The organism is Collinsella sp. HCP3S3_E5, assembly GCF_052067635.1.
In the GTDB taxonomy this organism is placed as follows: domain Bacteria; phylum Actinomycetota; class Coriobacteriia; order Coriobacteriales; family Coriobacteriaceae; genus Collinsella.
Genome location: NZ_JBQHQF010000015.1, coordinates 1 through 57,124 on the forward strand (window position 1 = coordinate 1; position 57,124 = coordinate 57,124).

Below are 57,124 nucleotides of genomic sequence, written 5' to 3' on the forward strand. Positions count from 1 at the left end.
CGATACAATACGGAGAGGCGCAGCGATGCGCTCGGCGGCCGCACGCCGGCCGAGTTCCGCGCCGCGCTGGGAAGGGCCGCGTAACGGTCCAAGAAATCGTCCGCAGTCCCGCCGAAAAGTGGGGCACGCTTTCCCGAGCGGTCTCCATGGGAAACTATGCCCCATTTCGAAGGCTCATTCTGAGATGCACTTTCCGCCGAGTCAGCGACCGTGGCTCTACCCTGCCAGATACACCTCTAGTGCGGGCAACGTGGCCTCCGCATCACGCCGACCGACCTGGTAGATACGTTCGAGCTCCTCTGGCTCACGACACAGCGATGGCACCTTCACCGATTCGCTCGGACGCACCACAAAAACCTCGTCGCCGGCCTCGCGACGCGTCAGGTCATCGAGCGTGGCGTTATAAACCTCGTGCCGGTGCTCAAGCGCCGCGACAAACTCTGGATAGCGGCGAAACACGCGGCGCAGCATAGGCATCAAGCTATTGGGTTGTTTCACAAAGCCCGCCGGCTGCGTCAGCACCACGATGTTACGGTCATACCCCTGCGCAAACAGCCATGCGCTGGGAATAGAATCGGCCACACCGCCATCCAGATATCGATGTCCATCAATCCAGACGGGCTTGGTCGCCACGGGAATCGCCGACGATGCCCGAATCCACTCGATATCGCGCTCGTCGCCATACGGCAGATCGTGATAGACGGCCTTGCCCGTCTCGATATCGGTACACACGCACGTAAATCGCATGGGGCAGGCGCGATACGCCTCCAAGTCGATGGGATCGCGCTCGATAGGCACCTCGTGATAGGCAAAATCGGCATTGAACATATCGCCGGTTCGCAGCCAGCTGGTCACGCTCGCATAGCGCTTGTCGGCACAATAGGCTTTGTTGTAGCGAATGGCGCGGCCGATCTGGCGCGATTTAAAGTTGTAGCCAAACGCCGCGCCCGCCGAGACACCCACCATATGATCGCAGGTCAAACCGTGCTCCATCCAAACGTCGAGCACGCCCGCCGTATACATACCGCGGTAGCCGCCTCCCTCGAGCGCAAGCCCCACTGTGTGTGATGTCTCCGGCTGTGCCATGCAACCATCTCCGTTCCCATGCTTTTGAACTCAACAAGTATATCTGTCAACGTATGCCGTCAAAAACGTGTTTATAAGCATTTATCGAACGTTTCCCAATGCATTCCCCATGCCGTACCGCAATGCCCCTAGATGGCCTTAGGCATGAACGCCCTTAAGAACGTTGCGGGATAAACATCGCCCGCACCATGCCAACGTCATCGCACGCAACGTGAGATAATTCTCAGCAGAATTCACCGATAGCAGAGGGAGTTTGTGATGAAGGTTCTTTTGGTCAATGGCAGTCCCAAGGCAAACGGCAATACCGCCCGCGCACTCGCCGAGGTCGCCGAGCAGCTCAATGCCGAAGGCATTGATACCGAGGTGTTTCAGCTGGGCGCCAAGCCCATTCGCGATTGTATCGGTTGCGGCCAGTGTGGCAAGCTTGGCGGTCGCTGCACCTTTGACGACGACGTGGTGAACGAGCTCATCGCTGCCGCTGAGCAGGCAGACGGCTTTGTCTTTGGCTCACCCGTCTACTATGCGCACCCCAGCGGACGCATCCTTTCGGCCCTCGACCGCGCCTTCTATGCGGGCGGGCACGCCTTTGCGCACAAACCCGGCGCCGCGGTCGCTGTCGCCCGTCGCGGTGGCACGTCGACCACCTTCGATGTGCTCAACAAGTACTTCACCATTAACCAGATGCCCGTGGTCGCCTCCACGTACTGGAACAACGTCTTTGGTCGCGTGCCCGGCGACGCCGATGGGGATGCCGAGGGCCTTGCCACCATGCGCAACATCGGCAAGAACATGGCCTGGCTCCTGCAATGTATCGAAGCAGGACAGGCCGCCGGCATCAGCGCGCCCGAAGCCGATCGCGAGCACACCAACTTCATTCGATAAGTCCAGCGGTGGTCACCTCGATGTTCTATTAATGTCAGCGAAAAGCCAGCTGATGAGGCAAGGTGCCTTGAAAGAGGAGGGCGCTGGGCTGTTGCCCGCGCCCGACGATTGAAAGGCAGATTGCCCATCAGATGGCTTTGCAGCGTCGAGGTGACCGCCGTTCGTTAGAACGGCGGAACAGATACATGAACGTGCAAATCTTCGGCACCAAAAAGTCCTTCGATACCAAGAAGGCCCAGCGCTATTTTAAGGAGCGCCGCATTAAGGTGCAGTTTATTGACCTTAAGGAAAAGGAGATGAGCAAAGGCGAGCTCACGAGCGTGATGCAGGCGGTCGGCGGCATCGACAAGCTGCTCAACCCCAAAGCCAAGGACGAGGAGACACTCGCACTTATCCAGCACCTCACTCCCAGCCAGCGCTTTGATAAGCTGCTCGAGAATCAGCAGGTACTGGCCGAGCCCATCGTGCGCAACGGCAAAAAGGCCACCGTCGGTTATTGCCCCGATGTATGGGGAGCCTGGGAGTAGCCTGTGTTATTTGCCGGCGCGTGGGTATAAAAGCAGGCGTTTGGCATATGATTTTACTGTAAGACATGTCTAACAAAGGAGGGCACATGCCCAACAAACCCGTGAAGATCATCATGCTTACCGGATACCTTGGTGCCGGCAAGACCACGCTGCTCAACCATATCCTCGCCAACGACGGCGGTATCCGCGCCGCCGTGATCGTCAACGATATCGGCGAGATCAACGTCGACGCCAGCCTTATCGCCGACGGTGGCCTTTCCGAGACCGACGACCTCATCCCGCTCACCAACGGCTGCATCTGCTGCACGCTTTCGGACGACCTGGCCAACCAGCTGCAGGGCATTGCCGATTCGGGCAAGTTCGACTACATCATCATCGAGGCCTCCGGTATTTGCGAGCCTATCCCCATCGCCTACACCATCTCGAGCTTCTGCGACGAGGCCAAAGTGGGCGGCGAGCCCAAGCTCGCGCTCGACAACATCGTTGCCGTGGTCGACTGCGCCCGCATGTACGACGAGTTCAACGGCGGTCGCGACCTGCTGGCCGAGGATATCGACGAGGACGACATCGAGAGCCTGCTCATCCAGCAGATCGAGTTTTGCTCCACGCTGATCCTCAACAAGACCGATACCGTGAGCCCTGAGCAGATCGCCGAGCTCAAGGCCATCGTGCGCAGCCTGCAGAAGGACGCCGTGATTGTCGAGGCTCAAAACGGCGAGGTCCCCATGGAGGAGCTGCTCGATACCGATCGCTTCGACTTTATGCGCGCCTACAACTCCGCCGCCTGGATCGAGGCCATGGAGCATCCCGAGGAGCACGACGACCCCGAGGTGCTCGAGTACGACATCGAGACCTTTGTGTACTCGCGCCGTAAGCCGTTTGACCTGCAGAAGTTCACCGATTTTGTTGAGCAGGAGTGGCCCGACGAGGTCATTCGCGTCAAGGGTCCGCTGTGGCAGACCGGCGATCCGGACATGTGCTACATGTTCGAGCAGGCCGGCCGCCAGATGCGCCTGATGGAGAACGGCTTGTTCGTTGACTCGGCGCCCGAGGGCGAGAAGCAGAAGATCATCGACGAGAACCCCGAGATCATGCAGATTTGGGACGACGAGACGGGCGACCGCATGACGAGCCTGTGCATCATCGGCCGTCACATGGACAAGGATGCGCTCATCGCCGCCCTTGATGCCTGCCTGACCGACTGGCACCGCGCTTAGGTTATCCAAGTGGGCGTTTTTCTGCCTTCGTAACCGCCAAACCACCACGAAGGTACCCTTCGTGGTGGTTTTTCGTTCTATGCCAAGGAGATTCATGTTCAATATCGTGCTGTATGCGCCCGAGATTCCGGCCAATACGGGTAATATCGGCCGTACCTGCGTGGTCACCGGCGCCCGCCTGCATCTGGTGGAGCCACTGGGCTTTTCGCTCGACGACAAAACGGTGCGTCGCGCCGGCCTGGGCTACTGGCAAAACTTGGACGTGACGACCTATGCCAGCTGGGAGGATTTCCTTGCGCGCAATGACCTTTCCCCCGCCGACGACCGCTTGCATCTGCTGACCAAAAAGGCACGCCGAACCTATGCGCAAAGCACTTACCGTGACGGCGACTATTTGGTCTTTGGCAGCGAAAGCTCGGGGATTCCCGAAGGGCTGCTCGCCGCAGCGCCCGAGCGCTGCGAGCGCATCCCCATGCTGCGCGATTGTGACTCACTCGACAACGCCGAGGCCTGGGAAGCCCACGAGGAATCGCTCGGACATACCGAGGACGGCCATGAGGCCATCCTTCGGCAGGATATCTGCGGCAACTTCGTCAATCCGGACGACTACCGCATCAGCGCACTCAACCTCTCCAACAGCGCCGCCATCGTCCTCTACGAAGCCCTGCGCCAGACAGGCTTTGCCGGCATGTAGCAAACCTGCCATTTGGAGACGGGGTAGAAATGGTAGATTTTCAAACCCTCTAACCCTTGACAAATTGGTTTTGGCATCAACGCGACAAAGGGCTGATCCTTTGCCTCATTGTCTATAGATAGCGGCCAGTAATGCTCTTGGAGCAAGCAGCGATATCCGCCGGAGTGCCGGCGCAGACGACTTGCCCGCCCGCATCGCCACCGCCTGGCCCCATGTCGATCACATAATCGGCATTGCGGATAAGGTCGAGATCGTGCTCGATCACGATAACCGTGGCGCCCTTGGCGACGAGGCCGTCAAACACGTTCAGCAGCACCTGAACGTCGAGCGGATGCAGGCCGATCGTGGGCTCGTCGAATACGAATACGGCATCGTCCTGCACGCGGCCCATCTCGCTCGCAAGCTTTAAACGCTGCGCCTCGCCGCCCGAAAGCGCCGGCGTGGGCTCACCGAGTGTAAGATAGCCCAAGCCCAGGTCGTGCAAGGTCAGCAAGCGCGCCTGAACCTTCTTGAGCCCCACCGTGGCGTCGAGAGCCTCGTCCACGCTCATGTCCATGAGCTGCGGCAACGTAAGCTTGCTCCCGTCCTTGCCCTCGCGATGGATATGCGAAGCCGTGTCTGCATAACGCGAGCCTCGACATGCTGGGCAGATGATCTCGACGTCGGGCAAAAATTGCACGTCGAGCGATATCGAGCCCGTGCCATCGCATGTAGGGCAGCGCAAGGCGCCGGTGTTGTAGCTAAAGGCACCCGCCTTGTAGCCGGCTGCCTTGGCCTCGGGCGTACGGGCGAAAGCGCGACGCAGCTCATCATGGATGTCGGCATAGGTCGCTACCGTCGAGCGCACGTTGGCGCCGATAGGCGTAGCGTCAATCAGGTTTGCGCGCGCGATACCCTCAGCGTCGACCCAGCGCACATGGCTTGGCACGCGCTCGCCAGCTGCCTGGGCCTTAAGCGCCGGGATGAGTGTCTCGAGCACCAACGTCGTCTTACCCGAACCCGAAACGCCCGTCACCGCGACAAGGCGACCGCGCGGTATATCGACTTCGAGCGGTTTGACGGTATGGATGGCATCGGTTGCCATGCGGATGTGGCCCTGGTCGAACATTTCGTCGTCAGTCACCTGCGGACGCATACGCTTGGGGTCTGCGCTCAAAAACGGGGCGATGCGGCTGCCCTTCGATTGTTCGACCTCGTCCACCGTGCCAGCGGCAATCACATTACCGCCGCCTGCTCCGGCAACGGGGCCCATCTCGACCAGATAGTCGGCTTCCGCCAGCACACGTGTATCGTGGTCGACAACAACCACGGTGTTGCCGTCATCCACCAGATCGCGCATCACGCCCACCAAGCCGTCGACATTGGCGGGATGCAAACCGATTGAAGGCTCGTCCAACACATAGAGCCCGCCCGTCGATCGGTTGCGCACCACGCGGGCGAGCTGCACGCGCTGACGCTCGCCCGTGGAGAGCGTGGCACCGGCGCGATCGAGCGAAAGGTAGTCGAGACCCAGATCGACCAGGCGACGGGCCGCGCTCAAAAACGAATCGCAGATATCCGCCGCCATGGGCCGCATCTCGGCCGGCAAGGATGCGGGCACCCCGCGCACCCACTCAATCGCCTCGCCCAGCGTCATGGCCGCGGCCTGCGCCAGATTGATACCGCGCACCTGGGGCTGACGGGCGGTCTCGGAGAGGCGCGTGCCGCCACAGTCACGACATGGCCCCTCGCGCAAAAAGCGCGCCACGCGTTTTAAGCCCTTGTCGTCCTTAACCTTGGCGAGCGCATTCTCGACGGTATAGACGGCGTTGTAATAGGTAAAGTCGAGCGGCGTGGCGCCCTCGCCGTTTTTGGGAACGTAGAGAATGTGCTTCTTAACCGCCGGGCCGTGGAACACAATGTCACGCTCTTGAGGCGTGAGCTGGTTAAACGGCACGTCGGTACGCACACCCATCTCGCCTGCCACCTGCTTCATCAGATCCCACATGAGCGTGCCCCAAGGAAGCACCGCGCCTTCGTTGATGGTCTTGGACTCGTCGGGCACCAGGCTCGCCTCGTCCACCTCGCGCATGACACCGGTGCCGCCGCAGGTGGGACACGCGCCGCCGCTGTTAAAGGCAAGGTCCTCGGCACCCGGCGCGTAGAACTCACGGCCGCACTCGGGGCACGTGAGCGACAGGCCCGCGGCCACGTTAAGGCTCGGCTCCACGCGCGTCCCGCAGTGCGGACACACGTGATGGGCGCAACGGCTAAAGAGCAGACGCAGGCTATTGTTGAGCTCGGTCATGGTACCAAAGGTCGAGCGCACACCCGGCACGCTGGGGCGCTGATGCAATGCGAGCGCCGCCGGTACGTGCAGCACCTCGTCCACTTGGGCATGTTCGGCCTGCGTCAGACGGCGGCGGGTATAGGTGCTAAGCGCCTCTAGGTAGCGACGCGAGCCCTCGGCATAAAGAACGCCCAGTGCCAGCGAACTCTTGCCCGAACCCGATACGCCAGCAATACCCACGAGCTTTCCCAGCGGAATATCGATATCGATGTCCTTGAGGTTGTGCACACGCGCGCCACGTACCTCTATAGCCTGCGGGCTCATCTTCTGTTCCGTCACCTTTATCACCCTACTCATGCCATAAAACGCGGTCGCGAATGTATTCGCCCAGCATGGGCACGGTAAACCGGACGAGGCCGTATCCGGCAGCCTCGATGACGCGCTCGCGAATCAGGCTTGCGCGATATTTACTCGCCCAGCTTTGGGTGCGGTCGCAGCGCTCAATGATGTCAGCCATGCGCGTCGGCTTGCCCCCATCAGCCGCCATGGCCTCGATAAAGAGGCGCTGCGGACTGCGCAACCCGTAATACAAGGGAGCGTCCACTGCTTCATAGAACTCGGAAATGGCATCGGCGTAGCCAGCCTCGACATCGCACACTTCAATGACCCGCGAGTCACGCCGGACAGCAGACCTCCACATGTAATATCCCACCAGCTGAACCATATAGGGATGCCCCATGCTCTTGCGCGCCGCAAGGTCCGCCGTCTCCGCATCAACGCAAAGACCAGTGCCTTTGACCGTCTGGATATATGAATCGCGCACTTTGGGCAAAGAAATCGCCCCCAGCGTACGCTGCTGGGCGCGGCGCAAAAACGTTACGCTCGGCTCTTCGAGCAAGTCATCGACCATGCTGGGCAAGCCGGCAAAAACCAGCGCAAGACCGCGCTGGTCGCTATCGGGCAAGCCCGTAGCATCCTGGTCTCCGAGCACCTGCTGATAGAGAACGGCCAGCGCCGCCAGCTCCTCGATAGATGCCGATTGGGCCTCGTCAATCGCAAACAGTAAGCCCTTTCCCGGCCCGAGTTTCTTGAGGCGTTCGTTGACTAACCCGCGCAACGTCTCGCCTTTTGCCCGCGCCGCCTCGACCGACATTCGGCCAAACGACGGACCAAACTCCATTGACGTCACAACGGGTTTATTCGAGCGAAGCGTGTCGGCCAAGCGGTCGCATAGGCCAAGCGAGGCGGAATCGGAGACAACCGCCCATCCGCGCTCGCTAGCTAAACGCTGCAGCTCCCGCAAGAGAACTGTTTTGCCACAGCCGCGGTTTCCCGTAATGAGCATGAGCCTGCCCGGCGCTCCGGCGCCGTTATCGAGCCCTTCCTCGAAATCTTCGATGACCGACTCGCGGCCGATGAGTATCGGAGGCCGCTTGCCAGCCGTGGGCTTAAAGGGATTTGGATTCATGTCGGCCTCCTCGGATTGGCAAACCCTGGTAACAGTTATACCAACTTATACCGAGTTATACCAACAGGATGCGACAAAGAGACTGACCCTCTATCACCTATGGCGGAAAAACTCGACGTCCGCCGCTCGCCAGGGGCGGAAGGTGGCGGGATCGACCTTTACGTGGGCTGCCTCGGGGACGTCGTACCACTTGACCGTGTAGCCAGCGCCGTGAGAGCAAAAGACCGAGTCGGGCGTGTTGGGTAGATCGGCCTCGGGCTCATAGGCGACAGTCTCGATGACGCGCTCGGCATCATGGCATGCCGCATAACCGGCAAACTCCAGGTACAGATGCCCGCGACCGCTCGTGTAAGCGGCCACCTCCAGCGCATAATCCTGGACCTCGGATGCCGGCACGCGACCCACAAGCTTTGCCCGTTCGCCCGCCATCGTCGGCGGCTCGTAGTCGGCTCCCATACGCGTGGCGTCTGACAACGCCCTGCCCACACACTCCCCCGGCACCTCGAGCTCAAAGCGATACCACGGCTCCAACAGCACCGCCGCGCCGGCCTCACGCGCCTGCATGAGCCCCTGGCGAATCGCGCGGTACGTGGCCTGGCGAAAGTCGCCGCCCTCGGTGTGTTTGGCATGCGCACGGCCACCTGTGAGCGTAATGCGCACATCGGTGATGGGCGAGCCGGTCAGCACGCCCAGGTGATCGCGCTCCATGGCGTTTGTAAGCGCCAGGCGTTGCCAGTTAAGATCGAGCTCGTCGGTCGAAGTCACGGTGCCAAACTGCACGCCCGAACCCGCTGGCAACGGCTCCAGGCTCAGATGCACCTCGGCATAGTGGCGCAGCGGCTCAAAGTGGCCCACGCCCTCGACCGGCTGCGAAATGGTCTCCTTATAGAGAATGCCGCCGGGCTCAAACGAAATCGAAAGGCCAAAGCGATCGGCCAACACCCGCTGCACGACCTCGAGTTGCACGGCGCCCATCAGCTGCAGGTGAATCTGCTCCAGATGAGTATTCCAGCTTACGCCGAGCATGGGATCTTCGTCCGCCAACTCAGTCAGCGCTTTAAACACCGCATGGACATCGTGTTCGCCCGGAAGCACCGTATAGGTGAGGACCGGAGCGATGACGGGCGCATCACACACGGGCTCCGCACCCAAGGCGTCCCCTGGGCGAACGTGCGCAAGACCCGTCACAGCACAAATACCGCCAGCAGCAACTTCTTGGGCAAGCTCATACTTTTCGCCGTTATAGATGCGCACCTGATCGACCTTCTGCTCCCATGCCTCGGCACCGGAACGTCCGCTGATCATCTGTTTTGCACACAGCGTGCCGCCGGTCACTTTAACCCATGCCAAGCGCTCGCCGCGATCCCCGCGGCTGACACGATAGACGCGCGCGGCAAACTCCGGAATCCATATCTGTTCGCGCATCAGCACGCATATGCCATCCAGCAGCTCGCTCACGCCCTGGTCCTTGAGCGCCGAGCCGGCAAAGCAGGGAAAGAGCTTGCGCTCGGCAACCATGCGCGACAGCGTTGCGACGGAAAGCTCGCCTGCCTCAAGAAACTCCTCGAGCGCCGCCTCGTCCAACGCAGCAGCGTCCTCCTGAACGGCGCCGCCCTCCAGCAGTTCGTTGGCATCCAGGCAGCCTTCGGAAAGACGCCGCCCAAGTTGTGCCAGCAAAACATCGCGGCCGGGATTCTCCAAATCGATTTTGTTGATATAGATGAACGTCGGAATGTCATAGCGTGCAAGCAGGCGCCACAGGGTTTCGGTGTGCCCCTGCACGCCGTCGTTGGCGCCCACAACTAAAATCGCGTAGTCGAGTGCGCGCAGCGTGCGCTCCGCCTCGGCAGAAAAATCGACATGCCCCGGTGCATCCACGAGCATGACGCGGGTATCACCGTGGTCGAGCACGGCCTGCGACGAGAAAATCGTAATGCCGCGATCGCGCTCGATCGCGTTAGTGTCCAGATGCGAATCGCCATCGTCCACGCGGCCGCGCTTACGAATGCGACCCGCATCGAACAGCATGGCCTCGGCCAGCGTGGTCTTGCCAGCATCGACATGCGCCAAGATTCCAACGACCGCTTGCTTCGACATGGCTCTCCTCTTATTGCAAGCCCGTCGCACGCGGAAACGGGCGCTCTCGTTCCACACTGGATGATACAATTTACGGGCCGGCGGGCGAAGCGGGCCCTATCCCCCGACCGAGCTCATCGCCTCGCGTTGCCGTGCGGCGATTTTCGTAGGTTCGCGCCTTGCGAAAGCCGGCACCTCCCCTTTTTGCCTGCCCGAGCTCATCCGGGGCGGCAACAACGCGAACCCCCCAACAGCGAGGAGTCACCATGAAGACATTGCTCAACGAGTTCAAGGAATTCATCAATCGCGGCAACGTGATGGACATGGCCGTCGGCGTGATTATCGGCGGCGCATTCACCGCCATCGTGACCTCACTTACCGATAACATCATCAACCCGCTTATCTCCGTGATTGCCGGCGGTAGCGCTACCGAGATCTCGGGGCTGGTGGTGCCGGGCACTAATATCGACTTTGGCGCCTTTATCGGCTCGTGCATCAATTTTTTGATTGTGGCGGCAATCGTCTTTGCCATCGTCAAGGCATTCAACAAGGCGCAGGAAATCGGCGACAGGCTCGCCGGTGCCACCGCCGAGGAAGCCGCACCGGCGCCCGTCTGTCCGTATTGCCTGGAAGAGGTGCACGAAGGCGCGACCAAGTGTTGCCACTGCGGAAGCGAGCTGCCCCGAGCGTAGGTGCCTTAGAGCCGACAGCGAGCGACATCTACCACCTTGCAAAACAGCGCAGCGATCAAAAATGGCCCCATCCGGGGCCATTTTCGCTTACTTGGAGCGTAGATACGCGCCCCCGCTCTTATGCCTCGCGCAGCCAGTCAAACGCAACACGCGGCGTGCCGTCCGACACATACACGACGCCGGCACGCTCAAACCCCGCTTTAATACTCGCGCCCTGCATGGGCAGGTTGTCCCGATGCGTATCGATACGCAGATGGTCGGCACGCTCTTTGGCAAAGGCGAACATCGCAGCCGCGATACCGTGCACGGTGCCGTCGGACGCCACACGGTGCAGCACGGCGTACGGAGTGTCGCTACGCCATTGCCCGTCCTCAATTACGTCATAGCACTCGTCCGGGCCCGGTAAAAAGGCAAACGTCGCCACCACGCGGCCGTCGACTTCGAACACATAGCTACCACCGGCGGCGATATCGGCAGCCAGCTGCTCGGCAGAAGGCGTGCCCTCGGGCCACTGCGTGGCGTTGCCATGCGCGCGCATAAAGGCACGGGCCGCGTCATAGATAGCCATGACGGCGGGAATGTCGGTATCGAGGGTTTTTCTGATCATCACGCGACGACCTCACGTTTATTGGTATCACTTTGATTGAGCAATGATACCAGCGTTTGAAGAGGGGCGAGAAGCAGATGGGAAGCAAAAAGCGAGCCGCCTGGTCAAAGGCCAAAAGCGAGTTTTTGGGCGCTGCCACCGGTGGCGCTATGAGCGACCTGTTTGCGCGCGAGGACGAGCGCCGCGACGCCCTGAACGCCGAGCGCGATGAAGCCTGGCGCTACAAGTCGTGCGAGCGCAAAAACCGTTACGGCACACGCGCCGAGGCCGAGGCCGTTATGGCCGACTGCGAAAGCCGCGGGCGGCGTGGTTTGGCCTGCTACAAATGCGAATACTGCGGCGGCTGGCACCTGACGTCGCACCCTTGGAAATAGACCCCGCATCGGCACGACGCTGACCGAGCGCCAACCATCGCACGCAAGCTACGGGCGCGGCGACACCAAAACATCGTAACGAACGGCCTTGCCCGCAAGTTGATAGCTCGGCTTAACGCCAGCAAGCAGCGGCCCCTTCACCGGCCGCTTGATAACGACCTTGCGCGGGCGCACCGCAAGCGCAGCTTCGACCAGCGTCTCCTCATCGGCACACGGCTGTTCCAGATGATGCAAGAGTTGGAACTTCTTTTTAACCGCCGCGCTCTTTGTGCGCTCGGGAAACATGGGGTCCAGATACACCATGTCGGGAGCGGTGAGCTCGCCCTGCCCGATCAACTCAGTTATATGGTGAAGGCCGGCAATGCTGTCCTCGCCCGCATGTAAGCGCATGCGGGCCACGGCAGTCGCAAGCGCCGGATCATCTGCCGCGCGATCCAAGGCATCCTTGAGGAGCGCCGCGATCACGCAATCCTGCTCATACAGATCGACGGTAAAGCCCGCAGCCGCCAGCAGCAGCGAATCCTCGCCAAAGCCTGCCGTGGCATCAATCGCCCATGGGCACTCGACGCCTTTTGCGCGCGCAGCCTTTACCAACAGCTCTTGCTGCAGACGGCCCTGTTTGAGCCGTGGCAGCATGCGGACAAAATCGGCACGCAACTCCATCGTGCCGTCGGTGAGCGTGAGGCCCGCGGACTTCCCGGTCAGCTCAAGCCCCGCGGCCCGAGCAACAGAAAAGGGATCGACGACGCCCATGGGTACTCCTTAACAAGCAAAATGAATACGTGAGCGCCGTTTATGCCAGCACCCAACCGTCCGCTATTGTCCCACATGCGACATGGCCCACAGCATCCCAATGCAAAGCACCGCCATCAATCCCGTGCACACGGCAGCGATCACAGAATCACCCATGCGCCTTCCCAACGACCGCGGCTCATGCACTCGCCCTGCTCCGTACATCATGGCTCCTCCTTAAGAACAGCTCCTTGTTACGGTCTCATCATCGCAGCGCCGCACATGAGCTGCCATCGATTTGGCTTACGTCCAGCTTTCCTTTTTGAAAGGTCGGATTGGGCTGCGCGGGCTCAAAGCGCTTTCAGGCGCACGCATCGCTGCGTTGAACTACAATGTGCTTCACCATATGTGCAACACATGGGCTACGCCAGATCGGCGTACTCGTATCGAAAGGACCAGCCATGAGCTCCGCTCGCAAGACTCTCAAAATCCTTGCCCTCATCTACTTTGTTTTGGGCATCGCCAGCCTCGTCATCACCGGCATCGGTATCGCCAGGGGCAGCCTCGATTCCACGTACGGGTCGAACGCCATGCTCGCCGCGGTCGTGCTTGTCGTCAAGGGCATTGTCGATCTTTCCGCAGGTGTTGCGGGCATCAAGGGCGCCAACAAGCCCTCGCAGGTGGATAGCGCGTTTAAGCTCGGCATCGTTGCCGCCATCGCCACGATTGCGCAGGCCGTGCTCACGCTTCCCGCACTCGGCGGCAGCGCCGTCAATATCGGTGCCTTTGTCATCGTGGTCTACGACCTGTTCTTTGTTCAGCAGGCGCGCGCCGTTAAGGCCGAGAACAAGGACCGCCTGTAGGCACTCGCTTCTCATAACCCCTGCAGCCAAGCAACTAACATGGGCCGATCGCGCAGTAACGCGGTCGGCCCTTTACATTTGCCCAGATAAAACCTGCCAAAATAAACCTGTCCCTTTTTGGCAGGTTGGTTAGCTGTGGCGGTACTCGGCAATGATGAAGTCGATGTCAGTTTTAAGGGTGTCCAGGTTTGCCAGGCGCTCTTTGTCGGTAGGGCGTGTGCGGTAGTAGTACGGCGTCATCTGGAACACCGCCTCGATGTCGGCCTGGGTCTGGAGCGTAATATTCGCGGACACCCGCTGTGTGCCGACCAGTTTAAGCTCCATCGTCTTCGGAAGCTTTTCGTCGTTGAGGTACGGCGTGTCGTAGAGCACCTCCTTGAGCCCAAAGAGATGACGGGCACCCGGTACCACGGTGTAGAGCGAACCCTCCGGCGCCAACACGCGGGCAAACTCGCGCTCGTTAAAGGGAGCAAAGAGCTCGGTCACCATATAGAAGGCGCCATCGGCCACTGGGATGTCTTTCATGTTGGCCACAAAATAGGTCGCATCGCCGCGCTTGGCGGCCAGGCGTACCATTTCTTTGCCCAGGTCAAAGCCATAAGCGTCCACGCCCGGCACCGCGCCCATGGCGCTGGTGTAGTAACCCTCGCCGCAGCAAATATCGAGCAGTGTCATGGGGCCGCCTGTAGACGCAGCACGCCCAGAAACCCGTTTGCGCACCAGCCCGACCATTGCATCGCGCAGCGGCGCATAGTAGCCACGGTTCAAAAAGTCACGACGGCTGCGTGCCTGCGACTTGGGATCGCCCATGGAGTCGCCGCTCTTGGACGAACGTAGCAGATATAGATAACCCTCGCGCGCACGGTCAAACCGGTGTCCGCCCGCGCATGCAGCACCGCGCTCGTCGTCCACCAACGGCTCATGGCAAACGGGACACAACAACATGGCAACTCCTTAGCGCGAACAACACAACGTACACCATTGTCGCACGCCTTCCCCACCTAGTCATTGGGGACGTTCTTGAATGACTAGTCGTTTAAGAACGCCCCCAATGACTAGGTGATTAGGAGTATCATCGTCTGCGCAAATAAGCACGAAATAGCACGTTAGAGATTGAGAGCGTATGGCTGATACCGCATCTAAGCACATCGACATGACCACCGGCTCACTGTGGCGCAATATCCCCCTGTTCGCCTTGCCCGTGGCCGCCACGAGCATCTTGGAGCAGCTGTCAAACCTCATCGCCACGGTCATTATCGGTAACTTCTCGGGCAACCAGGGAACCCTCGCCATGGCGGCAGTCGGCTCCAATGTTCCGCTTACCAGCCTTATGCTCAACCTGTTTATTGGCATGTCGCTTGGCTCCAACGTGGTCATCGCCAACGCTATCGGCCGCAACGATCAGAATATGGTCAAACGCGCCGTCCATACCTCGATTTTAATGGCGCTCGTGGGCTTTGCCGTCATCGCTCTGGGCGAGATCTTTGCCGAGCCCATGCTCGCCGCGCTCAACGTTCCCGCCGAGACCATGCCGCTCGCTTCGCTCTATCTACGCGTCTTTTTGCTCAGCATGCCCTCAATCTTGCTCTACAACTTTGAGGCCGCGATCTTCCGCTCCGTCGGCATCACCCGCATGCCGCTGCAAGCGCTTGCCGTGTCCACCGTCCTCAACATTGGCCTGGACCTCATCTTTGTCCCCGTACTCCACTGGGGCGTCGCGGGTGTCGCCATCGCCACCGCCATCGCCTACACCGTCAGCGCCGCTACACTCTTTATCCGCCTGCTCAAGACCGACTCCGTCGTCCGCGTCACCCCGCGCGACCTTGCTATCGACCCCGTCGCCCTCAAGCGCATCGTCAAGATCGGCCTGCCCGCCGGCATCCAAAGCGCCGTCTTTGCCGTCGCCAACATCATCATCCAGTCCGCCATCAACAGCCTGGGCACCGAGGTCATGGCGGCCTCGAGCGCCGCCATGAGCCTGGAGTGCGTGTGCTACAACCTGCTCAACAGCTTTAGCCAGGCTTGCACCACCTTTGTGGGACAAAACCACGGTGCCCGTCAGATCGACCGCTGCACCAAGACCCTTAAGGTCTGCCTGGTCGAAGGCGGTGTCGTCGCGCTCACCACGATTATTGTTATTGTCGGCCTGGGGCGCGAGATTCTGTCGTTGTTCAACAGCGATCCCAACATCGTCTCAATCGGCTATATCCGCGTGTGCTCTATCTTCCCTGCGTACGCCTTTATCATGCTCTACGAGAACATGTCCGGCTACCTGCGCGGCTTTGGTATCTCGCTCATACCCGCCCTTATCACCATGATCTGCGTCTGCGGCATCCGCTTCTATTGGGTATTCTGCGTGTTCCCGCACTTCCGCACCTTTGCAAACATCATGATGGTCTACCCCATCAGCCTGGGCACCACGGCGTTCTTTATGGTCGTGGCGGTACTACTCTGCCACCCGGCACGCACCCATCGCGCCACCCAAGCCAAAGCGACAGCCTGCTAAACACCGCACTCAACGCCACGCCAGTCATTAATTGACAATATGCGAGCTCATATAGTCGATAAAGCGCCTCGTGGCGATAGGCATGGTGTCCCAGCTGCGCCAGGCCGCCACTACGTCGCGTGAGGGGGCGTGCACGATGGGACGTACGCGAATATCGGCCCGCATGCCCTCCACAGTACGACGGTAGAGCATACTCACGCCTAGACCCTCCTCCACCATCGCCATGATGGTGTAGTCGTCGGTCACCTCGCTCGTCACGTGCGGCGACAGCCCATGCGCCGCGAATGCATCGAGCACCAGGCTCTGTTCGCCCTCATCCAGCAGCACAAACGGCTCGGAAGCCAGGTCGGCGAGCGTCACTTTTTCCTTTGCCGCCAGCGGATGCGCGACAGGCAACAGTGCCACCAACTCGTCGTGATAGACCACGCGCTTCTCGAGCCCTGCGGTAAACCCACGTGCCGTAAAGCAAAAATCCACTACGCCGTCGTGCACCCATTGGGCGTTGCGCGTGTAGTCGCCCTGCTTGAGGGTAAAGCGTACGCCCGGGTGCAGCGCCCCAAAGTCGCGGATCACGCGCGGTAACACGGTTCGACTCACGTTGGTAAACGTCGCGATGCGAATATCGGACGACGAAAGCCCCAGCAGCTCCTGGCGCTTGCCCTCGAGCTCAGCCTCGGCAGTCACAATCTGGCGCAGATACGGCAGATATTGTTTACCGTCGCGCGTAAGCGAAACGCCCTGCTTACCGCGCTCGATAAGCGTGGTACCCAGCTCGCGCTCGAGTGCCTTGACGGCCTGGCTCACCGCACTTTGCGTATAGCCCAGCTCGTCCGCCGCGCCCTTAAGGCTGCCGCAATCGACCACCATACAAACAATCTGATACCGCGACGCCATCGTGCCTCCACAACAATGCAGCCGTAAAACGTTTTGCCAGTGCTTTTCCTAATGACATTAGCATTTCTTAATCATACTGAAGATACATTCGCTTTACTACATCAAAATCTGGGAGCAGAATCCTTTTTACGAAACCGTTCTGCAACAAAAGGAGTCCCATGGATCGCAAAAAAGCAATCGCGCTCTCATTTTCCGTTCCCGTCGCATGGGGCTTTTCGTATCCCCTCATGAAGATCGGCATGGACAGCATGAACGCCACGAGTATCGTCGCGCTACGCTGCATCATCGCTTTTGTGGCCTGCCTGCTGCTCTTCCACAAGCGCGCGTTGCGCATTAACCGCGACCTTATGGTCCGTGCCGCCATCATCGGCGCCATCATGGCAACCGAGCTCACCTGCATGTGCCTGGGCTCCAGCCTCACCTCTGCCTCCACTGCCGGCTTTTTGCAGAGCCTGACGGTCGTGATCGTGCCGTTTGCCAACGCCGCCCTGCTGCACCGCGCCCCCGAGCGCAAAGTGCTCGTCGGCACCACCATCGTCACCTGCGGTATGTTGCTGCTCTCGGGCGCCGACTTCACCAGCCTGAACCCGGGCGCGCTCATCATGCTGCTCTCCGCCTTTGTCTATGCCGGCCACATTATCGTGGCCAAGCGCTTTGTCGAAGAAGTCGATCCGCTTGCTCTGGGCGTTTGGCAGCTGGGCTTCGGCGGCTTATTCTCGGGCATCGCCGCATTCACCTTTGGCGGTTTCACACTCCCCGGCACGCCGGGCGAGGTCGTGGTCGTCGTCGCACTCGCACTCATCTGCTCTGCCTACGGCTTTATCACCCAGACGCTCGTGCAGCCCCACGTGCCCGCCGAGACCACCGGCTTTGCCTTCTCGCTCGAGCCAGTCTGCTCCGCCGTCTTTTCGTTCTTCCTAGTCGGCGAGGTCCTGAGCCCCATCGCCTTCCTGGGTGCAGCTCTCATCCTCACCGGCGTCATGGCGGCAACCGTCGAGCTTCCGCACCTCCGCGCACATGGACGCGCTCATATGGCAGGAGTGCCCGAGCGCGCCTCATAGACCCCGCTCTTCATGCAGCCGCGGCATAAAGGCAACCGGTGCGCCTTTACAATAGATGCCAACATAGCATTTGCCATAAAGGAGCTCCATGGACACCGCAACTCGCGACCGCAACATAGCAACTTGGTTGGGCGATGCGCCGCAGCCGGTACGTGACGCTACGAACCAGCTACTCGAGCGCATCGCCCTTTTGCGTGCCGAGCAGACCATCTACCCGGCACAAGACGACATCCTCAATGCCCTCGCCTACACGCCGGCCGACCAGGTCAAAGTTGTCATCTTGGGCCAAGATCCTTATCACGGGCCCAACCAGGCCATGGGGTTATCGTTCTCGGTCCCCGCGACGCAAACCAAGTTGCCGCCAAGCCTGCGCAACATCTATAAGGAACTCAAAGCCGATCTGAGTTGTCCCATTCCCGCCACGGGAGATCTGACGCCATGGGCACAACAGGGCGTCCTGCTCCTCAACACTACGCTTACCGTGCGCGAGCATGCCGCGAACTCACACGCCAAGCTGGGCTGGAGTACGCTCACCGACTACGTTATCGAACGCTGCTGCCAGCTACCCCAACCGGTAGTCTTTTTGGCATGGGGCCGCTTTGCCCAGCAGATGGTTGAGGGCAAGCTCGCCGCAATCGACGCGGGCAAAACAACCGGCAAGTTCTGCCTTGCCTCCACGCACCCCTCGCCGCTTTCGGCCAACCGTGCCACGGCAGAACTCCCCGCTTTTATGGGGTCGCGACCCTTCTCGGCAGCCAATCGGCTACTCGAACAGCACGGCTCGACCCCCGTCAACTGGACTTGTCTCGGCTAAAAATCGATACATCAAAAATACGCCCGACGGCTTTCCATCGGGCGCGTTTCCTATTCGGGCCAAATAAATTGTGTGCGGCCGGCCTCGCCGCCATCAATGAGCAGGCTCTGCCCGGTCATAAACCGGTTGGTCACGCCCACAAAGTAGATCCATTCGGCGATCTCTTGGGCGGTTGCCCAGCGTTTAAGCGGTGTAAGCTCCATAATCTGGTTCCACAGGTGTTCGTCTTCCATCACGCAACGGTTGAGCGGCGTGATAACGCCACCCGGGTCCACACTGTTGGCGATGGCCTGCGGTGCCAGGCGGTTTGCAAGGTTCTTGGTGTAGGCGATAACGCCGCCCTTGCTGGCAGCATAGGCGGGAAACTCCGATCCCGTATGCCCGCTCGCCGACCCCACATTGACCACGGATTTGATAGCGGGCGCCGGCTTGGCAGCAAGCCCCTCCCCCACAAAGGCGTAGCACTCGGTCACGTTGATGGTGCCACACAGGTTGGCGGCGATGTCGTCAGCCGAATCCTGCGTACCCGCAACGTTCACGATTACCTGGGGTTCAAGATCGCCTGGAAACGAGTCAGGCTCGCGTACATCAACGACCAGATGGCGGTAGCGCTCATGTTCGATCACCGCCGGCAGCAGATCAAAGCCCACGACCTCGTGGCCCTCGTCCAAAAAGCGCTGCACGCACGCGGCTCCGATACCGCCCGAAGCGCCCGTAATCAAAACCCGCATACTTGCTCCTTAGGCGGTTGCGTGGCGCTCAAGGTACTCGGCGCCCACATTCTCACGCTCCCAGCCGCGCACGACCTTGTAGCCCACGGGGCTCAGGAAGACCTCGCACAGCAGCTCGGCAACAGCGCCGGTCAGCGAGCACATAAGGACCTGCACCCAGGTCCAACCAAAGAACGTGTGGCTCACCACAATGGCAAAGACCAGGTTGTCGATAAACTGGCCAACACCCGTGGACACATAGGAGCGGAAGGCGAAGCTCGCAAAGTTATTCTTTTTGAGCATACGGCCGAGCGACTGGTTGAGCGTGGAGTTAACCACGGCAGAAACGAACATTGCCAGCGAAGAGCCCAGCACCACGTACCAGGTGCCGCCGATGGTGGCGTTAAGGGCGGTGTTGACCTCGATCATGCCCGTGTCGTAGTAGGCGCCCCACATACCGGGTGTGAGCGAGCACGCCCAAAAGCACAGGCTCACGGCAAGGTTGACCGCCAGTGCGAGGATAGAGATTTTGATGGATGCCTTGGCGCCAAAGCGCTTGCAGATCATGTCCTGGCACAAAAACGAGACCCAGCTCACCACAAAGCCGCAATCGAGTGCCAGATACGGCAGGCTGATGAGCTCTTTGTTGGCCAGCAGGTTCATCATGATAACGCTCACGAAAAACAGCGAAACCGTTGCCGCGGGAATGCTCCGCAACAGGACCTTGTAGTCCTCCATGACCTTCTTGATCATTATGTACTCCTTTGGTTTTAGGTTTAACGAGCAGGATATCGGACCCGAACTGCTCGGACGCCCCGGTCTTGAGACGACGGTGGGCATGATAGCCGCTTACGCGGCATCAGGCAAGCAGGCAGCGCGGCAGCCCCGCAGGGCCGCCGCGCCGATGCGTTAAAAGACTACGTTGCCAAACTCCGACAGGATAAGGTCGGGATTGTGGTCGGTTGCCCAATCCACGTTCCACGGGCTCGTAAACAGCAACAGCTTGCCACCGCGCATGTCCTCGACGCGCAGTGTGTCACGCGTGAGCGAAAGGCCCGGGATATCGATGGTGTCGGGGTCGTTCTGGATCCAGCGAATGTCCGTATAGGGCAGCGGCTGGCGACGAACCTCAACACGGTACTCGGCCTTGAGGCGGCGCTCGAGTACCTCAAACTGTAGCACGCCGACCACGCCCACAATGACGCTCTCCATGCCGGCACCAAGCTCGCGGAAGATCTGGATGGCGCCCTCCTGGGCAAGCTCCTCCATGCCCTTGACGAACTGCTTGCGCTTGAGCGTGTCGACCTGCGTAATGCGAGCGAACATCTCGGGGGCAAACGTCGGGATCTGTGGGTACTGCACATGGCGCTTGCCGGAGCACACGGTGTCGCCGACGCTAAAGATACCCGGGTCGAACAGGCCCACGATATCGCCCGCGTACGCCTCGTCCACGATGGCGCGGTCGTCGGCCATCATCGACGTGCCCGTGGCAAGCTTAAGCTTGCGGTTGCCCTGCACGTGGAAGGCATCCATGCCGCGCTCGAACTTACCCGAGCAAATGCGCACAAAGGCGATGCGGTCGCGGTGGTTCTTGTCCATGTTGGCCTGGATCTTAAACACAAAGCCGCTAAAGTCGTCGCGGCAGGGGTCGACCGGTTCACTGGTAAGCGTATCGGTATAGGCACGCGGCGTCGGGGCCAGACGCAGGAACTCCTTAAGGAAGGGTTCCACGCCAAAGTTGGTAAGCGCCGAGCCAAAGAACGCCGGGCTCAGCTTGCCGCAGGCCACGGCATCCAAGTCGAGCTCGTCGCCGGCACCATCGAGCAACTCGATGTCGTCCATCAGGTTCTTATGGTTCTCCTCGCCGATGAGCTCATCCATGGAAGAATCGCCCAGCTCGGCCTCGACCTCGGCGACCTTCTTGGTGGCGTTGGCGTGACCGTCGCCCTCAAAGGCAATGACGCGACGGGTCTGACGATCGAACACGCCGCGGAAATTGCGGCCGCTGCCGATCGGCCAGTTCATGGGATACGTATTGATGCCCAGGACATTCTCGATCTCTTCCATGAGCTCAAACGGATCGCGAGCCTCGTGGTCGAGCTTGTTCACAAAGGTGAAGATGGGAATGTGGCGCAGCGTACAGACCTTAAAGAGCTTCTTGGTCTGGGCCTCGACGCCCTTGGCGCCGTCGATGACCATGACTGCGGCGTCAGCGGCCATAAGGGTACGGTAGGTATCCTCCGAAAAGTCCTGGTGACCGGGGGTATCGAGGATGTTGACGCAGGCGCCGTTGTAAGTGAACTGCAGCACCGAGGAGGTGACGGAAATGCCGCGCTCCTTCTCGATGTCCATCCAGTCCGAGACGGCATGCTTGGCCGAGCTCTTGCCCTTGACCGAGCCGGCGGTCTGGATGCTGCCGGTATAGAGCAGCAGCTTCTCGGTAAGCGTGGTCTTACCGGCATCCGGGTGGCTGATGATCGCGAATGTGCGGCGCGACGAGATTTCATCCGACAGGCTTGCCATGCGGATCCTTTCTTGCATTGAGTGCATTACGTCGTTGTAACCGCACTATTGTAGCCGCGAAATTCCGCTCTAGGGCGCCTATCTGGACAAATTCATCAGTTGGGGCCTGTGTAGCAGTCGATGACGGCACTCCGCAGCAGTTTGTCTCGATCTGTAACATCTAGACGGTTTTTGAACCTCTACCTGTTACAGATTTAGACAAACAGGTGGGCGTCCCAGAAAGATCTCGATCTGTAACATCTAGCAGCCAAAAACTTCTCCAGTTGTTACAGATTGAGACAACCAGGTGGGGCCCACCAGCAAAATCTCAATCTGTAACAGGTAGCCGTCCAAATCGGTTCCAGATGTTACAGATTGAGATGAATGAACGAGCGGACAATCCCTATTTACCACTTGCATAACTGTGCATAGTGTATATATACTGTGCTTACCGGTTATATACACGTGTAGCCCAACAGCTAAGGAGCCGCTGTGGACATCATCCTATCCAATTCGAGCGACAAGCCCATCTACGAGCAGATAACCTCGCAAGTCAAAGCTCAGATCTTATCGGGCACGCTCGCTGCGGGAGCCAAACTCCCCAGCATCCGTGCACTCGCGAGCGACCTGGGTGTGAGCGTCATCACCACCAAGCGCGCCTACGCCGACCTAGAGCAACTCGGGTTTATCTGCACCGTGCAGGGCAAGGGCTGTTTTGTCGCCGAGGGCAACCAGGAGCTCTTGCGCGAAAACCAGCTATGCCATATCGAAGACCTGCTTGCGAAAGCGGCGAGCCAAGCCGAAGCCTTGGGCGTCACGCGCGACAAACTGCACGAAATGCTCGACCTGGTAGCCCCCGAAACCATGCAGTAGCCATCTGCAAGAAAGGCTATACCATGCAAAACTTGCTTGAACTCAAAGGCGTCTCGCGCCGCGTGAGTGACCGTTTTTCGCTGCGCGATGTCACGCTCGCCGTGGAGCCCGGCCAGATTGTTGGCTTTGTGGGCGCAAACGGCGCCGGCAAGACAACGACCATTCGCGCCGCTCTCGGGCTTATCAAACTCGATGCCGGCGAGGTGCACCTGTTTGGGCAGCACTGCGGCGCCGACGCGCCCGGTGAAGCGCAGCGTTGTCTGCGCACTCGTGTCGGCCTCGTGCTGGACACATGCCCCTTCCCTTCCACACTCAAGGTGACCGAAGTTGAGGCACTCGTAAGTCCGGCGTACCCCACCTGGAGCCACGACACCTTCGCCAGCCTCATCGACCGATTTGGCTTGGATCCCAAGGCGAAGGTCAAGGACCTCTCCCGCGGCATGGGCATGAAGCTGCAGCTTGCCTGTGCGCTCAGTCACAAGGCCAAGCTGCTCGTTTTGGACGAAGCCACCGCGGGTCTTGATCCCATGGCACGCGAGGAGCTGCTCGATGAGCTGCTTGCCTTTGTCGCCGACGGCCAGCGCAGCGTGCTGCTCTCGAGTCACATTACGTCCGACCTCGATCGCGCTGCCGACCGCATCATTTGCATCGATAACGGCTCGATTGTGTTTGACCTGCCGCGCGAGGACATTACCGACCGCGCCGGCATCGCCCACTGTACCCAAGCGCAGGCCGCCGAGCTTATGGCTTGCGTCGAAGGCGCCCGTGCCTCCCACCACGCTTACAGCGTGGACGTGCTCGTGCCCAACCGTCGCGAAACGCTCGAGGCCTTCCCCGAGATTCCCTGCGATCGGGCAACCATTGACGATTATCTACGCCTCACGCTGAAAGGGGCTTCGAAATGAAACGCGCCTTTATGTCCGAGCTCGCCATCGTTCGCACGCTTGTCCCAAGCATAGCGGGCGTCGGCCTGTTCATATTCGTTGTGCTGACCCTCGCCAACACGTCAGGTGGCGACTCCGGCATGAGTGCCGGCGCCTGCGCGCTCAGCGCCATGTCACCCATCATGGTCATGAGCTCGCTGGCAGGCTTTGACAATCAAAACGGATGGGAGCGTTATCGGGCAACGCTGCCCCTCACGCGCAAAGACATCATCTGCGCACGCTACCTGAGCATCGTTGTCTTCTCGGCCGTCATGACGTGCGCCGCCACGCTTTTGAGCATCGCCTCCATCCCGCTCTTCAACAGCGCGGGCATTCCTTCGACCGGACAGACGGTCTTTGAAATCGCAATCGCCTCGGCAGCATCGATGCTTATCTCCCTCATGATGGTATTCTTGGCGCAGCCGCTGTTCTTTCGATTTGGACACATGGAGGCGCTGCGCCTATCCGTTGGCCTGTTTGCCCTGCTCGGATGCCTTGCCATGGCCACGCTAAGCTCCTCCAACCCCATCAGCAACTGGCTCATGTCGATTGCCGGGGCGAATCCCGATCCCGCCGTCCTTGGCTGTCTGTGTGCAGGAACTGCAGTACTGGCGCTCGCACTATGTGTAATCAGCTGCGCTGTCAGCACCAAGGTTTATCGAGTACGCGATCTGTAATCGACGGCTAAAAAAGCTTAGGTGGTACCCCGCTTATTTTTTCAATGAAACGAGGCGGCATAGCGTCACCACCGCCCTTCACAGCAGGCCGTCTAGTTCTTGGCAACCAAAAAGACACCGTCAGCATATCGAAGGTGAATACTTTTCCGAGAAGTGAACGAGTAAAAACAGTGCCCTGTAGCATCGACATTTTTAAGGACTCAATTCCTGCGGTTTTTGTCTAAGAATCCTGCAGTTTTGTTCGAAAAAAGTGTGCATGTTCCAGGGGTCCAGATTTACTCGTTCACTTCGCGGAAAACCATTCACCTTCGATTCGAGCCTTAACCAAATGCCCTCTCGAACTATGGCCCCTGTCTCACCACAGCGATATCAAAGCTTCATGGCGGGACGATATCATCGGACGAGCGCCGTAAATCTGGCGCGGTCGTTCTTTGGGGAGGCATTTCACCCGTGTCGTGGGTCGCAGCAGCATTTGTGTCGGCTTTCTTTGCCGGCGTCACATCAGTCCTGGCCAAATGCGGCATCAAGCAGACCGACTCCGATGTCGCGACGGCCATTCGCACCTGCGTGGTGCTCGTTTTCGCCTGGGCAATGGCGGGCATTTCTGGATCCATTGGAACCATCGGCAGCATCGAACCCAGATCTTGGCTCTTTCTCGTCCTCTCGGGACTCGCTACCGGTGCTTCGTGGATCTGTTACTTTAAGGCGTTGGGCATCGGAGACGTCAATAAGGTCGTACCGGTCGACAAGATGAGCACCGTACTCGCTGCACTGATCGCCATCGTGCTTTTTGGCGAGACGAGCAACCTTGCGGTTAAGCTCGTGGGAACCGCTGTCATCACCCTCGGTACGTTTTTAATGATCGAGAAGAAGCAGTTTGCCGGACCCGAGCGGCAGCAAGACCGGACCTGGCTCGCTTACGCCCTCGGCGCCGCCGTGTTCGCGGCGCTCACGTCCATCCTTGCCAAGGTTGGCATCGAAGGCGTCGAGTCCAACCTGGCCACGGCAATCCGTACCTGTGTGGTACTGGTTATGGCATGGGCAATCGTGGCAGCTAAAGGCAAGATGGACCAAGCCGTGCACGTAGACCGCTACGAACTCGTATTTCTCGCGGCATCGGGCATTGCGACTGGCGCATCGTGGCTGCTGTGCTACTACGCCATCGCCACAGGCCAGGTGAGCGTCGTGGTGCAGATCGACAAACTATCGATTGTCGTATCGGTACTATTTGCGCGCCTGGCATTCAACGAAAAACTCTCACGGCGCAGCGCCATCGGTCTCGCCTTCATCGTCCTGGGCACCGCCGCGCTCGCGATTTGGAAATAGCGCCGATGCCAAGCGAGATCTAGACGCTCGCAAATCCGTGACAAACGGCATATCCCGGCACGCCCGTGACGTTTTACAATATAAACGTCACGGGCCTCGGCTCAGTCTCGGTCATCCAAGGGGATGTCTTTTTGGTCATTGTTCTTTAGGGAACGGTCAATCGCATAGAACCACGAAAACGGCCGTCCAACGGCCGTGGTTTGTTGCGCCGTTCCGCCTCCGTCATCTGCCATTTTTGCACCTGATAGGAAAGAACAATGCAAACCCAGGAATCTCAATCCTTCCCAAAAGCAACTAGCTTCGGCGCGACACTCGTACGCTCTAAGATTATGGGCCCCAATCCCCTCAAGCTCTGCGAAGAGCTGCTTCGCGATGTGCATATCCCCTGCGGCGTCCGCGTCTGCGACCTTGGATCGGGCGCCGGTATCACCAGCGCCCTACTCGCCCGCGAATACGGGTTTGACACCTACGCTGTCGATCTGTGGAGCGACCCCGTCGAAAACCGTGCGTTCTTCGATTCGCTCGGTATCTCGCGCGACACGATTCACCCTGTTAAGGCAGACGCCTCGCAGGGGCTGCCGTTTGAGCACGACTATTTTGATGCGGTCGTAAGTATCGACTCGTACAACTACTACGGCCGTGACCCACACTATCTGAGTGAGCGCCTACTCCCCTACGTAAAGCAAGGCGGGATGCTCTACTTAAGCATCCCCGGCATGGTTCGCGACTGCCACGACAACCTGCCCGTTTGCCTGCTCAAATCCTGGACACCCGAGCAGCTCGACTATATGCACGACATAGCCTGGTGGCGCGCCATGATCGAGCCGACCCCCGGCGTCGAGATTGTCTCGATGCAGCCTATGCTCTGCACGGACGAAGCATGGAAAGACTGGCTCGCCTGCGACAACGAGTACGCAGCAGGCGACCGCGCTGCCGTTGAAGCCGGTGCGCTCGAATACCTCAACACCATCGCCATTGTGCTGAGAAAGCTCTAAACATTAGCCGCGCGAGGCCGTAAACAAATGGCCTCGCGCGGCTTCTTCAAAACGAGTTCTGAACAAACGCAAAGCGCAATATGCTACTTGCGCAGCGGCTTGGGCAGCGGAATGCCGGCGGCGATGGCTGCGGCGATGATCATGCAGACGATGCCCTTGAGCGGGAAGCACATGAGCAGCAGGCCCACGACCATAACGGGTTGGCGCATGACGGCGCCCATCGTCGATGCCGTGCAGACGGCGACGCAAAAGACCGGATCGGCGCCGGTGAGAATGGCAAGACCATAGCCCAGGCTTACGCCCGAGAAGATAACCGGGAAGAAGTGACCGCCACGCCAGCCCATATTGATGAGGGCGGGGGTCAGCATAGCCTTGACAAGACCGGTCGCGATAAGCACGCCGGCGGGAATGGTCAGATAGGTTTCCATGAGCACATCGGCCTGGGTCTCGCCGGCAAACATGGTGTAGGGCAGGAGCGTGCCACAGATGGCGAGCGCCAGACCGGCCATCATGGCCTTGACGACAGGACGCTCCCCTATTGCATGGGACAGCGCCTCGCTCGCGTGCTCGGAGACAAAGTACAGCCAACCGCATACGGTGCCGATCAACGCCAGCGGAATGAGCCAGGCAAGCTCCAGGTTGCCCACCTCGGCGGACTCGAACCTGGGCATGCCCATGCCGCCGCCCACGAGCTGGCCAAGCAACAGGTAAGTGCCCAGACCGCCGGCAATCGCAATGCCGTAGACCACGGTCTTTTGCGCCTTGGGCAGTTTGATGGTGATCTCGTCGGACGCGGACTCATCGTCGGCATCTTCGCCCTGGCCGTCGGCGCTACCGGCGAGCGGCGCCACAAAGCCAAAGACAGGCGCGGTAAAGAGCGCCGTCAGGGCAGCCTGGGTACCTAGCAGCGTGAGCTCCCTAAACTCGGCGCCAAAGCGACGCATACGGTCGCCGACCCAGCTGCACAGGCCCGCGATAACGCCGGTCAGGCCGGCCTCCGGTCCAATACTTCCGCCAAACAGCAGCGGCAGCAATGCCGCAAGCGAAAGCTTGCCCAGATTGTCGTACGGGTAGCGCCCATCTTGCTTGACCTTAGCCATCACCTGATTGAGGTTATCGGTCTTGGTGTCTGTCATCTTTTCGTACAGACCGATTAACAGGCCGCCCAGCAGGCAGACAAAAAACGGGTACGGCAGAAAGCCAAACGGGCCGCTGGCGAGCTCGGGCGAAGCGACGCCCAGTGCGTGCGGAATCTCGGTCCATAGATAGTCGATGCCATGCTCCATCACAAAAAAGAACAGCCAGACCGCGGCACCTGCGAACGCACCGGTCACGGCAACGCTAACTAAAAACAGCGCGCGGTTTGTGGGTTTAGCGAGCTTATCCATCGGGTCCTCCCGCGGTCAAAGTCGACATAGATACGTTTTATTGTAGAGCGAGTGTGGCCCAGACGAGCCAACCGTCTGCGCTGCAAACGAAGCCACCGGGGGCCACAGCGGGACAGGCTCAAGGCTTATCCGTTGATAATTGATGCGATTTCGTACAGATCCTCGGCAAAGTAAACGCCTTGCTGGCGCCGTGGGCTTGATAAACCCTTATCAATCATGTGTCCGAGCAGCGCCTTGAGGTCGTTGTAGTAACCGTCCAGGTTATACAGGATGCACGGAGCACTCAGGTGCCCCAACGACACCGCGGACATAACCTCGGCAATCTCCTCGAGCGTGCCCGTCCCACCGGGAAAGGCAATGAACGCATCGCCGAGCTCGATCATCTTTGCCTTACGCTCCGCCATATCGCTCGTCACGATGAGGTCGTCGATACCGTCATGCTGAAACTCGGCCTCGATAAAAAAGCTCGGCTCCACACCCGTCACGTGCCCGCCGGCATTAAGCACGCTATCGGCGAGCGCGCCCATCAGACCCGATTTGGATCCGCCGTACACGAGCGCGTGCCCGTTGGCGCCAATCCAGTTGCCCAGCTCCTGCACCGCAGGCAGAAACGCCGGGTCATTGCCGATACTGGCACCCAGATACACGGTGATATTCAAATTCAGTCCCCCTCATCGTGACGCGCGGCGCCCGTTTTAGCGCTGGCGCCGGCGATATTCACGCACGCGGCGCGACAGATCGGCGAGCTCGTCACGATCGAGCTCTTCCAAATGCTCAAGATCATCCATAAAGCGCGCCATAGTGTCCTTTTGATGCATCTTGATGAGCATATTGCAGTAGCTCACCGCCACGCCCGTGAGCATGGCAATGTAAAAAATGCTGATAACGCTCAGGACGACCGTGATGACACGGGCGACCGGCGTTTCGGCCGGAATGTCGCCAAAGCCGATCGTCGATACGGTCTCAAAGCTAAACCAAAGGCCATCGCCAAACGTAAGAGTTGTTGGCTCAGAAAGCCAAACAGCCATTGAACACAGAAGATAAAAGACGAGAAAAAGGCCCGTGATGCGCACGAAACCGGCTTGACGCAACACATCGGCCAGCGTCCTCAGCTTTTTCATCGAGACCCCCTTTTTTTCAGGACAAGCAATCGCTTTTGGTCGGTATTGTCCCACGCCTCCCCCGCAAACGGAACCAGCCATCGAGAATGCCCCTAGACGACGAGTTGTGAGGGACAATCCTTCCACAACAAAAAAGTGCGTTTCAATCTGCGACAAATAGGATGTTCCCGTCGGCCTCGCAGCCTGAACTAGTATCTTGATATAGACATACCACCCACCGCCGTGCACGCAGCACGCGGAAAGAAAGGAAACCCACGATGTTTAGACCTCTTCGTAGAAAGAAGCGTGCTATCACCGATCAAGAGGCACGAGAGCTGCTCGTTAATTGCAAACGCGGCATTTTTGCCGTCAACGGAGACGACGGCTATCCTTACGCCATTCCCGTTAACTACTACTTTGACCCCGAGCACGACAAAATTTACTTTCATGGAGCCAAGGCGGGGCATAAGGTCGATGCACTCAAACGCAGCGACAAAGTCTGCTTTACCGTCTATGGCAACGATTGGTACAAAGACGACGACTGGGCACCCTATGTTCAAAGCACTGTGGTTTTTGGCCGTTGCCGCCTCGTGAACGATGACCCGGCGTTTGTCGAAGACAAAGTCCGACAGTTTGCCCTCAAGTACTATCCTTCTGCCGAAGAGGTCGAAGAGGAGATCAAGCAAAGTATCAGGGGCGTCCAGCTGTATGAAATTACGGTTGAACACCTTTGCGGCAAGCAAATTCAAGAAAAGTAGCAAACGTGGAAAACGCGCTCGCAACCCTCTGCGCCCTATGCGCCCACGCACGTTGACGACGCGGGCGCAAGCCGCAGTACCCGAATCGTGCGACCCCTATACCCCAAAAACGTAGCGGTCTAGGCGGTCGCACGCTTCCCTTATGCGCGAAAGCGGCAGCGCCAGATTCACGCGAATGTGGCAGGGGCCATGGAACGGACGTCCAGCCTGATACCCCACGCCCACGCGTGCCCCCTCGTCGAGCAACCACTGAATATCACGGCCATGCTCGCGGCACCACTCGGTGCAGTCCAGAAACACCATGTACGTGCCCTGCGGACGCGAATAGGACACGCCCTCAAAATGCTCGTCCACGTAATCGCAGAAGTACTCGATATTGTCGGCAAGCACCTGGTTGAGTTCGTCCACCCACTCGTAGCCCTGCGGTTGGTAGGCACCGATAAGCGCATGCATCGAAAGGACATTCATCTCGTTGTAATGGGTCTTGTTAGACACAGCGCACATGCGGTCGCGCAGCGTCTCGTTGTAGACAATGTGGTAGCTGCCGACCAGACCCGCCAGGTTAAACGTCTTGCTCGGCGCATAGAGGGCAACCGTGCGCATGCGGGCATCCTCGCTCACCGACTGCGTCGGGATGTGCTTGTGTCCCGGCAGAATGATATCGGACCAAATCTCGTCCGAGATCACCACGCAATCGTGCTTGCGATAAATGTCCATGGCGCGCTCGATCTCGTCGCGCTCCCATACGCGGCCGCAGGGATTGTGCGGCGAGCAGAACACTGCGGCATGGATGTGGTTTTGGGCGAGTTTGCGCTCCATGTCCTCAAAGTCCATGCGCCACACGCTCTGATCGTCGAGCTGAAGCGGGCTGTGGACAATGCGATAGCCCGCGGCCTCGATGGACTTGGTGAAGCCGATGTAGGTGGGGCTGTGGACCAACACCGCATCGCCCGGCTGGACATACGCGCGCAGTGTCGACACGACACCGCCCAGCACGCCGTTTTCGTAGCCGATATGCTCAGGCGCCAGGCCCTCGACGCCATTACGGCGGCTCTGCCATTCGATGATGCGGTCGAAGTACTCGGAACGCGGATTGAAGTAACCAAACATGGGGTGCTGGGCGCGCTGAATGATGTGCTCCTGGACTGTAGGCACCGTGGCGAAGTTCATGTCCGCCACCCACATGGGAATGCGGTCGAAGCCCTCGTCGGGTGCGTTCGGAGCCATACCGGGGATCTCACCCCAAGAGTCAACGGCGATGGAGTCCATGCCGTGGCGGTCGATGATTGAAGTGAAGTCGTATTTCATGCTGAGCCCCCGTGCAGAGCGGAATGATTCGGTAGGCGTTATTGTCCACCAGCGTAGGCGATTTTGGCATGGGGTTTGGCGCTTAATTTGACGGGTGCGGACGAATGGCTGGTTAGTCTCGCGCGTCGTTGATTGCGGTTACCGTCAACCTGGCCCCGTCAACCGTAAACGATATGTCGAGTCCGGCGTAAGCCAAGTGGTAAACGCGGTTTGGCTCGTGCTTGCTGCCCGCGCGGCGCGGATCTTGGCGAAGAACCTCGACCAGACCGGGGAGCTTTGCGAGCGGGACCATGTCTTGAAGCGCTTGCGGGAACTCAACATCGAGCTCTTGCCACGGAGCACCCTCAATCCAGCCGCCGGTCGCATCCGGGTGGCAGTCCGCAAACGGGATGTAGGGCTTAATGTCGTAGATGGGCGTGCCGTCACGCAGGTCGGCCCCCAGTACATGGATGATGGGGCCGTCGTCGGTGCGCTCAACGCGGCTGAGCTTGACGCAGGTAAGACCGATGGGATTGGGGCGAAACGGACTCCGCGTGGCAAACACGCCCACGCGTTCGGCTCCGCCCAGACGCGGCGGGCGCACAGTCTTCGACCACTTGACGTTGGTGCCGGACCTGTCCTGCGTCTTGGCATCGGCAGCTATATCCTTAGCCGTGCCGCCGGGCGTTCCGTTTTCGAAGCGCCACAGCAGCCATAGGTGAGAGAAGGAGTCCAGACCCTCAACTGCTGCGTTGGAGGCAAATTCCGGCTCAAAGACGATGCGTCCCTGCAGGTGGGGCGCCAAAAAGCTGTTGCGCGGAATGCCGAACTTCTGCGGCAGGTCGGTATGTATGTGTGCGATAGGTTCCATGCCGGTCATTGTACGGCATGGAGGTGTGGGGTGCAGCGCGCAATTCTTCGCCGCGGTCTCCCCTCGTGCAACCAACGGTTGCTTGGAAGGGCGCCTGCCGCCGCGTATGCTTAAGCCATCAACCAGCAGAAAGGAGTCGCTATGGCCTTTGCAGAAAAGCTCATTGCCATTCGCCGCGCCCATCACCTTACCCAAGAGCAGCTCGCCGCCAAGCTCTTCGTCACACGCCAAGCCGTCAGCCGTTGGGAACGCGGCGAAGTCACCCCGGGCATCGACATGATGAAGCTCATTGCCGCCGTAACCGGAGAACCGCTGTCCCACCTGCTCGAAATGCCCGAGCACTATTGCCAGAGCTGCGGCATGATACTCACACCCGACGACTGCGGCACCGATGCTGTGGGCGCCACAACCGACCATTACTGCAAGTGGTGCTACGACCACGGCAAGTACACCTACGACACCACCATGGAAGCGATGATCGAGGATTGTGCCCCGCGGCTGGCGCAAAACACCGGCATGTCGCTCGACGAAGCCGTCTCGCTCATGGGCGCCGTCCTGCCGCAACTGGAGCGCTGGCGCTCCGTGCAGGAAAACGAGGAGCGCTACGGCGCCGAGGCGCGGGCGCGCTATGGCGACGAGGCGATCGACGCAGCAAACGAAGCACTGCTGGACATGGACCCCGAGACATGGAACGACATGAAGGAACTTGAACGCGCTATTCTGGGTCAGCTCTCGATTGCCATGGGCGACGGCAATCCGGAAAGCAACGAGGCCCGCAAACTTGTCGCGATGCACCGTCGATGGATTGGCCTTAACTGGGGGCACAAGCCCCAAGACGAAGCATACCTGGGCCTCGCCCACGGCTATCTTGCTGACCAGCGCTTTATCGACTACTACGACAAGCCCTGCGGCACCGGAGCCACGGCGTTTCTGGTACAGGCCATCGAGTCGTCGACAGCTCATGCATAGACCGCGGCGGCTTTGGGTATTTCAATCAAAACCTCAACCGATTGGAGACCTATGGCTACTAATCATGAGCTCACGCTGTACGTTATGACCGGCTGCCCGTATTGCATGAAGGTCAGGCGCTTTTTGGCGGATAACAGCGTGACCGTTCCCGAGCGCAATATCTCGACCGATACCGAAGCCGAGCAGACGCTTATCGCCGTCGGCGGAAAACGCCAGGTTCCCTGTCTGTTCATCGACGGCAAACCGCTCTACGAATCGAGCGACATCATCGCATGGGTACAGGAGAACCTGCTCTAGCACGCACATTGCAACCGGTCCACCCCAACCCATACGGCACAAACATGTACACCAGCATCCAAAGTCGACACTTTTCGACATCTTTGGATGCTGGTGTACAGCTTTTTTGCATGAGCCCGGCACAGGTGATCCGTTTTTCTCCGCCCTGAGGGGTCAAACGAAAAGGCGTGGGTGGCTCGCTCTAGCCACCCACGCCCTAAATTGAACAAATGCGCTTAGCGATGTAGCCCACCGTCAGCGTGACCTGCCAACCATCAACTACCTATTGGAATTGGCCCTGCGACGAATCGCCTCGCCAAAGCCGAGCACCGCAGTGCCAACACCGGCGAGGGCGGCAGTCATCACGGCGCTGCTTTTATCACCGGTCGAAGGGAGTGACTTGGTGCTCTTGGTCTTCTTGGCACTCTCCGTCTTGGATTTATCAATCGGCTGAACGGGCTTCTTCGTCCACTTACCGTAGAGCGTCATCGAACCCATCAGCGAATCGCCGTCGTTCCACAGGACCGTGCAGCCCTCGTCGGTATACCAACCATCGAACGTCCAACCATCGACAGCCTTCTGCTCCTTGGCGGCATACGCAGAACCAACCTCAAGGCCCTTATCGGCATCGGGCAACTTTGCCTTCTCGGGGGCTTCGCCGACATACTGGTAATCGACGCTCACCAGGCCATGGGCAGCCTTGAATGCAACAGGGGCTTCTTTTGCCTCGTAAGTACCAGGTTGAGCAGCCTCTACATATTTGGCCTCGCCATGAGCGGACCAGCGAGAGTCCTTCCCGTCAACGTACCAGCCGTCGATCGTGTGATCGCAGTCATCAAGGATCCAGTCAGCGCCAACATTGCCAAACTCAGTGACGCCAGCACCGGTGCTGTAGATGTCATCGCCGGCGTTCGCGGCGTGGTTGTTGTAGATAACAACCGACGGATCGAGCTTCATAGTGCCCACGTTATAGACGCCGCCACCCATGTCGGCGCCAATGCCGTCCTTGTTGCAGGCGCCAGTGCCGTTATTGGTAATGGTCGCGGAGCCGATGATCAGGTTGCAGGCCTTTTGAGCAGTGTAGATACCGGAGCCCGCATTATTTTTAATGGTGACGTTTGCGCCAGTCTCAATCGAGCTTTTGTATGTGCCGTTGCCCTGGAAGAAAATGCCGCCGTTGTTCTGCACGGAAGTTCCCTTTGCACCGTTGCGCTCGACGTCAACCAGGCAAGATTTGTCAACGTTAAGCACGCGAGTCCAGATGCCACTGTACCCGTTGTCATTCGCATAGAGCTTCGAGCCGTTGCTCATGTCGATGCGCCAAGCGGAAATACCCCAGGTGCCGCTGTTATCGAACGTGACTTCGGAGCCGTTCTTGATGGTGTAGTACGTGCCGTTCGAGCCGTTGCCCTTGCTGTTAAGAACCTTGACCGTCGACGAATCGATAGTGACGAAGAATGATCCCGTGAAACCAGAATAGTTGCTGTCGGAGGTGTAGGTAGATCCATCCGTGATGTTCACGTTATAGCCAGAGCCGCCGTCCCACTCGAGGGCGCTGCCCTGCTTGTAGTTCCAGATCTTAAGGTTCGAGCCACTCGTAAGGTTCAGCTCGTTGTTGCCGCAGAAGTAGATAGCGTCCACGCCGCTGGCCGTGCCGTCGCCGTTCATGGCGAGTGTGGCGGAGTTGAGCGTGAGAGAAGCGCCCCTGCCCAAGCAAATGGACATCGACTTCCACTCGCCATAGGGCGTAGAGCCAACGCCCTCCATGCTTACGTTGACGTTATTGAACGTCAGCGCCTTACCCCAAAGGGCAATGCCCTTGTGGGTGAACTTCAGCGCGTGGCCATTGCCGTCGATGGTGAGGTCCTTGTGCAAATCAAGGCCCGAAGTCACGGCATCGGCAAGGAGCTTGATGGTCGTCGCGCCGTCAGTTTTCTCGGCGACAGCAAGCGCTTCATCAAAGGTCGCGTACGGGGTCCCATTAAACTCTGCGACAGAAGCATCGTTCCTTGCGCCCGCAGAAGCACTTGCGTCAACAGGAGCCGAGGAGGGAGTGGTCGCAGCAGATTCGGCAGAAGAGGCGACAGGCGTGCCAGATTCGTTCGCAGACGCGGCATCGACTTGGGGCTTGGCAACCGTGCTCACCGAAGACGCCTCAACGGCAGGCTCGGAAACAGAAGCAAAACCGCCATCCGCAAAAGCCTGAGGCGCAAGAAAGCAGAGGGATGTCATAAGCCCTGCTGTTACCGCAAGAACGGCATGGGAGCGTTTTTTCATGGAATGCCTTTCCTTTCGTATCGAGCCCGACAGAACGCCGGCACAACTATCTTACATCGCTATTCTTATGGCATAAGCAAAATACGCTTTAGGTTTATAGCTCAAGTGTTATCACATTGTAATTATTTTAAATAGTCATAGCATCATCACATTTTGGCAAGTTTCTTGCACAACTTTTGGTGCCAGTCCCAAGCCTCTGGGAGTTGGCACCAACAAGACGATTTGCTTCCTTCGTCCCCCTACAGATCAGTTATCCGTGGAAACGAGCGGTAGGCGCGAGCGGCTGCTCGCGGAAAACGCGGTCGACGGCGGCGCGGTATTCGTCGACCTTTTTAGTCTTGCGTACGAGTTTGTGAACGGTAGCAGGATCGGCGAAGGCGCATTTAGCGTAGAACCACCACTCCTTCATGCGAAAGACCGCGTTGCCGCCAATCTCTTCTGCATATGCCGCAAACAGCGTGTCGTGGAAGCGCTGCAGTTCGGCTGCCGTGGCAGCAGGGCCGCCCTTGACCATGCGAGCCAGCGCGGGGTTCGCAAGCAAGCCACGCCCCAGCATCACATGGCGTGTACCGGGATAGGCCTCCACCAGCGCGTCCATATCCTCAAGATCAAAAATATCGCCGTTGTATGCCACCGGAAACGGTGCCCGTTCCAACGTCTCGCCATAAAACTCTTTGCGCGGCGAGCCCGTATAGCGATCCTTCTGTACGCGCGGATGCACGATCAACTCTGCCAGCGGCATGCGACAGTACAGGTCGAGCACGCGCTCGTATTCGTCGTCGCTCTCCAGCCCCAGCCTGGTTTTTACCGACACCGGCAACGGCGATCGCTCGCACACATCAAGCAAGAATACCTCGAGCCCATCGAGGTTGCGCAAGAAGCCCGATCCTTTACCCTTGGCAACGACCGTACCCGAGGGGCAGCCAAGGTTGAGATTAACCTCGCGGTAGCCCATGTCGGCGAGCACGCGCGCCGCCCACACAAACTCATCCGCGTTCTTGGACATCAGCTGAGGCACCACGTTAAGCCCTTGGTTGTTAGCCGGATTGATTTCCTTAAACGCCTTGCCGCCAAAGCGGTTGCCCACCCGCGGCGGCGGCAAAAACGGCGTGTAATAGCAGTCGAGCGCACCGAAGCACTCCGCATGCACGCGACGGAACACATGCCCGGTAATCCCCTCCATGGGGGCCAACGATAGAATCATCAACATCTACTCTCAAATCAATGCGGCAAAGGAACCGCCCCTTTGTCACATGCATTATGCCTTGTCCCCGAGGCGGCCCACAAGGCGGAGGCGGTTGCTTGACACCAACCAGCCCTCCGACCGTCCCTGTGCAACGAAGGTGAATGGCGCCCGCAAACAGCAAGCAGGGCCGCCCCACAGCAGCTCCCTCACTCGCCACTTTTTCCTTGTCCAAAAGAGGACGTTCGCGATCAATCGATCACCAACAGCACGCTGCTGACCGCCATGTCTGAACAACAGACACCCTCCACTCACATACTCAAGAGCGTATGCGCATCGCCCTCGAAAAACGATGAGAGTCGAGGCCCCATGCAGCTGCTCACCGAGCAAGAAAAGAAACGCATCCAGCGGTACTGCACGTACCCCAAGATCGCAGCGACCGCACTCGTCATGTCGTTCGTAGCATGCCTGTTGATGTTGCCGCTCCAAATAATCAACGATATCGCGTTCCATCAAAAGGAATTCCAACCCGCGGGCATATATACCGCCATTGCACTCACCGCAATCGAACTCGTCATCTTTTGCTATTGCGCTCTTGCGCCGCGCTTTGGAATGCAGGGCAAACAGTGGAAGGAGCTACAGAGCAGACTTGCGGTAGCCCAAACCAACAAAGACCGCTCCGCGGAGGTCGCCGGCGTGCTCGCCGCGCAAGATGCCTTGGAACCCGTGTGCAAACGCGTCGCGGCAGACGACCCATACGAGTCGTATCACGACTACGGCTACCGCATTATCGGCTATCTGCGTGATAATGACCTCGGCGCTCAAGCAGCCTATGTCTACCTTTCTTTCGATGCAGATGGCATGCTCACGGACGTCGATTACACCAGTCAGATCGACCCCGAGGCAAGCCTTGCAGACAACCTTGCCTGCACCGAGCAGGATATCGCGACACTATGCGCCCCCCGCTCAACGGGTTAGGCATTTCCGTTGCCACACCGGGCCTCCTCACGCCATGCAGCCTGTCGGATGAATTTAAACAGGCATTTTTAGCCGGATCCCTATCCCTATATGAAGAAATCAGCATCAAGACGGAGGACGAATCTATCAAGTCGTACTACACCTTTGACGCCGAGCCCAAAGAAGAGTTCGACAAGTACACCCATCCGGAAATTAGCCTCATGCTCTCCGCAAAGGAGGACTAGCAACTTACGCTCTAATTGACGCTCGCAAACGCCGTCTATATCTCAAGGTCTAATACTTTTCCCGAGAAGTGAACGGCTATATTTGGACCTCCGAAGCATCGACATTTTTAGACGCCAAACCCGCAGGATTTAGCTGGCAAAACCGCAGGAAACCGCCTTCAATAAGTGTCGATGCTTCGGGGGTCCATTTTGACTCGTTCACTTCTCGGGAAAAGTATTAGACCTCGATTTACATGTCACTCAATGTGACAAAGGGACAGTCCCTTTGTCACATTATTCGGAGCGCAGGGCTTCCACGGGGTCTTTTTTGGATGCGCTGCGGGCCGGCAGCAGGCCGGCAACGACCGTCAGCAGCACCGAAATTGCAATGAGCGCCAGCGCATCCTGCACGGGCAAGCTCATCAGATTGGGTACCTGTTTGGCAGCAAGCGCCCAGGCATTAACCGGAAAACTCACGAGTACCACAACGACAATGGCAAAGACACCGGCAATGAGGCCCTCGATAAAGGTCTCGGCGTTGAACACGTTTGCCACGTTGCGCTTCGACGCGCCGATCGCGCGCAGGATGCCAATCTCCTTTTTGCGCTCCAGCACGCTGATGTAGGTGATGATGCCGATCATGATGGAGCTCACGACCAGGCTGATGCTCACGAACGCGATGAGCACCAAGCTGATGGTATTCACGATATCAGTCACCGAGCCCATGATGATGCCCATGTAGTCGGTGTACGAGATTGCCTGCTCGTCGTGGCCGGCGGCTTTGACCTGCTTGTTGTACGCATCGATATGGTCGAGTACGCGCTCCTTGGCCTCAAAGTCACGCGGGAAAATCTTGACCGAGATGGGATCCGCTTCATCCGCGTAGCCCAACGTGGTCAGATTGTTGTCGTAGGTGAGCTTCGACGCCTTGGCATAGCTCATCATGAGCGAGCTCAGGTCCTCGGCGTCCATGTTGAAGTGGATGGCACGAGCAAAGGCGCTCGCATCCACGCGCATGGCGCTCGCCAGGTTGGCAAAACTCGAAGACATCTGCGTCACCATCTGGTCCATGAGCCCTGCCGCACCGGCCTTGAGCTGGGTCGACACGGTCGTTGCCACCTGCTCGCTGATCGCCTTCATCACCTGATCCATAGCCTGCTGCAGATACGGAGCCAACTGATTTTGGACATAGTCGGTCATCGCCCGTTGCAGGCGCTCGGCCAGGGCATCGCCGCCGAGCGCCTTGAGCTGCGCCAGGCACTGCTGCGCCACAACATCGTTCTCGAGATACGCCGAGAATGCGGCAGCAAGCTTTGACGCGTCTTTGAGATCTTCGGGTGACAGCGCCCTAAACTGATCAGACTGCAAAAAGCCCTCAAATAGTTGGTTGGCAAGCGTTCCCACCTGTTGCATTTGCTCGGGCGTGAGCTCCAGACCGTCAAAGATGCCCGAAAGATCGGGGGTCGGCGCTTTGGCCATGATGTCGCTTAAGTCGATGTCTTTGCCAACGCCCGAAAGGTCAATATCCAGGCCCGACAAATCGATGCCCGAAAAATCCATGCCACCGGCAGCACCCGAGAGTGCAGACGCATCGAACGAGAACGCGCTCTTGAGCGCCGCCTCGTCCACACTGAACATACTGCCCAGATCCACGCCTTGCTTGGCCTCGCCTTGCAGTTCGTCGAAAGTTTTGCCCGTAAAGACATCCGTCTCGGGGTGGGCAAGTTGCTCTTGCACGATCTGCGAATCGGCGGCGCGCTCCATAAGCTGGCGAGTCAACGCATGCGTATAGGCTATGCCCGGAGACAACGCGCTCGCATTGGCCGTCTCGTTAGGTCGCACCACGCCCACAATGTGCACGTCAATACCGTCGGCAACCTTGGCCGTCATAAAGTCGGCGTCGCCGGACATGTCAGTCCACATGCCGGTCTCTTCGTTTTTGCGATAAGCATCGGCCGGCGACAACACCTTAAACGTCGTGGACAGCGCATCGTCGTAAGTAAAGTCGGCGCCGCTCTCAGGCGTCTCAATCTTACCGTCGGCGGCCATGGCACTGTTCACCAGGTCGTTGAGCTCATCGATATCCAGCGCACCGATGCTGTAAAGCGTATAGTCGCCCACCGTTCCACGGCTCGAAAGCACCATTACGGCTTCGTGAGCAGACGTAGGCCAATGGCCGGCGACGACATCGTACTGGCTGTCGAGCAGACTCTGATCGTCGATCATCTCGTTAAAGACCGAGGTCCCCATGGAGTCCATGCTCACCGTTGCCGCCGAGCTCGCACCACCGCTCATGGCCTCGGTCATAGCGTTGGGCACCAGCCGGACAGGCTTCTCATCGCCCTTGCCGGCACGATAGATAACCGGCGTCACGCCGTAACCGTACTGGATGGCGTTGACCTCTTTGTCGATACCGTCGCCGCCGGCATCGAGCCATGCCTTAAAGCTCGTCATGTCGTTGGACTTAACACTTGCAAACATATCCTTTACGGCCGTGACCACGGGGATCTTTTTGGTTCCCTGAGCCTTGCCGTCGGTGCCGTCGTCGGACGAACCCTCGTTCTTGGACGTATCGTCATCCGTGGCCCCCTGTTCGCCCATCATGGACGACAGGTCGTAATCCTGCTTGGAAATGGTAAGCGGGTAGCTCGAAAGCGTATCCTCCTCGACCTTTTTGATGTAGCCGTTTACGCCATTGGACAGCGCCAAAATCGCCGCGATGCCAATAATGCCAATCGAGCCCGCAAAGGCCGTCATGGCCGTACGGCCCTTCTTGGTCATAAGGTTTCGGGCAGAAAGCCCCAGCGCCGTCACAAAGCTCATCGATGTTTTGCGCGTAGGCTTGGCCTCGCGGCGCGTGGCGTCAGCGACATCGAAAGGATCAGAATCGTCGGTAATCTTGCCGTCCGCCAGGTTGACGATGCGCGTGGCGTACTCGTACGCCAGATCGGGATTATGCGTGACCATGATAACCAGACGGTCGCGCGCGACGTCCTTGAGCAAGTCCATGACCTGCACGGACGTTGTGGAATCCAAGGCGCCAGTCGGCTCGTCTGCCAGCACAATCTCGGGATCATTAATCAGGGCGCGGGCGATGGCCACGCGCTGCATCTGCCCACCCGAAAGCTGACTCGGGCGCTTGTTCACGTGCTCGCCCAGACCAACGGCCTCGAGCGCCTTGCGCGCACGCTGGCGGCGCTCGGCGTGCCCCACGCCCGTGAGCGCAAGCGCCAGCTCCACGTTTTCCAAAATGGTCTGATGCGGAATGAGGTTATAGCTTTGGAACACAAAGCCGATGCGGTTGTTGCGATAGGCATCCCAATCGCGATCGTGAAAGTCCTTGGTCGAAATACCGTCGATCAGCAGGTCACCCGAGTCAAAGTGGTCGAGTCCGCCGATAACGTTGAGCATCGTGGTCTTACCCGAACCCGAGGGCCCCAGAATGGCCACAAACTCGTTATCCCGAAAAGACAGGCTCACGCTGTCGAGCGCCACCTGCGTAAACGACTGCGTAACGTACCTTTTGCAAATTCCTTTGAGCTCCAGCATGGACGGCAACCTCTCCTGCGCAGGCACCTTGCCCGCTCTCCCCCGCCGTTCGTATTCGACGCGTTTGTCCTACTCTATCCCCATTTTTTACCGGCGCCAGTGAGGAATGTAACAAACCGCACCAAAAAACGAACGGGACGGCACGCCGCGTGGCGCGCCATCCCGCGCATACCGTCGATAATGTGACAAAGGAACTGTCACTTTGTCACATTAGTCAATTGTGAGTGCATCCCCTGGAGCGATATCCGAAACCTCGCTGCCCAGTGCCAGCACGCCGTGCCAGCCCTTCTGTAAGCCACCTTTCTCGAGGATAAGATCCGAGCTGTCGATCGTACTGACGGCGGGCAGTGGTTTGCCAAGAATCGCGTTGGAAACATCCACCACTTCAAGAGTCCCGTGGCGGCGCGGTTGATGAGAACCTTTGCCGAATAGCGCAAGCCGCCGTGATAATCAAAAAGATGTCCACACGGATTGATATGCTCGCCGATAAAGAGCAGCCATGCCGCAATCTTCTCCGCGGCAACAATACGGAAGGCGACCATGAACGATTGCGGCCAAACAGGCACGCCTAAGGACAGCGCCAGTGTTTTTAGTGCTCGATGCGTACGAATACCACGGAAAGACACAAATTACGCTGCTGCATCTTTTGGACGACGAATGCTGGCGTTACTTTATCGATGCGGTGCCAGCAGCACCCGAACTTGAAATTGATGCCATACGCATCAATTTCAGTGCCGTATGCGAACAGCAGCCCATCAGCGATTTAGCATCCGAAGAATGGCTCGATTGTTGCTCAGGCCCCATCGGCGTAAACCCCCAAGGAGAACTGTATTCACCCGAGCCTAAGCCTGCGGAGGCACTTTGACCCGTCTTTGTGGGTGAGCTTGAAAAGCGGTAAGCGCTCTGACCTGCCGTACAGCGAAATGGAAATTCCGCGGTCTCCATCACCTGATACGATACAAAACAGCAGACAATCCGAAAGGAGCAAACGATGGACCTTAATCCCAACAACGCATATGGAGTCGAAAAGGAAGACGTCGCGCGCATGGCAGAACTTGCCGGCATGGAGTTTGTCGACCATGGCGAGGACAAATACAACGAGGGTTTTCCTTCCGAAGATCTTATCTATGGGCCCGAGCAGGAAAAAGACCTCCTCGCCGAGATGGCAAACGTTGCATTCTCCACGCCTGGCGATGATTATGCCCAGTATATCTGCGAAAACAGAGAGCGCGTCTACCGTGCGGCCCGTATGTCTTCAGCAGTTAGGGAAATGCTCGTCTTGGGCTACAGGCTGGGAGTTTCGTCCGGCAGCGGAGCCTGTATGAACGATTTAGGCGCCCTCTACTATATGGGAGACCTTGTTGAGCAGGACTACGCCAAGGCCGCGGAACTCTACGAAATGGCGGCCGACGCAGGTTGCTTCCAGAGCATCATCAACCTCGGCTATATCTACGAGTACGGAAGGACTGGCAAGCCCGACCATGCCAAAGCCTATCAGTGGTATTCGCTTGCCGCAGCGCTTGCGCCCTCCAGCGAGGCGGTGTACAAACTCGGCGACATGTTCAGCCGCGGTCGCGCCGTGCCGCAAGATAGGTCAAAAGCATACCGCCTGTACGAACGCAGTCTTGAGCTTGCCCGCGACGATGCAGAGTTCGCCCAGCCCGCCATTCGCATAGCCTCTATGCTCATTGACCCCGACGCCCCCTCTTGTGGCATCGACCGTAATCCCCTGCGCGCGTTGGCGCTCTATCAACGCGCCGAAATCGGTCTGCGCATCGACATCGCCAATGGCATGACATATTACGCCAAGCGTCTCCGCGAGGCCATCGAAGGTCAGGAGAAGGCTCGTGAGCTCGTCGAGATGGACAATTTTGTGATTGACCGCTAAGTGCCACTTTCGCGCGTCTTATCAACATCAATGATCTGATCCTGCCATGGAGTCCCTCCATGGCAGGATCAGATGTTTACCTTGGCGCCGTCGATGGTCTTGAGCAGGAAATCGCCGTAATTGCTGCCGTCCTCAATCATCGGCATATCTTTATTGGCGACAAGAAACACCTTTTCCCACAGTGCGCTATCGCTCGAAAGGATATCGTTCTCCTTTTGCATGAGCTTCGCATACAGCTCGGCGGCCTCGTCGGCATTGGTCGGCTCCTGCGCGATGAGCTCCGCGATCTTAGGATCGGAGCTCGTAGATTCGCTCGCGTTGCCACCGGGCGCCGAACATGCCGCAAGACACAAGACCAGCACCGGCACCATAAACAAGGCCGCAATCTTAGAAAGCTTCATGGTCATTCCTCCGTTTTGTCGAAGCTTGTTTACTTTTTATCGGCGGTCAGAGGGAGTTTTGCTGCCGACACATCCAGGCCATAGCGATAGCTGATGGCATCGACGGGACAGGCCCCGATGCACTTTCCGCACCGGATACATTCGGCATGATTGGACGCGCGGACCACATCGACGTCCATCTGACAAACCTTTGAACACTTGCCGCACGAGACACATTTGCATGCGTCAACCCGAATCCCCAGTAGGGACACCTTATTCCGCACACAAAAGCAAGGGGCCCCTGCGCACAGAACCAACGCCATGCCGTGCGCGCGGTGCTGCCCGGTATGAGGGCCCGCCGCTCCGGCCACGTGTTCAACGTGAGCAGCTTGGGCGCTTACAACGTCGGACCGCTCTCGGGCGTGTACTGTGCCACCAAGCGCGCGGTAAAGGCGATCTCCGAGACGCTCGCCCAGGAGCTCGTGGTGGGTACGCCGGTCTACTTTGCAGGGGCAAACGGCGCGTTGCTCGCGCTGCTCGACCGCGCGTTTTACGCCGCGAGCGTGCACGGAAGACGGTTCGCCGGCAAGCCGGCATGCGCGGTGACGACGCTTTGGCGGGCGGGGTCCACCTCAACACTGGATGAACTGAACCGCTGCTTTACATTCAGTGGCATGCCAGTGGCCTCGTCGACCTACTGGAACATGATGTTTAACAGCGGCGACGACCCCTTTGGCGAGGACATGCTGCGCCAGCTCGGGGAAAACATGGCCCATCTGGTGAGGACGACAAGGGTCTAATGCCCCGATAATCCCATCTACATTTGATTAACTTAGCGGACGCCTACTCGACAGCGGGTGTCCGTTGCATATGGGCGCCAACTTGTGGCGCCGCAAGGTCGGTCATTCTGGCTTCGTCGCTTGTGCCTTCAATCTCTCCTCAGCGCTCAGCATCGCAGGATGATACGGACACTTTTCGCCCATGCACACTGTATTGACCGCATAGCTATCGCAGGTTGGCGTCTTCTCCCATGCTTTAAGCTGTGGTCCGCCGAGCGCGTTAAAAAACGAAACGGCCTCACGAATCGCCACGCGCGCATCTCGCTTGCAGCACCGTGGGCTTCCCGAGCGCGCGATGGCGGCAAGCAGCTCCGAAACCATAAGCTGCCCCTCCTGCCAGCCTTCACTGCGCAGCGGCGCATTGCCGCGCACGATTGCATATGCCATGCCCGCAGACGCGGCTGCCCCGCACACGCCCCAGCGGGCACACGTCGCCCCCGGCACACAATCCGAACGAGACATCAAATCGGCAAGATCGTCTTTGAGCATCGCATCTCGCTCCCCAGATGCTTCGGCGTTGCGCCAGCACGCAAGCAGCACCGCGCCCACAATAAAATGGTGGATGGGGCCAAAAGCCACGCAGCGCTCATCTGCCATAACCTCTTCCAAAAGAGCCGTGGGCGTCACCGACACACTGGCCATGAGCATCTCAACAATCCAGCCTGTTTGTTCGTCTTTTGCCATGCGGCATCCTCCTCTAAAACAAATTGTGCGCACACTCCATTATGGCCTTCTTCTGCCCGGCGCGCTCAATGCGAAACAACCTGCTTCGCTCGTGCCGCCAACAAGCCCTGCTAGTTCTCGTCGCAAATCAGCCCTGCTCAGGAGCAACACCAGAGGCGATGGCAGGCACGATGGACAGTGGCAACACCACGACGGCAGCCCTTTTCGAAAAAGAAGGCCCCGCGCAATCGCGCGAGGCCTCCCCATTCATGGAACTATGATCAAAGCAGCCCAAAAAGCTTACTCCCACTCAACGGTGCCGACGGGCTTGGGCGTGAGGTCGTAGCACACACGGCAGATGCCGGGAACCTCGGCTGTGACGCGAGCGGTAATACGCTTGAGCAGTGCCCAGTCGAGCTCAGGCACCTCGGCGGTCATCACGTCGACGGTGTTGATGCAGCGGATGATGCAGGGCCAGTCGTAGGCGCGCTTGCCCTCGCGCACGCCGGTGGCACGGAAGTTGGGCACCACGGCGAAGTACTGCCAGATGGTCAGGCCTGCCTTGTCGATCTCCTCGCGCACGATGGCGTCGGCTTCGCGCAGCGCCTCAAGACGGTCGCGGGTGATGGCACCAAGGCAGCGGACGCCCAGGCCGGGACCGGGGAACGGCTGACGCTCGACCATGTTCTCGGGCAGACCGAGCTCGCGGCCCACGACGCGGACCTCGTCCTTGTACAGCAGCTTGACGGGCTCGCAAAGCTCAAACTGCAGGTCCTCGGGCAGGCCACCCACGTTGTGGTGGGCCTTCACGCCATCCTGGGACTCCAGGATGTCGGGGTAGATGGTGCCCTGGGCGAGGAAGCTGACCTCGTCGCCAACCTTGCGGGCCTCCTCCTCGAACACGCGAATGAACTCGGCGCCGATGATTTTGCGCTTGGCCTCGGGCTCCTCGACGTCCACGAGCTTATCCAAGAAGCGATCGGTCGCGTCCACATAGACCAGGTTGGCGTCCATCTGGTTCTTGAAGACGTCGACGACTTGCTCGCTCTCGCCCTTACGCATCAGGCCGTGGTTCACGTGCACGCAGATAAGCTGCTTGCCGATGGCCTTGATGAGCAGGGCCGCGACAACCGAACTGTCGACACCACCGGAAAGGGCCAGCAGGACCTTCTTGTCGCCGATCTGCTCGCGGATTGCAGCGACCTGCTCATCGATGAACACCTGGGCAAGTTCGGAAGTGGTGATACGCACCATGTCGTCGGGACGCTTGTTGGAATCCATGCAAAGCTCCTTTTCGGTTCGATGGGAATGCGTCACACGTATGCAAACGCACCGTCATATGACCTCATTATATGCAGAACAAGATGTGTTTCCCATCGCTGCGACAAAGCTTTTTGCAGGGGTGGCAATTTTTCCTACTGTCGAGCTCAGCTAGGCTTCGGTAGCCACCTTGGCAGCATCGCCAATAGACTCTTCCTTTATACGTTCTGCGTAATCGTATGCCATACCCGCAAATTCCAGTCCCGAGTAACAGGAGTACAATTGCTGCTATTGTTGCCAGCTGTTGGGAGATGGAAGATGGACTGCGATGGCTACCCATGCGTTCCCATGCCGTTGATGTGCACCGCCTTTGTGCCGGGGCAGATTGACGCTGCGGTTGCAGGCATTTCCGACCCCGATTCGCGCGCCATTGCCACGGCAGAAGCGCTGTACTTTCGCGGACAGGCCACCCTCGCTGCCAAGACGGCGCGCCCTTATCTTGACGCCACCGACCCCGCACTGCGCTATTCCGCATGCTTTATCTGCGGATACGCCAGTCTGTCGCTCAACCGTATCGCCGATGCCCGCCGGTGCCTTACTGGCATCCTCGATACGCCGGCCGACGAGGAATCGCCTGCCGTCCACGCCATGCACATCCTGTTCACCTCGGCCGCGAGCGTCCTGCTGCACTTGCCTTCCCCGTATTCCGCCGAAGAGTTTTATCCGCTTGCGGCGCATTTGCCCGAAGGCCTGCGCCTGTTCGCCAGCTACGTGATGGCGCACGCCTTGTATCTGCGCGGCGAATACGGCCGCAGCCTGGGCATGGTGGAAAATGCCCTGATCATGAAACAGGGAAGCTATCCCATCTCGGAACTGTTCCTGCACCTGGCGGCTTCCATGGCATGCATGAGCCTCAAGGACATCGACGCCGCAAAGGCACATTTCGGAGCCGCTTGGGACATTGCGCGCCCCGACGGCCTTATCGAGCTCATTGGCGAGCACCACGGCCTTTTACAGGGGCTCATCGAGGCGTGCCTAAAAGCGCAATACCCTGACGATTTCGCACGCATCATCGAGATTACGTATCGATTTAGCTACGGCTGGCGGCGCATCCACAACCCCGATTCGGGCGAGGACGTGGCCGACGATTTAACGACCACGGAGTTCACCATGGCCATGCTCGCCTGCCGCGGATGGACCAACGCCGAAATCGCACGCCACATGGAAGTATCGCCGGGCACTGTTAAAAACCGCCTATCAGGAGTGTATGCCAAGCTTGGTATCGGAACTCGCGCCGAGCTGGTCGCGCATATGTTGCGTTAGCGACCGGGCTGCCAAGCGCATCGAACGCGTTCCGGAACCCGGCGCTTCGCTCGATCAATTTGGACATTTTGACCCTTGAACGGCACTACCGCCACGGGGCACCTTCTCGCAAAATAGGATTATTTCCTCCGTTATTTGCGGGATGGGAGCCCAAAATGCTTGATCGTCGTTCGCTACTTATCGCCGGAGCATCCTCGCTGGCAGGCATCATGCTGCCTCGCGTGCCGAGCAGCGCAAACGCCTTCATACTGCCATTCGCCCCCACCGAGGCCTATGCCGACGAAGAAGACCCCTTCAAGGTGCTCGTTCTCTCGCGCACCATGTTTGGTGTGGTCGTGGTCGACGTCGCCAACAAGAATATGCCCATCAAGGGAGCCCAGGTCACGCTCGCGTCGCGTTATGCCGCGGGCAAGCAGCTCTCCGCCACTACCGACGACGAGGGCACGGCCATCTTTGAGGTCGCGCCGCTTTCGGAAGGCTACGTGGACGAGGCAACGCTTCTCGACGCGTACGACTTTAACGGTGGCATCTCCATCAGCATGGCGGGCTACCGTGATGTCGAGATCCCCCTCACGCGCATCCAGGGCGGCACCGCCATTACCGCGCCCACACGTCCGCTTTCCGACGGTGAGCCGTACTTTCGCCAGCTTACGTTCGACGAGTGGGACATCCAGTACGCCGACGCCACGTTCATGGCACTGCCGAAGGACGACGCCGGAAACGACCAACCCGACACGCACGCCTTTACCGTGCAGGCACATCTGCCACAGGGTGGACAGGCAACGCTGTGCATCAACAAGGTAATGCCCGCCACGAGCAGCTCATCCGAAACCGTCACGCAAATTGGCCAAGTCAAGGCCAGTGCATCGGGTTCGGATAATCTGGCAACGTTCACACTCGAAGACACGTTCCTCGATGCAGCTTCGGGCCTTCTGGAGGAAGGATGCAAGCTGCGCTTTGTCCTCGACTATCAGGGCAAGACCTATACACTCTCCTCCCCCATGGCCGTTGTCACCGCGCCGGCCGCAAAGGCAGAATCGGGCTCGACCACTATCGTCCCCACCACCATGGACCAAGAGATTACTCCGTTTGATTTCCCGGCGGCGTTTCCCGGCATCGGCGGCAATAAGTTCACGTGCTGGATGCCCTCGTTCCCCATTTTGTTCGATTTCTCTTTTGCCGGATACGTGCTGTTTGGCGGAGGATACAAACCGGTCGGCTACATGAACGATTCGGGCAATCCGGATCCGGAATACTGGAAGAAGTCACCGCGCGAGTCGGGCGCCAAGCAGGCAAACCGCTACCTCGACGAGATGGAGGGGAAGTGGAATCAGTACAAAAGTATGAGTGCCGGTTCGGGCACCGATCCAAGGAACACTAAGCTGCTTCGTCACCACTGCACGCCGCGTTTTACGATGAATATCGCCACACAGCTGTACGGATCGCTCGCCTACGACTGGGTGGGCAAAACCTGGGGTGACAACAACGACCCCGCATTTGGCAATATTAAGGCCCTCTTCCAGGTAAGAACCGACCTCAATTGGACCGAGCAGTTTACCCTAGGACCGGTGCCGTTTTTCCTAAACGTCAACCCCTGGGTGCTGGCGAAGCTGGCGCTCGCCGTGGGTGCCCACACGCACGGCAGCGGCGCGGCGTTTTTTAAAAACATTTCGCTCGACTATTCAAACACCTCGGGCTCGTTCACCATCCAGATCGGGCTTGCCGTCACCTTTGGCGCCGGCGTTGCAGGCGTCGCTTCGTCTGCCGTGCGCGGCGCCGCATCCCTCACGCTGTTCATTGGGTACGAGAAGGCAGATGGACACCAGCTTCCGCGACTGCGCGTAGGTGCAGACGTCGATGTCGATGTGATACTCCAGTTCGTAATGTTCAAGTGGACCACCAAGGCTTGGTCGGGGTCGTGGCCCACACTCCTCGATTCGTGGAATATGTCGGTGAACAATGGCAACCAGTATGTGCTCCAGCGCTCTGAGCTCGCATTGGGTGGAGATACGCCTTACACGTTGGATGCCCGCTTCGGCACGGCCGGCAACGCCGAGGCAGGCGGCGTGCCGCAATTTATCGCATCGGCCACCATCGTCACCAACGCCGAGCTGCTCGCACGCGCCGAGGTTAAGGCCACCGCCGTAAACGTCGCGCCTGTCGTGCGCGATTGGGATCAAGCGGTCACGCGCATTGAGCTCGAGGCGGATGCAGAAAGCGACGACACGGGACAGATCGAGCATTTCGTCCATACACTGATAGAAAACGCCGCGCCGATGTATAAGTACACCTATATCGGGCAGGCGAAGGACGCCGTTGCGGACCCCAACGCCAATTCTGCTGGCGTATCGGAGGACGAGCGTGGCGGCATAAAACCCTCGAGCGACAACGTGCTGTTTACTGGCGTGCTCAGCGAAGCTCACATGAAGCTGGCAATGATTGCCGGCGTAGAATGTCTGTTCCGTATCGCCTCGGTGCGCTACGGCGACAATGGCCGCTCGCGCCTGGTGGTGCACACAAAGGCAAACGGCACGTGGTCCGCTCCCACTCCCGTGGACTTTCCCCTTGGGTTTGGCGAGGGCGACGTGGAGCGCGACGGCATATTCGATTACGACTTCGACGTGGTGGAATATACGGACGGAAGAGGAAACCAGGACGCCTACGTGCTGCTGATCTCGGGCGAGCGCCCCGCCGGTGACAACACCCTTTTCGATACGGCAAGCACAGCCGGCATACTGTCCGTCGTGCGCCTGCGCATAAGTAATAGCAAAGTTCGCGTGGTGTCGTATACGTCGTGGCGCAGCATCTCGCGCGGCCGCCTTCAGGAGGATGGCTACCATTGTCTGCAGTGCCCGCGTATCACGGTGGGCAAGACGCTCGTCGACGGGCGCCTGTCGGGTGCCTACCTCCACCGCCGCGGAACCACCGCAGAAGAGGCGCTCGGCAGCGAGGCCGAGGTTGCGCTGGAATGCTTTACCTTGTGGTCGGATGATTTGGGCGACAGTCTCACGTTCCGTCAGGTCCTCCGCTTTCCGCAAGCACCGTCGAGTATCGAGCTGGGCAAGCCCGAGAATATCAACGGCAAAATGGTGGTGTCCGTTGCGTACGAGACCGCAGACGGTTGCGGCTGCGCATCGTACGCCGTGATCGGCCAGTCCATTGCGTGCTGGGACGTTATGTCACCAGACGCCACGGTACCTCATGCGGTGCCATGGCCACAACATTCGGGCTTTTTGGCAACCGTCAACGAGCAACTGCAGCATATTACTTGGACGCGAGGCGCATCGGCATTTGCAACGCAGCCCGTGGGTGCCGCAGGCTGTGGCCCGGCATCGTTTAGCGTAAGCAACAACGGCAGGTGCGTGCTCTATGTAGAGAACACCGATGGCAAGGTGGGACAAACCTACGACGAAGAAGGCAACCCGGTAGCAGTGATGGGCAAGCACTTCCGCATCTTCGCCAGCACCTTGGCAGGCGATCTGTTCACGGAGCCGTTCGTGATGTGCGAGCTGGACCACCCCGTCGATCAGATAACGACATTTTTGACGTCGGGAGGCATGCTCTCCGCACTCGCCACGCACATTGTGAGCGCGGAGAAGAGCGAGGCAGAGCTGCACGGCATCGAAGTGCCCTTGGTGGCGTGTGCCACTCCGACGGGCGCAGTCGCTACCTCGGGCGCAGTGGTACCCGGAGCAGCAGGCGAATCCTTCATGGTCACGGTGCGAAACGACGGCAACACCTTGCTGACCGCCGGCACGATCGATCTGTACCGAGAGGGCTCCAGCCAGCCGTTCTCCAGCGCATCCATCGGATTCGGACTGAACGCACGCATGGTTTCGATCTACGATCCAGAGCTTGCCGAGGATGCTTCGGCCCAAGACATGGCACACGTGAAGTACGCGCTCGAGACGCTGGGCGCACGTTTTGCAACGCACCCGCTGGTAGCCGACAACGGCAACGCCGTGCTGGCACCGGGTTGCACGGCACAGTTCCGCATGAGCTTCGCCATCCCCGAGAGCTGGAGCGACGATGTGGGCAAACGCGTAACGCTGTATGCGAAGGCGCATAACCTGGTGGCGCTCGATCCCGTAACGCTCGAGGAAATTCGGCCGGGTGCAAACTCGGCGCTGGGTGCCGTACTGCACGAGCTTCATGTGCCCGACGCGGCATGCGAACGCTCAGAAGTTCAGGTCGGCGTATGCGACAGCGCGGATACGACGGGGCTTCACGATGCACCGATGACGGTGGACGACGGTGGCGGCTCGAGTGGCGGCGGTACTGACAAGGGCGGCGGCTCCGGCGGAAGCAGCTCCAGCAGCGGCAAGGACCACAACAATAGCAAGCGCCCCGGAAAAGCGGGCGCGCTTGCGGGCACGGGCGATACATGCGCTCCCCTTACGGCAGCCGCTGCAGCACTCGCCGCGGCAGGCGCCGGCCTCGTCGCCTACAGCGCCCGCCGCACGGCGCTCGAAGCCGATACCGCCAATGAGGTCAATTCGGATAGGCCCCGCTAGCTCCTAGTTACTTTTGTGAGAGACGCCGACTCGGCTCATTCGTCATCGCTATGCGGACATTACAACTTCGGTTCGCTATTCAAACTTGCTCGCACAATACCGACTCGGTTTTGTGCGAGTAAACGAAACCTTATCGAACTCCGAACGATTGTTCGATGGATTTCGTGTTGGTTGGAATCGCCCAAGGGCTGGGCTATGCTACCTTGACTATCTATATGACTAAAACGCAGCAAAGGAGCATCGAGAGAGCGAGCATGGCAAAAAACACCGCAAACTATGGTAACGACAGTATTCGTCAGCTCAAGGACGAGGAGCGCGTACGCCTGCGCCCCGCCGTCATCTTTGGCTCGGACGGGCTCGACGGCTGCGCGCATGCCGCCTTCGAGATCCTGTCCAACGCCGTTGACGAGGCGCGCCAGGGCTACGGCAAGCTCATCACCCTTACCACCTTTCGCGATGGCTCCATTCAGGTAGAGGACAACGGCCGCGGCTGCCCGCTTGACTGGAACCCCTCCGAGAAGCGCTTTAACTGGGAACTCGTCTTTTGCGAGCTTTACGCCGGCGGTAAGTACAACAACAACCAGGGCGGCGACTACGACTTCTCGCTCGGCACCAACGGCCTGGGCTCGTGCGCAACCCAGTACGCCTCCGAATACATGGACGTCACGGTTTGGCGCGACGGTAACAAGTACTCCCTGCACTTTAAGAAGGGCAAGGTCGTCGGCGCCAAAAAGAAAGCACTCGAGGTTGAGCCCAGCGACGAGAACCGCACCGGCACCACCATCAAGTGGCGCCCCGATCTTGAGGTCTTTACCTCCATCAGCATCCCCCACGATTGGTATCGCGAGACCATGCGCCGCCAGGCCGTGGTCAACGCCAACGTGACCTTCCGGCTGCGCATCGAGGGCGACGACGGCGAGTTTTCCGAAGAGGACTTCTGCTATCCCAAGGGCATCGAGGACTACGTGCTCGAGAAGGTCGGTACCGACTACCTTACCGAGCCCTTCTTTATCGAGGCCGACCGTCGCGGTCGCGATCGCGAGGATCTACCCGATTACAACGTAAAAATCACTGCTTGCATGTGCTTCTCGCGCACTTTCACGATGCAGGAGTACTACCACAACTCCTCCTGGCTCGAGAACGGCGGCTCGCCGGAGAAGGCGGCCCGCAGCGCCCTCACCAGCGCCATCGATGCCTACATTAAGCAACAGGGCAAGTACAACAAAAACGAGAGCGGCATTAAGTGGCAAGATGTCCAGGACTGCCTGGTGCTGGTGACCAACTGCTTCTCCACCCAGACGTCCTACGAAAACCAGACCAAGAAGGCCATCAATAACCGCTTTATCCAGCAGGCCATGACGGCATTCTTTAAGGAGCGCCTCTCGACCTACTTGATCGAGAACAAAGATGCCGCCAACAAGATCATGGAGCAGGTGCTCATCAACAAGCGCTCGCGCGAGAATGCCGAGAAGACGCGCCAGAGTATCAAGACCAACCTGCAGCAGAAGACCGACATGGCCAACCGCGTGCAGAAATTCATCGACTGCCGTTCCAAGGACAAGAGCCGCCGCGAGATCTACATCGTAGAGGGCGACTCGGCAGCAGGCGCCATTCGCACCTCGCGCGATGCCGAGTTCCAGGGCGTTATGCCCGTCCGCGGCAAGATCCTCAACTGCCTAAAGGAGGACTATCCGCGCATCTTTAAGTCCGACATCATCATGGACCTCATGCGCGTGCTGGGCTGCGGCGTGGAGATCAAAGACAAGCGCATCAAGAACCTCGGCGCCTTCGACCTGGACAACCTCAACTGGAACAAGGTCATCATCTGTACGGACGCCGACGTCGACGGTTATCACATCCGTACGCTCGTGCTCACCATGCTCTATCGCCTGGTGCCCACGCTTATCGACGAAGGCTACGTGTATATCGCCGAGTCGCCGCTCTACGAGATCAACTGCAAAGAAAAGACCTACTTTGCCTACACCGAGCTCGAGAAGAACGGCATTCTTAAGGAGATCGGCGACCAGAAGTGCTCCATCAACCGCTCCAAGGGTCTTGGTGAGAACGACCCGGACATGATGTGGCTCACCACCATGAACCCCGAGACGCGTCGTCTGATTAAGGTGGAGTCCGAAGACGTCACCAAGATGGAGACCATGTTCAACCTTCTGCTGGGCAGCGACGAGGCGGGCCGCAAGCGCCATATCTCGGAGCACGGCAAGGAATACCTGGACCAGCTGGACCTGCAGTAGCAGCAAATCGATAACGACGGCCCATAAGAAGTTCAAGAGGAAATCGTGGCAAAGAAGAAGACAAAGAACCAGCCAAAGAAAAAGCAGGTCAACGCCGAGAACGTCATCGGCCTGCACTCCGAGGTCACCAATCAGCCGATCACGCAGACGCTCGAGGTCAACTACATGCCCTACGCCATGAGCGTCAACGTCTCGCGTGCGTTCCCCGAGATCGACGGTTTTAAGCCCTCGCACCGCAAGCTGCTCTACACCATGTACAAGATGGGCTTGCTCAAAGGTGAGCGCCAGAAGAGCGCTAACATCGTGGGCCAAACCATGAAGCTCAACCCGCACGGCGACGCCGCGATCTACGAGACGATGGTGCGCCTGGCCACCGGCAACGAGGCACTACTCGCCCCCTTCGTGGAGTCGAAGGGCAACTTTGGCAAGTACTATTCGGGCGACCTGAGCTACGCTGCCTCGCGTTACACCGAGGCCAAGCTCGCCCCCATCAGTGCCGAGATCTTCAAGGACATCGACAAGGACCCGGTCGACTTTGTCGACAGCTACGACGGCGCCATGAAGGAGCCGCGCCTGCTGCCTACCACATTCCCCAACATCCTTGTCTCGGCCAACAAGGGCATCGGCGTCGCCATGGCGTCCGACATCTGCGGCTTCAACCTCAACGAGGTCTGCACCGCCACCATGCACTACCTGCAGGATCCCAACTGCGATCTGCTCGAGTACATGCCCATGCCCGACTTCTCGACCGGCGGTGAGATTATCTACCGCCGCGAGGAGATGGAAAAGATTATCGAGACCGGCCTTGGCAGCTTCCAGATCCGCTCCCGCTGGCGCTGGATTTCCGAAGAGCGCATCATCGAGGTCTACGAGATCCCCTACACCACCAAGACCGATGTCATCATCGATCGCATCGTCAAGCTCTCCAAAGAGGGCAAGGTCAAGGAGATCGCTGACATCCGTGACGAGACTGACCTCTCGGGTCTGCGTATCGCCATCGATCTTAAGCGCGGTGTCGACCCCGACAAGCTCATGGCGAAGCTTTATCGCTCGACTACGCTGCAGGATTCGTTCTCATGCAACTTTAACGTGCTGGTCGACGGCTATCCCCGCGTTATGGGCGTACGCCAGATCCTGCACGAGTGGGTCAAGTGGCGTATTGAGTCCACGCGTCGCCGCATTAACTTTGACTTGGGCAAAAAGTCCGAGCGCCTGCACCTGCTGCACGGTCTTGAGGCGATTCTGCTCGACATCGACAAGGCCATCGCCATCATCCGTGGCACCAAGCTCGAGGCCGAGGTCGTGCCCAACCTTATGAAGGGTTTCGGCATCGACGAGACCCAGGCCGAGTTTGTTGCCGAGCTTAAGCTCCGCAACATCAACGAGGAGTACATCCTCAACCGCACCAAGGACATCGCTAAGCTCGAGGGTGAGATTGCCGAGCTTGAGGAGATCCTTTCGAGCGAAGAGAACATCAAGAAGGTCATCAGCGACGAGCTGGCCGCGGTCAACAAGAAGTACGTGATGCCGCGCCGCACGGGCAGGATCGAGCCCCATGAGGTTGTCGAGGTAAGCCTGGAGCCCGAGATCGAGGAGTACCCGGTTACCATCATGCTCTCGCGCGATGGCTACCTTAAGAAGATGACGGACCGCGTACTCAAGAAGGCTGCGACGCTCAAGTACAAGGACGGCGATAAGCCCTTTATCGAGTTCCCGTCCTCCAACACCCACGAGCTGCTGGTCTTTACCAACAAGAGCCAGGTATACAAGTGCAAGGTTGCGGCGTTTGAGGACACCAAGTCGGCCCAGCTGGGCTCGTACTTGCCCACCGACCTCGAGATGGAACCCGACGAGAGTGTCATCTGGGTCATCGACCCCGAGGACTACAAGGCCGACGTGCTGTTTGTCTTTGAGAACGGCCGCGTGGTGCGTGTCGCACTTGCCGGATACGTTACCAAGACCAACCGCAAGCGCCTCAAGAACGCCATCTACGGCGGCAGCAAACTGCTGTATGCTCAGGTACTCAAGGAAGACCGCGACATCGCGCTGGTCTCGAGCGACTACCGCCTGATGAACTTCAACACGTCGCTGCTCAAGACCAAGACGACCACCAACACGCAGGGCGTCCAGGCCTTTACCGCCAAGAAGGGTCGCTCGGTCACCACCGTCGGCACGACCGAGGAAATCCTTGGCGCTGGCGTCTCGGCCGAGAAGTTCACCGCGCAGAGTCTCCCCTCTGCCGGTGCCCTCATGAAGGAAAACGACATGCCGAGTTTGTTTGACTAGGACGACGGCAACGACATCGTTAGACACTTCGCAAAGCGACGAGGCCCGGAACGCAACGGCATTGCGCCCGGGACTCGTCGTTTTTTCTTCTCAACTATTTTTTAACGCAGAT

General features: G+C 59.0%; 51 protein-coding genes. 27 read left to right on the forward strand and 24 right to left on the reverse strand.

The genetic code is table 11. The annotated features are described in order from the left end of the window. Nucleotides 1–216: 216 nt before the first annotated feature. The gene (locus tag ACTM82_RS05840; RefSeq protein WP_427719865.1) at nt 217–1,086 is read right to left on the reverse strand and encodes a patatin-like phospholipase family protein; all 870 of its coding nucleotides are present in this window, start codon (nt 1,084–1,086) and stop codon (nt 217–219) included. 258 nt (nt 1,087–1,344) lie between these two features. On the opposite strand from ACTM82_RS05840, the gene ACTM82_RS05845 reads away from it, so the two are divergent. The 4 genes from ACTM82_RS05845 (at nt 1,345) to ACTM82_RS05860 (ending at nt 4,406) form a co-directional block, all read left to right on the forward strand. After that, entirely contained in the window at nt 1,345–1,968 is a 624-nt protein-coding gene (locus ACTM82_RS05845) for a flavodoxin family protein (protein ID WP_441055110.1), read from the forward strand. Nucleotides 1,969–2,153: 185 nt separating this feature from the next. Further along, nucleotides 2,154–2,495, forward strand: coding sequence for an arsenate reductase family protein (locus ACTM82_RS05850; RefSeq protein ID WP_055252194.1), 342 nt, complete (start codon nt 2,154–2,156; stop codon nt 2,493–2,495). An 86-nt stretch (nt 2,496–2,581) separates the two neighbouring features. Next, complete coding sequence (locus ACTM82_RS05855; RefSeq protein WP_427719863.1) at nt 2,582–3,712, forward strand: GTP-binding protein; 1,131 nt, start codon at nt 2,582–2,584, stop codon at nt 3,710–3,712. A gap of 94 nt (nt 3,713–3,806) precedes the next feature. After that, the gene (locus ACTM82_RS05860) at nt 3,807–4,406 is read left to right on the forward strand and encodes a tRNA (cytidine(34)-2'-O)-methyltransferase (RefSeq protein WP_427719338.1); all 600 of its coding nucleotides are present in this window, start codon (nt 3,807–3,809) and stop codon (nt 4,404–4,406) included. Nucleotides 4,407–4,518: 112 nt separating this feature from the next. Here the strand turns inward: ACTM82_RS05860 and ACTM82_RS05865 are convergent, their stop codons facing one another. From ACTM82_RS05865 to ACTM82_RS05875, 3 genes are all read right to left on the reverse strand, one after another. Then, complete coding sequence (locus ACTM82_RS05865) at nt 4,519–7,032, reverse strand: excinuclease ABC subunit UvrA (RefSeq protein ID WP_441055108.1); 2,514 nt, start codon at nt 7,030–7,032, stop codon at nt 4,519–4,521. After that, nucleotides 7,025–8,143, reverse strand: coding sequence for an AAA family ATPase (locus ACTM82_RS05870; protein WP_441055106.1), 1,119 nt, complete (start codon nt 8,141–8,143; stop codon nt 7,025–7,027). The genes ACTM82_RS05865 and ACTM82_RS05870 overlap by 8 nt, the downstream gene beginning before the upstream one ends. A 93-nt stretch (nt 8,144–8,236) precedes the next feature. Continuing rightward, entirely contained in the window at nt 8,237–10,240 is a 2,004-nt protein-coding gene (locus tag ACTM82_RS05875) for a GTP-binding protein (RefSeq protein WP_441055104.1), read from the reverse strand. A 245-nt stretch (nt 10,241–10,485) separates the two neighbouring features. On the opposite strand from ACTM82_RS05875, the gene mscL reads away from it, so the two are divergent. Beyond that, the gene (gene mscL / locus ACTM82_RS05880) at nt 10,486–10,911 is read left to right on the forward strand and encodes a large conductance mechanosensitive channel protein MscL (RefSeq protein ID WP_154517006.1); all 426 of its coding nucleotides are present in this window, start codon (nt 10,486–10,488) and stop codon (nt 10,909–10,911) included. 118 nt (nt 10,912–11,029) lie between these two features. Here the strand turns inward: mscL and ACTM82_RS05885 are convergent, their stop codons facing one another. Next, nucleotides 11,030–11,518, reverse strand: a complete 489-nt coding sequence (locus ACTM82_RS05885; protein ID WP_154517003.1) for an N-acetyltransferase — start codon at nt 11,516–11,518, stop codon at nt 11,030–11,032. Between the two features lie 77 nt (nt 11,519–11,595). Between ACTM82_RS05885 and ACTM82_RS05890 the strand changes: the two genes are divergently transcribed. Continuing rightward, nucleotides 11,596–11,892, forward strand: coding sequence for a hypothetical protein (locus ACTM82_RS05890; protein WP_154517000.1), 297 nt, complete (start codon nt 11,596–11,598; stop codon nt 11,890–11,892). A 48-nt stretch (nt 11,893–11,940) separates the two neighbouring features. Here the strand turns inward: ACTM82_RS05890 and ACTM82_RS05895 are convergent, their stop codons facing one another. Beyond that, the gene (locus ACTM82_RS05895) at nt 11,941–12,645 is read right to left on the reverse strand and encodes a class I SAM-dependent methyltransferase (RefSeq protein ID WP_441055102.1); all 705 of its coding nucleotides are present in this window, start codon (nt 12,643–12,645) and stop codon (nt 11,941–11,943) included. Nucleotides 12,646–13,085: 440 nt separating this feature from the next. On the opposite strand from ACTM82_RS05895, the gene ACTM82_RS05900 reads away from it, so the two are divergent. After that, the gene (locus ACTM82_RS05900) at nt 13,086–13,487 is read left to right on the forward strand and encodes a hypothetical protein (RefSeq protein ID WP_441032515.1); all 402 of its coding nucleotides are present in this window, start codon (nt 13,086–13,088) and stop codon (nt 13,485–13,487) included. A gap of 129 nt (nt 13,488–13,616) precedes the next feature. Here ACTM82_RS05900 and ACTM82_RS05905 read toward each other — a convergent pair whose 3' ends face one another. Continuing rightward, complete coding sequence (locus tag ACTM82_RS05905; RefSeq protein ID WP_441055100.1) at nt 13,617–14,432, reverse strand: putative RNA methyltransferase; 816 nt, start codon at nt 14,430–14,432, stop codon at nt 13,617–13,619. Nucleotides 14,433–14,610: 178 nt separating this feature from the next. Here ACTM82_RS05905 and ACTM82_RS05910 point away from each other — a divergent pair, with 178 nt between their 5' ends. Then, on the forward strand, nt 14,611–15,993 hold the full coding sequence (locus ACTM82_RS05910; RefSeq protein WP_441055098.1) for an MATE family efflux transporter: 1,383 nt from the start codon (nt 14,611–14,613) through the stop codon (nt 15,991–15,993). A gap of 27 nt (nt 15,994–16,020) precedes the next feature. On the opposite strand, the gene ACTM82_RS05915 is transcribed toward ACTM82_RS05910, so the two are convergent. Further along, complete coding sequence (locus tag ACTM82_RS05915; protein WP_441063995.1) at nt 16,021–16,887, reverse strand: LysR family transcriptional regulator; 867 nt, start codon at nt 16,885–16,887, stop codon at nt 16,021–16,023. A gap of 158 nt (nt 16,888–17,045) precedes the next feature. Between ACTM82_RS05915 and ACTM82_RS05920 the strand changes: the two genes are divergently transcribed. Then, nucleotides 17,046–17,948 (forward strand): DMT family transporter, encoded by a 903-nt coding sequence (locus ACTM82_RS05920; RefSeq protein ID WP_441055094.1) that lies wholly within the window; start codon nt 17,046–17,048, stop codon nt 17,946–17,948. 88 nt (nt 17,949–18,036) lie between these two features. After that, the gene (locus tag ACTM82_RS05925) at nt 18,037–18,762 is read left to right on the forward strand and encodes a uracil-DNA glycosylase (RefSeq protein WP_441055092.1); all 726 of its coding nucleotides are present in this window, start codon (nt 18,037–18,039) and stop codon (nt 18,760–18,762) included. A gap of 50 nt (nt 18,763–18,812) precedes the next feature. Here the strand turns inward: ACTM82_RS05925 and ACTM82_RS05930 are convergent, their stop codons facing one another. The 3 genes from ACTM82_RS05930 to ACTM82_RS05940 form a co-directional block, all read right to left on the reverse strand. Then, nucleotides 18,813–19,493: an SDR family NAD(P)-dependent oxidoreductase gene (locus ACTM82_RS05930; protein WP_441055090.1), complete on the reverse strand. Its 681-nt coding sequence runs from the start codon at nt 19,491–19,493 to the stop codon at nt 18,813–18,815. A 9-nt stretch (nt 19,494–19,502) separates the two neighbouring features. Continuing rightward, the gene (locus ACTM82_RS05935) at nt 19,503–20,225 is read right to left on the reverse strand and encodes a VUT family protein (protein ID WP_427728338.1); all 723 of its coding nucleotides are present in this window, start codon (nt 20,223–20,225) and stop codon (nt 19,503–19,505) included. A gap of 156 nt (nt 20,226–20,381) precedes the next feature. After that, a complete protein-coding gene (locus ACTM82_RS05940) occupies nt 20,382–21,995 on the reverse strand; it encodes a peptide chain release factor 3 (protein WP_427719358.1) in 1,614 nt (537 codons plus the stop codon). A 471-nt stretch (nt 21,996–22,466) separates the two neighbouring features. Here ACTM82_RS05940 and ACTM82_RS05945 point away from each other — a divergent pair, with 471 nt between their 5' ends. The 5 genes from ACTM82_RS05945 to ACTM82_RS05965 all read left to right on the forward strand — a co-directional run bounded on the left by ACTM82_RS05945 (nt 22,467) and on the right by ACTM82_RS05965 (nt 26,768). Next, nucleotides 22,467–22,847: a GntR family transcriptional regulator gene (locus ACTM82_RS05945; protein ID WP_370450620.1), complete on the forward strand. Its 381-nt coding sequence runs from the start codon at nt 22,467–22,469 to the stop codon at nt 22,845–22,847. Nucleotides 22,848–22,870: 23 nt separating this feature from the next. After that, nucleotides 22,871–23,752, forward strand: coding sequence for an ABC transporter ATP-binding protein (locus tag ACTM82_RS05950; RefSeq protein WP_441055086.1), 882 nt, complete (start codon nt 22,871–22,873; stop codon nt 23,750–23,752). Beyond that, the gene (locus ACTM82_RS05955; RefSeq protein WP_427794271.1) at nt 23,749–24,447 is read left to right on the forward strand and encodes an ABC-2 transporter permease; all 699 of its coding nucleotides are present in this window, start codon (nt 23,749–23,751) and stop codon (nt 24,445–24,447) included. Before ACTM82_RS05950 ends, ACTM82_RS05955 begins: the two co-directional genes overlap by 4 nt. A gap of 450 nt (nt 24,448–24,897) precedes the next feature. Beyond that, a complete protein-coding gene (locus ACTM82_RS05960) occupies nt 24,898–25,773 on the forward strand; it encodes an EamA family transporter (RefSeq protein ID WP_441055084.1) in 876 nt (291 codons plus the stop codon). 329 nt (nt 25,774–26,102) lie between these two features. Then, nucleotides 26,103–26,768 (forward strand): SAM-dependent methyltransferase, encoded by a 666-nt coding sequence (locus ACTM82_RS05965; protein WP_441055082.1) that lies wholly within the window; start codon nt 26,103–26,105, stop codon nt 26,766–26,768. Nucleotides 26,769–26,851: 83 nt separating this feature from the next. Here the strand turns inward: ACTM82_RS05965 and ACTM82_RS05970 are convergent, their stop codons facing one another. The 3 genes from ACTM82_RS05970 to ACTM82_RS05980 all read right to left on the reverse strand — a co-directional run bounded on the left by ACTM82_RS05970 (nt 26,852) and on the right by ACTM82_RS05980 (nt 29,277). Continuing rightward, nucleotides 26,852–28,156 carry a chloride channel protein gene (locus tag ACTM82_RS05970; protein ID WP_441055080.1) on the reverse strand — a complete coding sequence of 435 codons (1,305 nt, stop codon included), beginning with the start codon at nt 28,154–28,156 and terminating at the stop codon, nt 26,852–26,854. 125 nt (nt 28,157–28,281) lie between these two features. Further along, nucleotides 28,282–28,815 carry a TIGR00730 family Rossman fold protein gene (locus ACTM82_RS05975; protein WP_441055078.1) on the reverse strand — a complete coding sequence of 178 codons (534 nt, stop codon included), beginning with the start codon at nt 28,813–28,815 and terminating at the stop codon, nt 28,282–28,284. Nucleotides 28,816–28,851: 36 nt separating this feature from the next. Further along, entirely contained in the window at nt 28,852–29,277 is a 426-nt protein-coding gene (locus ACTM82_RS05980; RefSeq protein ID WP_154516963.1) for a potassium channel family protein, read from the reverse strand. A 257-nt stretch (nt 29,278–29,534) separates the two neighbouring features. Here ACTM82_RS05980 and ACTM82_RS05985 point away from each other — a divergent pair, with 257 nt between their 5' ends. Then, complete coding sequence (locus ACTM82_RS05985) at nt 29,535–30,014, forward strand: pyridoxamine 5'-phosphate oxidase family protein (protein WP_154516961.1); 480 nt, start codon at nt 29,535–29,537, stop codon at nt 30,012–30,014. Nucleotides 30,015–30,110: 96 nt separating this feature from the next. Here ACTM82_RS05985 and ACTM82_RS05990 read toward each other — a convergent pair whose 3' ends face one another. Continuing rightward, nucleotides 30,111–31,322 carry a MalY/PatB family protein gene (locus ACTM82_RS05990; RefSeq protein ID WP_441055076.1) on the reverse strand — a complete coding sequence of 404 codons (1,212 nt, stop codon included), beginning with the start codon at nt 31,320–31,322 and terminating at the stop codon, nt 30,111–30,113. A 112-nt stretch (nt 31,323–31,434) separates the two neighbouring features. Continuing rightward, a complete protein-coding gene (tsaA, locus tag ACTM82_RS05995) occupies nt 31,435–32,172 on the reverse strand; it encodes a tRNA (N6-threonylcarbamoyladenosine(37)-N6)-methyltransferase TrmO (RefSeq protein ID WP_441055074.1) in 738 nt (245 codons plus the stop codon). 141 nt (nt 32,173–32,313) lie between these two features. On the opposite strand from tsaA, the gene ACTM82_RS06000 reads away from it, so the two are divergent. Both ACTM82_RS06000 and ACTM82_RS06005 read left to right on the forward strand, forming a co-directional pair. Continuing rightward, nucleotides 32,314–33,141, forward strand: a complete 828-nt coding sequence (locus tag ACTM82_RS06000) for a TipAS antibiotic-recognition domain-containing protein (RefSeq protein WP_441055072.1) — start codon at nt 32,314–32,316, stop codon at nt 33,139–33,141. A 51-nt stretch (nt 33,142–33,192) separates the two neighbouring features. Further along, complete coding sequence (locus tag ACTM82_RS06005) at nt 33,193–33,438, forward strand: glutaredoxin family protein (protein ID WP_441048546.1); 246 nt, start codon at nt 33,193–33,195, stop codon at nt 33,436–33,438. Nucleotides 33,439–33,696: 258 nt separating this feature from the next. On the opposite strand, the gene ACTM82_RS06010 is transcribed toward ACTM82_RS06005, so the two are convergent. Together ACTM82_RS06010 and ACTM82_RS06015 are read right to left on the reverse strand one after the other, a co-directional pair. Then, the gene (locus tag ACTM82_RS06010; RefSeq protein ID WP_441055070.1) at nt 33,697–35,694 is read right to left on the reverse strand and encodes an InlB B-repeat-containing protein; all 1,998 of its coding nucleotides are present in this window, start codon (nt 35,692–35,694) and stop codon (nt 33,697–33,699) included. A 250-nt stretch (nt 35,695–35,944) separates the two neighbouring features. Continuing rightward, nucleotides 35,945–36,877, reverse strand: a complete 933-nt coding sequence (locus ACTM82_RS06015; RefSeq protein WP_441088522.1) for a tRNA dihydrouridine synthase — start codon at nt 36,875–36,877, stop codon at nt 35,945–35,947. A gap of 369 nt (nt 36,878–37,246) precedes the next feature. Between ACTM82_RS06015 and ACTM82_RS06020 the strand changes: the two genes are divergently transcribed. Further along, a complete protein-coding gene (locus ACTM82_RS06020) occupies nt 37,247–37,855 on the forward strand; it encodes a hypothetical protein (RefSeq protein WP_441055066.1) in 609 nt (202 codons plus the stop codon). Continuing rightward, entirely contained in the window at nt 37,831–38,079 is a 249-nt protein-coding gene (locus tag ACTM82_RS06025) for a hypothetical protein (protein WP_441055064.1), read from the forward strand. Before ACTM82_RS06020 ends, ACTM82_RS06025 begins: the two co-directional genes overlap by 25 nt. Before the next feature lie 273 nt (nt 38,080–38,352). On the opposite strand, the gene ACTM82_RS06030 is transcribed toward ACTM82_RS06025, so the two are convergent. Both ACTM82_RS06030 and ACTM82_RS06035 read right to left on the reverse strand, forming a co-directional pair. Continuing rightward, on the reverse strand, nt 38,353–41,607 hold the full coding sequence (locus ACTM82_RS06030) for an ABC transporter ATP-binding protein/permease (protein ID WP_441055062.1): 3,255 nt from the start codon (nt 41,605–41,607) through the stop codon (nt 38,353–38,355). Nucleotides 41,608–41,817: 210 nt separating this feature from the next. Then, the gene (locus ACTM82_RS06035; RefSeq protein WP_441055060.1) at nt 41,818–41,988 is read right to left on the reverse strand and encodes a hypothetical protein; all 171 of its coding nucleotides are present in this window, start codon (nt 41,986–41,988) and stop codon (nt 41,818–41,820) included. 202 nt (nt 41,989–42,190) lie between these two features. Between ACTM82_RS06035 and ACTM82_RS06040 the strand changes: the two genes are divergently transcribed. After that, on the forward strand, nt 42,191–42,472 hold the full coding sequence (locus tag ACTM82_RS06040; RefSeq protein ID WP_441055058.1) for a hypothetical protein: 282 nt from the start codon (nt 42,191–42,193) through the stop codon (nt 42,470–42,472). A gap of 126 nt (nt 42,473–42,598) precedes the next feature. Beyond that, nucleotides 42,599–43,495: a tetratricopeptide repeat protein gene (locus ACTM82_RS06045; protein ID WP_441055056.1), complete on the forward strand. Its 897-nt coding sequence runs from the start codon at nt 42,599–42,601 to the stop codon at nt 43,493–43,495. Between the two features lie 68 nt (nt 43,496–43,563). On the opposite strand, the gene ACTM82_RS06050 is transcribed toward ACTM82_RS06045, so the two are convergent. Both ACTM82_RS06050 and ACTM82_RS06055 read right to left on the reverse strand, forming a co-directional pair. Next, the gene (locus ACTM82_RS06050) at nt 43,564–43,896 is read right to left on the reverse strand and encodes a hypothetical protein (protein WP_441055054.1); all 333 of its coding nucleotides are present in this window, start codon (nt 43,894–43,896) and stop codon (nt 43,564–43,566) included. 29 nt (nt 43,897–43,925) lie between these two features. Beyond that, nucleotides 43,926–44,075, reverse strand: coding sequence for a 4Fe-4S binding protein (locus ACTM82_RS06055; protein ID WP_229770712.1), 150 nt, complete (start codon nt 44,073–44,075; stop codon nt 43,926–43,928). A 126-nt stretch (nt 44,076–44,201) separates the two neighbouring features. On the opposite strand from ACTM82_RS06055, the gene ACTM82_RS06060 reads away from it, so the two are divergent. Then, nucleotides 44,202–44,675, forward strand: a complete 474-nt coding sequence (locus ACTM82_RS06060; RefSeq protein WP_370450617.1) for a flavodoxin family protein — start codon at nt 44,202–44,204, stop codon at nt 44,673–44,675. Between the two features lie 102 nt (nt 44,676–44,777). Here the strand turns inward: ACTM82_RS06060 and ACTM82_RS06065 are convergent, their stop codons facing one another. Next, complete coding sequence (locus tag ACTM82_RS06065; protein ID WP_441055051.1) at nt 44,778–45,398, reverse strand: DUF5714 domain-containing protein; 621 nt, start codon at nt 45,396–45,398, stop codon at nt 44,778–44,780. A gap of 279 nt (nt 45,399–45,677) precedes the next feature. Beyond that, the gene (guaA, locus tag ACTM82_RS06070) at nt 45,678–46,658 is read right to left on the reverse strand and encodes a glutamine-hydrolyzing GMP synthase (RefSeq protein ID WP_441055049.1); all 981 of its coding nucleotides are present in this window, start codon (nt 46,656–46,658) and stop codon (nt 45,678–45,680) included. Nucleotides 46,659–46,985: 327 nt separating this feature from the next. Here guaA and ACTM82_RS06075 point away from each other — a divergent pair, with 327 nt between their 5' ends. From ACTM82_RS06075 to ACTM82_RS06090, 4 genes are all read left to right on the forward strand, one after another. After that, the gene (locus ACTM82_RS06075) at nt 46,986–47,960 is read left to right on the forward strand and encodes a helix-turn-helix domain-containing protein (RefSeq protein ID WP_441016480.1); all 975 of its coding nucleotides are present in this window, start codon (nt 46,986–46,988) and stop codon (nt 47,958–47,960) included. Between the two features lie 155 nt (nt 47,961–48,115). Next, nucleotides 48,116–52,474: a hypothetical protein gene (locus ACTM82_RS06080; RefSeq protein WP_441032579.1), complete on the forward strand. Its 4,359-nt coding sequence runs from the start codon at nt 48,116–48,118 to the stop codon at nt 52,472–52,474. A 254-nt stretch (nt 52,475–52,728) separates the two neighbouring features. Next, complete coding sequence (locus ACTM82_RS06085; protein ID WP_441032582.1) at nt 52,729–54,726, forward strand: DNA gyrase/topoisomerase IV subunit B; 1,998 nt, start codon at nt 52,729–52,731, stop codon at nt 54,724–54,726. A gap of 45 nt (nt 54,727–54,771) precedes the next feature. Further along, nucleotides 54,772–57,012, forward strand: coding sequence for a DNA gyrase subunit A (locus tag ACTM82_RS06090; protein ID WP_441032585.1), 2,241 nt, complete (start codon nt 54,772–54,774; stop codon nt 57,010–57,012). Nucleotides 57,013–57,124 lie beyond the last annotated feature (112 nt).

Excerpts from the sequence above, each read along its gene's own strand:
- ACTM82_RS05840 (WP_427719865.1), bottom strand. The coding sequence starts at position 1,086 with ATGGCACAGCCGGAGACATCACACACAGTGGGGCTTGCGCTCGAGGGA.
- ACTM82_RS05845 (WP_441055110.1), top strand. The coding sequence starts at position 1,345 with ATGAAGGTTCTTTTGGTCAATGGCAGTCCCAAGGCAAACGGCAATACC.
- ACTM82_RS05850 (WP_055252194.1), top strand. The coding sequence starts at position 2,154 with ATGAACGTGCAAATCTTCGGCACCAAAAAGTCCTTCGATACCAAGAAG.
- ACTM82_RS05855 (WP_427719863.1), top strand. The coding sequence starts at position 2,582 with ATGCCCAACAAACCCGTGAAGATCATCATGCTTACCGGATACCTTGGT.
- ACTM82_RS05860 (WP_427719338.1), top strand. The coding sequence starts at position 3,807 with ATGTTCAATATCGTGCTGTATGCGCCCGAGATTCCGGCCAATACGGGT.
- ACTM82_RS05865 (WP_441055108.1), bottom strand. The coding sequence starts at position 7,032 with ATGAGTAGGGTGATAAAGGTGACGGAACAGAAGATGAGCCCGCAGGCT.
- ACTM82_RS05870 (WP_441055106.1), bottom strand. The coding sequence starts at position 8,143 with ATGAATCCAAATCCCTTTAAGCCCACGGCTGGCAAGCGGCCTCCGATA.
- ACTM82_RS05875 (WP_441055104.1), bottom strand. The coding sequence starts at position 10,240 with ATGTCGAAGCAAGCGGTCGTTGGAATCTTGGCGCATGTCGATGCTGGC.
- mscL (WP_154517006.1), top strand. The coding sequence starts at position 10,486 with ATGAAGACATTGCTCAACGAGTTCAAGGAATTCATCAATCGCGGCAAC.
- ACTM82_RS05885 (WP_154517003.1), bottom strand. The coding sequence starts at position 11,518 with ATGATCAGAAAAACCCTCGATACCGACATTCCCGCCGTCATGGCTATC.
- ACTM82_RS05890 (WP_154517000.1), top strand. The coding sequence starts at position 11,596 with ATGGGAAGCAAAAAGCGAGCCGCCTGGTCAAAGGCCAAAAGCGAGTTT.
- ACTM82_RS05895 (WP_441055102.1), bottom strand. The coding sequence starts at position 12,645 with ATGGGCGTCGTCGATCCCTTTTCTGTTGCTCGGGCCGCGGGGCTTGAG.
- ACTM82_RS05900 (WP_441032515.1), top strand. The coding sequence starts at position 13,086 with ATGAGCTCCGCTCGCAAGACTCTCAAAATCCTTGCCCTCATCTACTTT.
- ACTM82_RS05905 (WP_441055100.1), bottom strand. The coding sequence starts at position 14,432 with ATGTTGTTGTGTCCCGTTTGCCATGAGCCGTTGGTGGACGACGAGCGC.
- ACTM82_RS05910 (WP_441055098.1), top strand. The coding sequence starts at position 14,611 with ATGGCTGATACCGCATCTAAGCACATCGACATGACCACCGGCTCACTG.
- ACTM82_RS05915 (WP_441063995.1), bottom strand. The coding sequence starts at position 16,887 with ATGGCGTCGCGGTATCAGATTGTTTGTATGGTGGTCGATTGCGGCAGC.
- ACTM82_RS05920 (WP_441055094.1), top strand. The coding sequence starts at position 17,046 with ATGGATCGCAAAAAAGCAATCGCGCTCTCATTTTCCGTTCCCGTCGCA.
- ACTM82_RS05925 (WP_441055092.1), top strand. The coding sequence starts at position 18,037 with ATGGACACCGCAACTCGCGACCGCAACATAGCAACTTGGTTGGGCGAT.
- ACTM82_RS05930 (WP_441055090.1), bottom strand. The coding sequence starts at position 19,493 with ATGCGGGTTTTGATTACGGGCGCTTCGGGCGGTATCGGAGCCGCGTGC.
- ACTM82_RS05935 (WP_427728338.1), bottom strand. The coding sequence starts at position 20,225 with ATGATCAAGAAGGTCATGGAGGACTACAAGGTCCTGTTGCGGAGCATT.
- ACTM82_RS05940 (WP_427719358.1), bottom strand. The coding sequence starts at position 21,995 with ATGGCAAGCCTGTCGGATGAAATCTCGTCGCGCCGCACATTCGCGATC.
- ACTM82_RS05950 (WP_441055086.1), top strand. The coding sequence starts at position 22,871 with ATGCAAAACTTGCTTGAACTCAAAGGCGTCTCGCGCCGCGTGAGTGAC.
- ACTM82_RS05955 (WP_427794271.1), top strand. The coding sequence starts at position 23,749 with ATGAAACGCGCCTTTATGTCCGAGCTCGCCATCGTTCGCACGCTTGTC.
- ACTM82_RS05965 (WP_441055082.1), top strand. The coding sequence starts at position 26,103 with ATGGGCCCCAATCCCCTCAAGCTCTGCGAAGAGCTGCTTCGCGATGTG.
- ACTM82_RS05970 (WP_441055080.1), bottom strand. The coding sequence starts at position 28,156 with ATGGATAAGCTCGCTAAACCCACAAACCGCGCGCTGTTTTTAGTTAGC.
- ACTM82_RS05980 (WP_154516963.1), bottom strand. The coding sequence starts at position 29,277 with ATGAAAAAGCTGAGGACGCTGGCCGATGTGTTGCGTCAAGCCGGTTTC.
- ACTM82_RS05985 (WP_154516961.1), top strand. The coding sequence starts at position 29,535 with ATGTTTAGACCTCTTCGTAGAAAGAAGCGTGCTATCACCGATCAAGAG.
- ACTM82_RS05990 (WP_441055076.1), bottom strand. The coding sequence starts at position 31,322 with ATGAAATACGACTTCACTTCAATCATCGACCGCCACGGCATGGACTCC.
- tsaA (WP_441055074.1), bottom strand. The coding sequence starts at position 32,172 with ATGGAACCTATCGCACACATACATACCGACCTGCCGCAGAAGTTCGGC.
- ACTM82_RS06000 (WP_441055072.1), top strand. The coding sequence starts at position 32,314 with ATGGCCTTTGCAGAAAAGCTCATTGCCATTCGCCGCGCCCATCACCTT.
- ACTM82_RS06005 (WP_441048546.1), top strand. The coding sequence starts at position 33,193 with ATGGCTACTAATCATGAGCTCACGCTGTACGTTATGACCGGCTGCCCG.
- ACTM82_RS06010 (WP_441055070.1), bottom strand. The coding sequence starts at position 35,694 with ATGAAAAAACGCTCCCATGCCGTTCTTGCGGTAACAGCAGGGCTTATG.
- ACTM82_RS06015 (WP_441088522.1), bottom strand. The coding sequence starts at position 36,877 with ATGGAGGGGATTACCGGGCATGTGTTCCGTCGCGTGCATGCGGAGTGC.
- ACTM82_RS06020 (WP_441055066.1), top strand. The coding sequence starts at position 37,247 with ATGCAGCTGCTCACCGAGCAAGAAAAGAAACGCATCCAGCGGTACTGC.
- ACTM82_RS06025 (WP_441055064.1), top strand. The coding sequence starts at position 37,831 with ATGCGCCCCCCGCTCAACGGGTTAGGCATTTCCGTTGCCACACCGGGC.
- ACTM82_RS06030 (WP_441055062.1), bottom strand. The coding sequence starts at position 41,607 with ATGCTGGAGCTCAAAGGAATTTGCAAAAGGTACGTTACGCAGTCGTTT.
- ACTM82_RS06045 (WP_441055056.1), top strand. The coding sequence starts at position 42,599 with ATGGACCTTAATCCCAACAACGCATATGGAGTCGAAAAGGAAGACGTC.
- ACTM82_RS06050 (WP_441055054.1), bottom strand. The coding sequence starts at position 43,896 with ATGAAGCTTTCTAAGATTGCGGCCTTGTTTATGGTGCCGGTGCTGGTC.
- ACTM82_RS06055 (WP_229770712.1), bottom strand. The coding sequence starts at position 44,075 with ATGGACGTCGATGTGGTCCGCGCGTCCAATCATGCCGAATGTATCCGG.
- ACTM82_RS06065 (WP_441055051.1), bottom strand. The coding sequence starts at position 45,398 with ATGGCAAAAGACGAACAAACAGGCTGGATTGTTGAGATGCTCATGGCC.
- guaA (WP_441055049.1), bottom strand. The coding sequence starts at position 46,658 with ATGGATTCCAACAAGCGTCCCGACGACATGGTGCGTATCACCACTTCC.
- ACTM82_RS06075 (WP_441016480.1), top strand. The coding sequence starts at position 46,986 with ATGCCGTTGATGTGCACCGCCTTTGTGCCGGGGCAGATTGACGCTGCG.
- ACTM82_RS06080 (WP_441032579.1), top strand. The coding sequence starts at position 48,116 with ATGCTTGATCGTCGTTCGCTACTTATCGCCGGAGCATCCTCGCTGGCA.
- ACTM82_RS06085 (WP_441032582.1), top strand. The coding sequence starts at position 52,729 with ATGGCAAAAAACACCGCAAACTATGGTAACGACAGTATTCGTCAGCTC.